59 protein-coding genes (1 of these 59 running past the window's edge) are annotated in these 54,797 nt (G+C 64.5%); 28 read left to right on the plus strand and 31 right to left on the minus strand.

The features are described 5' to 3' along the window. Positions 1–160 precede the first annotated feature (160 nt). The 5 genes from IVB12_RS29045 to IVB12_RS29065 all read right to left on the minus strand — a co-directional run bounded on the left by IVB12_RS29045 (position 161) and on the right by IVB12_RS29065 (position 3,716). On the minus strand, positions 161–1,543 hold the full coding sequence (locus IVB12_RS29045; RefSeq protein WP_247304230.1) for an aspartate aminotransferase family protein: 1,383 nt from the start codon (positions 1,541–1,543) through the stop codon (positions 161–163). 165 nt (positions 1,544–1,708) lie between these two features. Beyond that, on the minus strand, positions 1,709–1,876 hold the full coding sequence (locus IVB12_RS29050) for a hypothetical protein (RefSeq protein WP_247304231.1): 168 nt from the start codon (positions 1,874–1,876) through the stop codon (positions 1,709–1,711). A 32-nt stretch (positions 1,877–1,908) separates the two neighbouring features. Next, on the minus strand, positions 1,909–2,472 hold the full coding sequence (locus IVB12_RS29055) for an isochorismatase family protein (protein WP_247304232.1): 564 nt from the start codon (positions 2,470–2,472) through the stop codon (positions 1,909–1,911). Positions 2,473–2,497: 25 nt separating this feature from the next. Beyond that, a complete protein-coding gene (locus tag IVB12_RS29060) occupies positions 2,498–3,118 on the minus strand; it encodes a GNAT family N-acetyltransferase (protein ID WP_247304233.1) in 621 nt (206 codons plus the stop codon). After that, positions 3,105–3,716 carry a hypothetical protein gene (locus IVB12_RS29065; RefSeq protein WP_247304234.1) on the minus strand — a complete coding sequence of 204 codons (612 nt, stop codon included), beginning with the start codon at positions 3,714–3,716 and terminating at the stop codon, positions 3,105–3,107. Before IVB12_RS29065 ends, IVB12_RS29060 begins: the two co-directional genes overlap by 14 nt. A 77-nt stretch (positions 3,717–3,793) precedes the next feature. Between IVB12_RS29065 and IVB12_RS29070 the strand changes: the two genes are divergently transcribed. Then, the gene (locus IVB12_RS29070) at positions 3,794–4,834 is read left to right on the plus strand and encodes a LysR family transcriptional regulator (RefSeq protein WP_247304235.1); all 1,041 of its coding nucleotides are present in this window, start codon (positions 3,794–3,796) and stop codon (positions 4,832–4,834) included. An 8-nt stretch (positions 4,835–4,842) separates the two neighbouring features. Here IVB12_RS29070 and IVB12_RS29075 read toward each other — a convergent pair whose 3' ends face one another. Continuing rightward, positions 4,843–6,021, minus strand: coding sequence for an autotransporter outer membrane beta-barrel domain-containing protein (locus IVB12_RS29075; RefSeq protein WP_247304236.1), 1,179 nt, complete (start codon positions 6,019–6,021; stop codon positions 4,843–4,845). Positions 6,022–6,397: 376 nt separating this feature from the next. On the opposite strand from IVB12_RS29075, the gene IVB12_RS29080 reads away from it, so the two are divergent. Then, on the plus strand, positions 6,398–6,604 hold the full coding sequence (locus IVB12_RS29080) for a cold-shock protein (protein WP_008551638.1): 207 nt from the start codon (positions 6,398–6,400) through the stop codon (positions 6,602–6,604). Positions 6,605–6,711: 107 nt separating this feature from the next. On the opposite strand, the gene purN is transcribed toward IVB12_RS29080, so the two are convergent. Together purN and purM are read right to left on the minus strand one after the other, a co-directional pair. Next, the gene (purN, locus tag IVB12_RS29085; protein ID WP_247304238.1) at positions 6,712–7,365 is read right to left on the minus strand and encodes a phosphoribosylglycinamide formyltransferase; all 654 of its coding nucleotides are present in this window, start codon (positions 7,363–7,365) and stop codon (positions 6,712–6,714) included. After that, positions 7,365–8,438, minus strand: coding sequence for a phosphoribosylformylglycinamidine cyclo-ligase (gene purM, locus IVB12_RS29090; RefSeq protein WP_247304240.1), 1,074 nt, complete (start codon positions 8,436–8,438; stop codon positions 7,365–7,367). Before purM ends, purN begins: the two co-directional genes overlap by 1 nt. 154 nt (positions 8,439–8,592) lie before the next feature. Between purM and IVB12_RS29095 the strand changes: the two genes are divergently transcribed. From IVB12_RS29095 to ppx, 4 genes are all read left to right on the plus strand, one after another. Beyond that, complete coding sequence (locus tag IVB12_RS29095) at positions 8,593–9,135, plus strand: CDP-alcohol phosphatidyltransferase family protein (protein WP_247304242.1); 543 nt, start codon at positions 8,593–8,595, stop codon at positions 9,133–9,135. Positions 9,136–9,224: 89 nt separating this feature from the next. Then, positions 9,225–9,902, plus strand: coding sequence for a DnaA/Hda family protein (locus IVB12_RS29100; RefSeq protein WP_247304244.1), 678 nt, complete (start codon positions 9,225–9,227; stop codon positions 9,900–9,902). A gap of 228 nt (positions 9,903–10,130) precedes the next feature. Beyond that, positions 10,131–12,323, plus strand: coding sequence for an RNA degradosome polyphosphate kinase (locus IVB12_RS29105; RefSeq protein ID WP_247304604.1), 2,193 nt, complete (start codon positions 10,131–10,133; stop codon positions 12,321–12,323). 15 nt (positions 12,324–12,338) lie between these two features. Next, on the plus strand, positions 12,339–13,841 hold the full coding sequence (gene ppx, locus IVB12_RS29110) for an exopolyphosphatase (RefSeq protein ID WP_247304246.1): 1,503 nt from the start codon (positions 12,339–12,341) through the stop codon (positions 13,839–13,841). A 3-nt stretch (positions 13,842–13,844) separates the two neighbouring features. On the opposite strand, the gene IVB12_RS29115 is transcribed toward ppx, so the two are convergent. Together IVB12_RS29115 and ndk are read right to left on the minus strand one after the other, a co-directional pair. Next, entirely contained in the window at positions 13,845–14,705 is an 861-nt protein-coding gene (locus tag IVB12_RS29115) for a TerC family protein (RefSeq protein ID WP_247304248.1), read from the minus strand. Positions 14,706–14,744: 39 nt separating this feature from the next. Further along, positions 14,745–15,167: a nucleoside-diphosphate kinase gene (ndk, locus tag IVB12_RS29120; RefSeq protein ID WP_035715388.1), complete on the minus strand. Its 423-nt coding sequence runs from the start codon at positions 15,165–15,167 to the stop codon at positions 14,745–14,747. 313 nt (positions 15,168–15,480) lie between these two features. On the opposite strand from ndk, the gene IVB12_RS29125 reads away from it, so the two are divergent. From IVB12_RS29125 to IVB12_RS29135, 3 genes are all read left to right on the plus strand, one after another. After that, the gene (locus IVB12_RS29125) at positions 15,481–15,738 is read left to right on the plus strand and encodes a sulfur globule protein precursor (protein WP_247304250.1); all 258 of its coding nucleotides are present in this window, start codon (positions 15,481–15,483) and stop codon (positions 15,736–15,738) included. A gap of 232 nt (positions 15,739–15,970) precedes the next feature. Then, positions 15,971–16,144: a hypothetical protein gene (locus tag IVB12_RS29130; RefSeq protein ID WP_247304251.1), complete on the plus strand. Its 174-nt coding sequence runs from the start codon at positions 15,971–15,973 to the stop codon at positions 16,142–16,144. Positions 16,145–16,251: 107 nt separating this feature from the next. Then, positions 16,252–18,111 (plus strand): ABC-F family ATP-binding cassette domain-containing protein, encoded by a 1,860-nt coding sequence (locus IVB12_RS29135; protein WP_247304252.1) that lies wholly within the window; start codon positions 16,252–16,254, stop codon positions 18,109–18,111. Between the two features lie 147 nt (positions 18,112–18,258). On the opposite strand, the gene IVB12_RS29140 is transcribed toward IVB12_RS29135, so the two are convergent. Both IVB12_RS29140 and IVB12_RS29145 read right to left on the minus strand, forming a co-directional pair. Then, positions 18,259–19,224: a tripartite tricarboxylate transporter substrate-binding protein gene (locus IVB12_RS29140; protein ID WP_247304253.1), complete on the minus strand. Its 966-nt coding sequence runs from the start codon at positions 19,222–19,224 to the stop codon at positions 18,259–18,261. A gap of 134 nt (positions 19,225–19,358) precedes the next feature. Beyond that, on the minus strand, positions 19,359–19,829 hold the full coding sequence (locus tag IVB12_RS29145; protein ID WP_247281686.1) for a MarR family winged helix-turn-helix transcriptional regulator: 471 nt from the start codon (positions 19,827–19,829) through the stop codon (positions 19,359–19,361). A 97-nt stretch (positions 19,830–19,926) separates the two neighbouring features. On the opposite strand from IVB12_RS29145, the gene IVB12_RS29150 reads away from it, so the two are divergent. Continuing rightward, entirely contained in the window at positions 19,927–20,295 is a 369-nt protein-coding gene (locus tag IVB12_RS29150; protein WP_247304254.1) for an antibiotic biosynthesis monooxygenase family protein, read from the plus strand. A gap of 233 nt (positions 20,296–20,528) precedes the next feature. Here IVB12_RS29150 and IVB12_RS29155 read toward each other — a convergent pair whose 3' ends face one another. The 3 genes from IVB12_RS29155 to IVB12_RS29165 all read right to left on the minus strand — a co-directional run bounded on the left by IVB12_RS29155 (position 20,529) and on the right by IVB12_RS29165 (position 23,134). Continuing rightward, entirely contained in the window at positions 20,529–21,020 is a 492-nt protein-coding gene (locus tag IVB12_RS29155; protein ID WP_247304606.1) for a hypothetical protein, read from the minus strand. 165 nt (positions 21,021–21,185) lie between these two features. Then, positions 21,186–21,638, minus strand: a complete 453-nt coding sequence (locus tag IVB12_RS29160) for a DNA polymerase III subunit chi (RefSeq protein ID WP_247304255.1) — start codon at positions 21,636–21,638, stop codon at positions 21,186–21,188. Continuing rightward, positions 21,635–23,134 (minus strand): leucyl aminopeptidase, encoded by a 1,500-nt coding sequence (locus tag IVB12_RS29165; protein ID WP_247304256.1) that lies wholly within the window; start codon positions 23,132–23,134, stop codon positions 21,635–21,637. The genes IVB12_RS29160 and IVB12_RS29165 overlap by 4 nt, the downstream gene beginning before the upstream one ends. A 336-nt stretch (positions 23,135–23,470) precedes the next feature. Here IVB12_RS29165 and lptF point away from each other — a divergent pair, with 336 nt between their 5' ends. From lptF to IVB12_RS29210, 9 genes are all read left to right on the plus strand, one after another. Then, positions 23,471–24,640, plus strand: a complete 1,170-nt coding sequence (gene lptF, locus IVB12_RS29170; protein WP_247304258.1) for an LPS export ABC transporter permease LptF — start codon at positions 23,471–23,473, stop codon at positions 24,638–24,640. After that, on the plus strand, positions 24,637–25,734 hold the full coding sequence (lptG, locus tag IVB12_RS29175) for an LPS export ABC transporter permease LptG (protein ID WP_247304260.1): 1,098 nt from the start codon (positions 24,637–24,639) through the stop codon (positions 25,732–25,734). Before lptF ends, lptG begins: the two co-directional genes overlap by 4 nt. Next, positions 25,734–28,220 (plus strand): LPS-assembly protein LptD, encoded by a 2,487-nt coding sequence (locus IVB12_RS29180; protein WP_247304262.1) that lies wholly within the window; start codon positions 25,734–25,736, stop codon positions 28,218–28,220. Before lptG ends, IVB12_RS29180 begins: the two co-directional genes overlap by 1 nt. Before the next feature lie 68 nt (positions 28,221–28,288). Beyond that, on the plus strand, positions 28,289–29,215 hold the full coding sequence (locus IVB12_RS29185; RefSeq protein ID WP_247304264.1) for a SurA N-terminal domain-containing protein: 927 nt from the start codon (positions 28,289–28,291) through the stop codon (positions 29,213–29,215). Continuing rightward, positions 29,215–30,240: a 4-hydroxythreonine-4-phosphate dehydrogenase PdxA gene (pdxA, locus tag IVB12_RS29190; protein WP_247304267.1), complete on the plus strand. Its 1,026-nt coding sequence runs from the start codon at positions 29,215–29,217 to the stop codon at positions 30,238–30,240. Before IVB12_RS29185 ends, pdxA begins: the two co-directional genes overlap by 1 nt. Continuing rightward, positions 30,240–31,097, plus strand: coding sequence for a 16S rRNA (adenine(1518)-N(6)/adenine(1519)-N(6))-dimethyltransferase RsmA (gene rsmA, locus IVB12_RS29195; protein ID WP_247304269.1), 858 nt, complete (start codon positions 30,240–30,242; stop codon positions 31,095–31,097). The genes pdxA and rsmA overlap by 1 nt, the downstream gene beginning before the upstream one ends. Positions 31,098–31,120: 23 nt before the next feature. Further along, on the plus strand, positions 31,121–32,179 hold the full coding sequence (locus tag IVB12_RS29200; RefSeq protein WP_247304271.1) for an alcohol dehydrogenase: 1,059 nt from the start codon (positions 31,121–31,123) through the stop codon (positions 32,177–32,179). Positions 32,180–32,254: 75 nt separating this feature from the next. Continuing rightward, the gene (locus tag IVB12_RS29205) at positions 32,255–32,491 is read left to right on the plus strand and encodes a hypothetical protein (protein ID WP_247304273.1); all 237 of its coding nucleotides are present in this window, start codon (positions 32,255–32,257) and stop codon (positions 32,489–32,491) included. A 388-nt stretch (positions 32,492–32,879) separates the two neighbouring features. After that, positions 32,880–33,071: a hypothetical protein gene (locus tag IVB12_RS29210; RefSeq protein ID WP_247304275.1), complete on the plus strand. Its 192-nt coding sequence runs from the start codon at positions 32,880–32,882 to the stop codon at positions 33,069–33,071. 71 nt (positions 33,072–33,142) lie between these two features. Here IVB12_RS29210 and IVB12_RS29215 read toward each other — a convergent pair whose 3' ends face one another. Next, positions 33,143–33,370, minus strand: coding sequence for a hypothetical protein (locus IVB12_RS29215; RefSeq protein ID WP_247304277.1), 228 nt, complete (start codon positions 33,368–33,370; stop codon positions 33,143–33,145). Then, positions 33,367–34,191 (minus strand): Crp/Fnr family transcriptional regulator, encoded by an 825-nt coding sequence (locus tag IVB12_RS29220; protein WP_247304279.1) that lies wholly within the window; start codon positions 34,189–34,191, stop codon positions 33,367–33,369. The genes IVB12_RS29215 and IVB12_RS29220 overlap by 4 nt, the downstream gene beginning before the upstream one ends. A gap of 232 nt (positions 34,192–34,423) precedes the next feature. Between IVB12_RS29220 and IVB12_RS29225 the strand changes: the two genes are divergently transcribed. Together IVB12_RS29225 and IVB12_RS29230 are read left to right on the plus strand one after the other, a co-directional pair. Continuing rightward, positions 34,424–34,594 carry a hypothetical protein gene (locus IVB12_RS29225; RefSeq protein ID WP_247304281.1) on the plus strand — a complete coding sequence of 57 codons (171 nt, stop codon included), beginning with the start codon at positions 34,424–34,426 and terminating at the stop codon, positions 34,592–34,594. A gap of 6 nt (positions 34,595–34,600) precedes the next feature. Further along, positions 34,601–35,302, plus strand: coding sequence for a Crp/Fnr family transcriptional regulator (locus tag IVB12_RS29230; protein WP_247304283.1), 702 nt, complete (start codon positions 34,601–34,603; stop codon positions 35,300–35,302). A 42-nt stretch (positions 35,303–35,344) separates the two neighbouring features. On the opposite strand, the gene IVB12_RS29235 is transcribed toward IVB12_RS29230, so the two are convergent. Together IVB12_RS29235 and IVB12_RS38220 are read right to left on the minus strand one after the other, a co-directional pair. Continuing rightward, positions 35,345–35,962: a cupin domain-containing protein gene (locus tag IVB12_RS29235; protein WP_247304285.1), complete on the minus strand. Its 618-nt coding sequence runs from the start codon at positions 35,960–35,962 to the stop codon at positions 35,345–35,347. A gap of 20 nt (positions 35,963–35,982) precedes the next feature. After that, positions 35,983–36,357 (minus strand): MAPEG family protein, encoded by a 375-nt coding sequence (locus IVB12_RS38220; RefSeq protein ID WP_256466511.1) that lies wholly within the window; start codon positions 36,355–36,357, stop codon positions 35,983–35,985. Positions 36,358–36,830: 473 nt separating this feature from the next. Here IVB12_RS38220 and IVB12_RS29245 point away from each other — a divergent pair, with 473 nt between their 5' ends. Further along, complete coding sequence (locus IVB12_RS29245; protein ID WP_247304286.1) at positions 36,831–38,048, plus strand: hypothetical protein; 1,218 nt, start codon at positions 36,831–36,833, stop codon at positions 38,046–38,048. Here IVB12_RS29245 and gmk read toward each other — a convergent pair. The 9 genes from gmk to IVB12_RS29290 all read right to left on the minus strand — a co-directional run bounded on the left by gmk (position 37,981) and on the right by IVB12_RS29290 (position 46,607). After that, positions 37,981–38,640, minus strand: a complete 660-nt coding sequence (gene gmk, locus IVB12_RS29250) for a guanylate kinase (RefSeq protein ID WP_247304288.1) — start codon at positions 38,638–38,640, stop codon at positions 37,981–37,983. The two genes, IVB12_RS29245 and gmk, sit on opposite strands and share 68 nt — an antisense overlap. A 3-nt stretch (positions 38,641–38,643) precedes the next feature. Then, positions 38,644–39,531 (minus strand): YicC/YloC family endoribonuclease, encoded by an 888-nt coding sequence (locus tag IVB12_RS29255; RefSeq protein ID WP_247304290.1) that lies wholly within the window; start codon positions 39,529–39,531, stop codon positions 38,644–38,646. Between the two features lie 121 nt (positions 39,532–39,652). Then, entirely contained in the window at positions 39,653–40,936 is a 1,284-nt protein-coding gene (mltG, locus tag IVB12_RS29260) for an endolytic transglycosylase MltG (RefSeq protein WP_247304293.1), read from the minus strand. 125 nt (positions 40,937–41,061) lie between these two features. Further along, complete coding sequence (fabF, locus tag IVB12_RS29265) at positions 41,062–42,327, minus strand: beta-ketoacyl-ACP synthase II (RefSeq protein WP_247304294.1); 1,266 nt, start codon at positions 42,325–42,327, stop codon at positions 41,062–41,064. Between the two features lie 108 nt (positions 42,328–42,435). Beyond that, positions 42,436–42,675, minus strand: coding sequence for an acyl carrier protein (locus IVB12_RS29270; RefSeq protein WP_008551805.1), 240 nt, complete (start codon positions 42,673–42,675; stop codon positions 42,436–42,438). A 312-nt stretch (positions 42,676–42,987) separates the two neighbouring features. Beyond that, the gene (gene fabG, locus IVB12_RS29275) at positions 42,988–43,725 is read right to left on the minus strand and encodes a 3-oxoacyl-[acyl-carrier-protein] reductase (protein ID WP_247304295.1); all 738 of its coding nucleotides are present in this window, start codon (positions 43,723–43,725) and stop codon (positions 42,988–42,990) included. Between the two features lie 11 nt (positions 43,726–43,736). Continuing rightward, complete coding sequence (gene fabD / locus IVB12_RS29280) at positions 43,737–44,696, minus strand: ACP S-malonyltransferase (RefSeq protein WP_247304296.1); 960 nt, start codon at positions 44,694–44,696, stop codon at positions 43,737–43,739. A 174-nt stretch (positions 44,697–44,870) separates the two neighbouring features. After that, a complete protein-coding gene (locus tag IVB12_RS29285; protein WP_247304297.1) occupies positions 44,871–45,896 on the minus strand; it encodes a fatty acid desaturase family protein in 1,026 nt (341 codons plus the stop codon). 3 nt (positions 45,897–45,899) lie between these two features. Next, positions 45,900–46,607 (minus strand): TetR/AcrR family transcriptional regulator C-terminal domain-containing protein, encoded by a 708-nt coding sequence (locus tag IVB12_RS29290; RefSeq protein WP_247304298.1) that lies wholly within the window; start codon positions 46,605–46,607, stop codon positions 45,900–45,902. A 336-nt stretch (positions 46,608–46,943) separates the two neighbouring features. Between IVB12_RS29290 and rpsF the strand changes: the two genes are divergently transcribed. The 4 genes from rpsF (at position 46,944) to rplI (ending at position 49,419) form a co-directional block, all read left to right on the plus strand. Beyond that, the gene (gene rpsF, locus IVB12_RS29295) at positions 46,944–47,414 is read left to right on the plus strand and encodes a 30S ribosomal protein S6 (RefSeq protein ID WP_247281622.1); all 471 of its coding nucleotides are present in this window, start codon (positions 46,944–46,946) and stop codon (positions 47,412–47,414) included. A gap of 5 nt (positions 47,415–47,419) precedes the next feature. Further along, a complete protein-coding gene (rpsR, locus tag IVB12_RS29300) occupies positions 47,420–47,659 on the plus strand; it encodes a 30S ribosomal protein S18 (protein ID WP_212371059.1) in 240 nt (79 codons plus the stop codon). 133 nt (positions 47,660–47,792) lie between these two features. Next, positions 47,793–48,773 (plus strand): DUF2232 domain-containing protein, encoded by a 981-nt coding sequence (locus tag IVB12_RS29305; protein ID WP_247304299.1) that lies wholly within the window; start codon positions 47,793–47,795, stop codon positions 48,771–48,773. A gap of 46 nt (positions 48,774–48,819) precedes the next feature. Further along, positions 48,820–49,419, plus strand: a complete 600-nt coding sequence (gene rplI, locus IVB12_RS29310) for a 50S ribosomal protein L9 (RefSeq protein WP_247281624.1) — start codon at positions 48,820–48,822, stop codon at positions 49,417–49,419. 112 nt (positions 49,420–49,531) lie between these two features. On the opposite strand, the gene IVB12_RS29315 is transcribed toward rplI, so the two are convergent. The 3 genes from IVB12_RS29315 to IVB12_RS29325 all read right to left on the minus strand — a co-directional run bounded on the left by IVB12_RS29315 (position 49,532) and on the right by IVB12_RS29325 (position 51,683). Beyond that, positions 49,532–49,999, minus strand: a complete 468-nt coding sequence (locus tag IVB12_RS29315; protein ID WP_247304300.1) for a PaaI family thioesterase — start codon at positions 49,997–49,999, stop codon at positions 49,532–49,534. Continuing rightward, positions 49,983–50,606, minus strand: a complete 624-nt coding sequence (locus IVB12_RS29320) for a TetR/AcrR family transcriptional regulator (RefSeq protein ID WP_247304302.1) — start codon at positions 50,604–50,606, stop codon at positions 49,983–49,985. The genes IVB12_RS29315 and IVB12_RS29320 overlap by 17 nt, the downstream gene beginning before the upstream one ends. A 105-nt stretch (positions 50,607–50,711) precedes the next feature. Next, positions 50,712–51,683, minus strand: coding sequence for a hypothetical protein (locus IVB12_RS29325; RefSeq protein ID WP_247304304.1), 972 nt, complete (start codon positions 51,681–51,683; stop codon positions 50,712–50,714). Between the two features lie 279 nt (positions 51,684–51,962). Between IVB12_RS29325 and IVB12_RS29330 the strand changes: the two genes are divergently transcribed. Together IVB12_RS29330 and IVB12_RS29335 are read left to right on the plus strand one after the other, a co-directional pair. Next, positions 51,963–53,213 carry a cyclopropane-fatty-acyl-phospholipid synthase family protein gene (locus IVB12_RS29330; protein ID WP_247304306.1) on the plus strand — a complete coding sequence of 417 codons (1,251 nt, stop codon included), beginning with the start codon at positions 51,963–51,965 and terminating at the stop codon, positions 53,211–53,213. 756 nt (positions 53,214–53,969) lie between these two features. After that, positions 53,970–54,797 carry the 5' portion of a replicative DNA helicase gene (locus tag IVB12_RS29335; RefSeq protein ID WP_247281630.1) on the plus strand. Its footprint extends 678 nt past the window's final position, so 828 of the gene's 1,506 nt are visible here — the first part of the coding sequence; the start codon lies at positions 53,970–53,972; its stop codon lies off the right edge, out of view.

Genomic DNA, 54,797 nt, shown 5'->3' on the forward strand with positions numbered 1-54,797 from the left:
AAAGATCCCACGGTCGGGACGAAGAGCTGGCCTGCAATCGAACAAAGAGCTGATCATAAATCTTGACACACCAAACCCCCATGTGAGCAATCCAGAATCCTTCCTTGGAGGCAGCCTGATTGCTTCGTCGCTTCGCTCCTCGCGATGATGAGGAGAGATTTTACGCCGGCGTCAGCTTCGCAACTTCCCCCTTCATGTCCTCCAGCACACCCGAGATCGCCGCGGTCAGTTCGTCGATTTGGGCCCTGGTGGCGATCAGCGGCGGGCAGATGGCGATGGCATCGAGCATGTTGCGGGAGATAACGCCGCGCTCCTGCAGCATGCGGCTGGCGATGCCGCCGACGGCGCCGGGCGTAGCGGCTGCGGTCTTGCGCTCCTTGTCGAGCACGAGCTCGAGGGCGGCAATCATGCCGACGCCGCGGACCTCGCCGACCAGCGGACCGCTGGCGAGCTCGCGCAGCTTGCCTTGCATGTAGCCGCCGAGTTCGGCAGCATGCGCGACCAGGCCGCGCTCCTCGATGATCTTCAAATTCTCAAGCGCAATCGCCGAGCCGACGGGATGACCGCCCGCGGTGAAGCCGTGGCCGAGCACGCCGATCTTGTTGCTCTCGTCGGCGATCGGCTCGAACATGCGGTCGTTCAGCAGGATCGCCGACAGCGGGAAATAGCTCGACGTGATCTGCTTGGACACCACGATCGCATCGGGCTTGATGCCGTAGGTCTCGCAGCCGAACATCTTGCCGGTGCGCCCAAATCCGCAGATCACCTCGTCGGCGACCAGCAGGATGTCGTACTTCTTCAAGACCTTCTGGATCTTGTCCCAATAGGTCGCCGGCGGAACGATGACGCCGCCCGCACCCATCACCGGCTCGCCGAAGAAAGCCGCGATCGTATCCGGGCCCTCCTTCTGGATCAGCGCGTCCAGTTCCTCGGCCCGGCGCGTCGCGAACGCCTCCTCGCTCTCGCCGGGTGCGCCGTCCTTGTAGAAATGCGGCGAGCCCGTGTGCAGGATGTTCGGCAGCGGCAGGTCGAACGAGCGGTGATTGTTCGGCAGGCCCGTGAGGCTGGCCGAGGCGATGGTGACGCCGTGATAGGCGCGCAGGCGGCTGATCACCTTCTTGCGCTGCGGCTGGCCCAGCGCGTTGGAGCGGTAGGCGATCAGCTTCAGCACCGTGTCGTTGGCTTCCGAGCCGGAATTGGTGAAGAACACCTTGCTCATCGGCACCGGCGCGAGCGCGACCAGCTTCTCGGCGAGATCGATCGAGGGCCCGTGCGATTTGGCCGAGAAAGTGTGATAGAACGGCAGCGCCTGCATCTGCTTGTGCGCGGCGTCGACCAGACGCTTCTCATTGAAGCCCAGCCCGACGCTCCACAGGCCGGCCATCGCCTCGAAATAGCGATTGCCCGCGGCATCGAACACGTAGGGACCCTCGCCGCGCTCGATCACGAGAGGACCGGCCTGCTGATGGGTGCGCGCGTTGGTGTAGGGATGGAGCTGGTAGGCCACATCCCGGGCCTCTTGCGAATTCGGCAGCATGGACATTTGCAGGGATCCCTAAAGTCGTGACGTCGCCAGCACAGCCAGCATCATCACTTGATGATCAAGTTACTTGGCTATTTCGATGAGACAAAGCTTGCAACGCCAATCCGTCGGCAGCAAGCGCTCAGCAGCGTTGCACAAAGCCGCATATCGGGATTGGGCGGCTTTTTAGGCCGCGTCGTCGTCATCCCCGTCTTCAGCGGTGGCGGCCTCCCTCACCTCGACGAGCGCCATCGAGAGCAGATAGACCGTCGTGGGCAAGCCGACGCGGCGCGCCGTCTCGACGGCACGCGACAAATCGCTTGCCAGCTCCTTGAGGTGTTCTCCCCGGGACAATGTCTCAACCCCACCCCGCCGATCGCGGCCGCCTACACCGCAACGGCGCCGCTGGTTCTGATCAGTTCGGCGCTGGAATGGATTTTAGCAAAATTCCCGATGACATTCACTACGGCACGCTTGTAGGCGGCGGCATCACCCGTGCCGGGCTGCCGGCAGGCCACGGCGTCAGTGATCACCTCGTAGCGATGGCTGCGGTGAAACCCGTCCACGGCGGTGGCCAGGATGGTCTCGTCCAGGGAAAATCCGGCCAGCACGCAGCGCACATTGTGGATATTGGACATAAAGTCCACAAACCGCGACGAGCTGTAGGCGGACGGCAGCGGATGCTCGAACATCATTTCTCCCGGACGCGGCTTTGCCTCCGCGATCCAATCGGTCAGCCTCGATGCCGGATTGAACCAGGCCGCCTGCGCGATGCGCTTCAAATGCATCACCGGCCAGAGATTGCTGCGCCACAGCGTCAGCAGTTCCAGGCAGCGTGCGGTGGCGGCATCGCCGCCGAGGATGACGTGGCGGCGCCCAGGGGTCAGATATTCGACCTGCAGGTCCGCGCAGACCAGGATCGGCGGATCATCGTGGATGGAAACCGGCATTGTCTTGCGCGCAGTTGCACCTAGCTCAGTGATCGGCGGCCGCGAGGTGCCGCAGCGGCGAGGTCACCGCCCGCCCCGCCGAGGCATCGAGCACGCCCGGCCGGTCCCAATCGCCTTCGGGCCGGATGATCACATAGGGATCGCTGTCCAGCGTGATGGCGTTCGGGCCCGGCTCGATCTCCAGCAGCATCTCGGTGTAGGAGAAATCGGAGAAGGTGATCTTGCGATTGTGGCCGAGCGGCTTGGCGCCGAAATGGGCCCAGAAATCCACCAGGCGGTCCTGCGCCTGGCCGTAAATCTTGCGGAAGCCCTTGCGCTTCACATAGTCGACGCTCGCCTGCACCAGCTTGAACGAGACGCGCGAGCGCCGGTACTGGTGACGCACCGCAAGCCGCTCCACCTTGGCGAAATCGCCGAAGAAGCGCACCCGCAGGCAGCCCGCGGGCTCACTACCGACGAAGCCGATGAAATGCGCGGCGACCATGTCGTTGCCGTCGAACTCCTCCTCGAACGGACAATTCTGCTCGGCGAGATAGACTGCGGAACGGATCGCGGTGACCAGCATGAGATCGCTGGGATCGCGCGCAAGGCGAATGGTAACGGCGCGGGAATCGGGCTTGGAGAGAGGAGTTCTAGTACCGTGCATCTGCAAAACTCCTTGCTTGGATGATCGCACCGGGCATGCGCATCGGCCGGCGATGCCAGGGGCGCTCGTAGCACCAGAGGTCGGGTTGGAAGCTCGGAACGGGGGCAAAGCCGGTCGCTCTCATGATGTCGCGTCCGGCCACGGTTGACGGCTGCGCATAGCAATCGGCGCCGCGAAACCTTAGCTGTCGCAGATGAGCCGCGGCCTTGCCGAGACCGGCGATGCCGCGCCCCGTCGCCGCGATCGCCCAGATGTAGATGGCCGCAACGTCGTCCTTCGCTGAAGCGAGATGGCGCGTCTCCGGTGCAGTCAGGCAGATCTCGTCGAGCAGCAGCGCATCGTGCCCGCGATCATTGAGGAACAGGAAGGCCATGCCGCCGAGCAGACGTCCTTTCCGGCTGAAAGTCAGGATGCTCTGAGGATCGAACGTGAGATATTTCGAAAGCTCCGCCGCCTCGATCCGCACGCCCGGCACCAGCCGATGCGCCATCTCCGAAAGCGCCGCGATTTCGGAAGATTGCGCACAACGGACATCGACGTCCGGACTCAGCGGCAGCGCATCGAAATCATGCCGTGCGTCAAACGAGCCCCTTTCCATACCGATATCGCCTCTCTATCGTTTGCCGCTTTCGTACCCCGCTATGAGGACGAGCTTAGCGGTTGGGGACCAAGAGTATGCAGCAGTTATTGCACCGGGGTGCTGCGATGATGCAGCACCGTGAAGAAGCCCTGGGCGCGTCCTGGGACGATTTGAAGCTGTTTTTAGCGTGCGCAAAATATAAAAGTTTTCGCAATGCAGCCGAAGAGCTCGGGCTCACCTCCACCACCTTGATGCGCAGGATCGACCGGCTCGAAGAGAGCATCGGCTGCAAGCTGTTCCTGCGCGACCAGAGCGGGCTCACGCTCAGCGATGAAGGCACCGCGATGATCGCCGACGTCGCGCATATGGAGCGTCACGCCTTCAACGTCTTCCGTCGCGCCTCGCGTTCGTCGAACGACACTGCCGGTACCGTGCGCGTCGCGGTGACGGAGGGGCCCGGCAATTTCTGGATTCTGCCGCGGCTGATCGATTTCCAGAAGACTTATCGCAAGATCACCGTCGATCTGCGCTGCGCGATGGAGCAGGCCGACGTCGCCCGCCTGGAATCCGACATCGCGATCCAGCTCGAGCCACCGACCAATCCGGATCTGATCGTCGCCAAGCTGGGCCGGCTGCACATCTATCCGTTCGTCTCCAAGGAGTACGAGAGCCTCTACGGCGTCCCGGCAACGCTCGCCGAACTCAAGAACCACCGCATCATCAAGCAGAGCGCGCCGCAAGTCGACGACGGCGCCTATGCCCGCGTGCTCGGGCTGACGTCGCTGGAGGGCATCGTCGGCATCAAGATCAACTCCTCGGTCGGCGCGCTCTATGCCGTCGAACGCGGCGCCGGCATCGGCTTCCTGCCGACGGTTTCGATCGCGCTTGGTGCGCCGCTCGTCGCCGTCGATCTCGGCGTCAGCCACCACGCCGATCTCTGGCTCACCTATCACAAGGAGTTCCGCACCTCCGAGCGGCACAAGATTGTGGTCGACTGGCTGAAGAAGATCTTCGATCCCAGGACCTATCCCTGCTTCCGCGACGAGTTCATCCATCCGAACGCGCTGGTGCCGATGATGACGGCCGCGCGCGACGGATTTGGGCTGACCGGCTATGTTGCGACAACACCCGCATAAACTTCAGCTCACCATTTGTATTCGAAGCCGACCGTGCCCTGGTGCGACGTGAGCTCGTTGCGGAGCTTGCCGTCGTAATTGACGTAGAGCCGCGCGACGCTGGTCAGGCTGAGCGAGGCCGAGGCGCCGGCATCCATGCCGTAGCGACTCTCGCCGATGCCGGGGACGACGATGCTCTGGGTGCCCAGGCTGACCTGGATCGATCCGAGGTCCTGGTGGAAATTGTCGACGAACTTGCCGTGGGCGGACAGGTCCAGGATCTTCTGGTCGATGACGAAATAGCGGCCGATCTCGGCCCCGATCATGATACGCGCACGCGACAGCGCTGTTGCGCCGACGTTGATCGGATCGAGGCCGCCGGCCTCCTGGAACGCCGCGCTGGTGGCACGCACATATTCGACCGCGCCCTTCGGCACGATGCGCATCTGGTCCTTGGTCCAGTAATAGCTGATCTCGGTCAGCGCGCCGTCGACCGCGGCGCTGTAGCCCGCCCGCGCAAGCCCAAGGCCGGTATCACGGCTGGAACGGACCTTGCCAAAGCCGTGCACCACCGCAAAGGCCCAGGTCCAGGGCCCCTTGTCGACGGAGCCATTGAAGCCGATTTGGGTGAGGTCGAGTGTCGCGGACTGGAGCGCCAGGGGCACGTCGATGTCGGTGTGGCTCTGGTCGACCGAAAAGCCGATACTGACACCCGGCGCGAGACGTGCGCCGATGCCGGCGACGCCGCCAAAGGTCTTGCGCTTGTCGCCGACGAAGTCTCCTTGCGCATCGGTGCGGACCGAGATGCCGTAGCCCTCGAACCAGGTGCGGTAGCGCGGATCTTCGGTGCTCGCCGATGCGCCGCCGCCGCCGGGATTGGTTCGCAACGCCCGGTTGAAGCCGCTCGATGCCTGGTTGCCGAGGCGCTCCAGGAAACCTGAGCCGAGATTGAGCGTGCTGTTGCCGGCCGACTGGTCATAATTGGCCGAGGTCGGCATCGGGACCGGGGTCGGCGACGGCGTGGGTGTCGGGGTCGGCGTCGGCGTTGGCGTGGGACTTTGCGCGAGGACGGGCGTAGCCGCCGACATCGTCACGATGAGCGCAAACGCCATAAGTGTGAAGGTCGTGGCGACCGCTGCCGCGAGCCGGCGGACACGGTTCAGCCCGATCGTCTGCCGTGTCCCTGGTGGCTGCGCAGTGCAGCGCATGACGACAAAACCCGAAGCAAATGGCGGCGCGCAAAAATGCAACATGAGCGGCACACCCATGAGCTGATTTGCGCCGAACTGTTACGGAGGGTCAACCAGCTGACGCCTCCAGATAAGGGGGATTGCTCCTGATTGTGGTTCCCCGGCCACAGGTCGAAATTGGGCCCGGGCACGTCCGGGGCGATCTTGAAATTCGTGCTCTGCTTGCTAACGCACGGTTTTCATGTTGCAATATTGGCCACAACGGAATTGGCCGCTGGCTGTGCGTTTCGCGACATTGAGACTCAAGACTCGACAGACTTTCGGAAGGCCGTTTGTGGCGTGGCACGCGAAAAAGCGGCCGCGTCTTTTTTCTATCTAGTGGAGGAGACTAGCGATGCCACAAAAGGGCACCGTCAAATGGTTCAACCCGACCAAGGGCTATGGGTTCATCAAGCCGAACGGCGGCGACAAGGACGTGTTCGTCCACATCTCCGCCGTCGAGCGCGCCGGACTCTCGACCCTCAACGAGAACCAGGTGGTTGAATACGACCTCGTGGAGAACCGCGGCAAATCATCCGCGGAGAACCTCAAGGTCTCCTGATGCCTCTCACGACACGCGAGAGATCATGACGTTGCCCCCGGCTCTGCCGGGGGATTTTGTTTGGGACACGTAATCGAACGGGTAGCGGGTGAGCCCGGGACCGTCTTTTACCCCACCACAGGCGCAATCAGAAAATTCTCCGACGCCGCGCTGCCCACCGTCCTGCACACATCACCCTCGATCCGGACCTTGCCGGTCGCGAGCAGCCGCAGCGCCTCGGGATAAATGCGGTGCTCGATTTCGAGGATGCGCTCGGACAGCGTATCCACCGTGTCGTGATCGCTGACCGGGACGGCGCCCTGCATCACGATCGGGCCTGCGTCGGTCTCTGGAATGACAAAGTGCACCGTCGCACCGGATAGCTTGACGCCGGCACGCAGGGCCTGGCCGTGCGGATCGAGACCGGGGAAGGACGGCAGCAGCGACGGATGGATGTTGAGCATCCGCCCGTACCAGGCCTTGGTGAAATCCGCCGTGAACAGGCGCATGAAGCCGCCCAGGCAAATCAGCTCGATGCCGTGCCGGTCGAGCGCGGCTTGCAATACTTTCTCGAAGCCGGCGCGATCCTTGCCGAACGGCTTGCTCTCGATCACCTCGGTCGTCACGCCGCTCGCCCTGGCCCGTTCCAGCCCCGGCGCACCGGTCTTGTTCGAGATCACCAGCGAAATCTCCGCCGGAAAATCCGCCGAGCTTGCTGCCTTGATCAGCGCGGCCATGTTGGAGCCGCGGCCGGAGATCAGGATGGCGACGCGGCGCTTCATCACAGCGCCAGGTCGAGATGGCCGTTATAGACGACGCGGTGCTCGCCCTCGGCGGGAATCACGGTGCCGAGCTGCGCCACGGTTTCGCCGGCATCGGTGAAGACCTCGACCACCTGGTCGACCTTGTCGGGCTCGACGATCGCGATCATGCCGATGCCGCAATTGAAGGTGCGCAGCATTTCGAGCTCGGTGATGCCAGCCTGCGCGGCCAGCCATTTGAACACCGGCAGCACCGGCAGGCGTGCGAGGTCAATGCCGACGCCGAGGTTCTTCGGCAGCACGCGCGGAATGTTGTCGGTGAAACCGCCGCCGGTGATGTGGGCTAGCCCCTTCACCGCGCCGGTCTCGCGGATCGCACGCAGGCAGGATTTGACGTAGAGCCGCGTTGGCGTCAGCAGCGCGCCGCCGAGCGTCATGACCGGCGCAAACGGCGCCTGCGCCTGAAAGCCGAGACCGGATTGTTCCACGATCTTGCGCACCAGCGAGAAGCCGTTGGAATGCACGCCCGACGACGCGAGCCCGATCACGGCGTCGCCTGCCGCGATGTCCGGGCGCGGCAGGAGCGTACCGCGTTCGGCGGCGCCGACTGCAAAGCCGCCGAGGTCGTAATCGCCGTCTTTGTAGAGGCCGGGCATCTCGGCCGTTTCGCCGCCGATCAAGGCGCAGCCGGATTCGCGGCAGCCCTCCGCAACACCCGCGACGATCGCGGCGGTGGCCTCCGGATCGAGCTTGCCGCAGGCGAAATAGTCCAGGAAGAACAGCGGCTCGGCGCCCTGGACCACGAGGTCGTTGACGCTCATTGCGACAAGATCGATCCCGATGCCGCCATGCAGCCCGGTCTCGATCGCGATTTTGACCTTGGTGCCGACGCCATCGGTGGCGGCGACCAGGACGGGGTCCTTGAAACCGGCCGCCTTGAGATCGAACAGGCCGCCGAAACCGCCGATCTCGGCGTCGGCGCCGGGCCGCGCGGTGGCGCGCACCATCGGCTTGATCAGGTCGACGAGACGGTTGCCCGCGTCGATATCGACGCCTGAATCGGCGTAAGTGAGGCCGTTTTTGCGGTCGGTCATGCCCGATTTCCAGTGGGTTTGCGGCTGGTTACGTCGAATTCCGGGGACACGCAATGGCAAGCGTAGCGCCCCGCGCTATAGTATGTAGATATCAACCGGTTCAGCCTCCCTAGGGGCCGGATCCGAGGTCAGGCCGGGTGCCGGGAAGCGCCGCGTGAGTATTCCGAATATCATTACCCTGGGCCGCATCATGCTGGTCCCGATCATCGTCTGGGCCATCGTGTCGAGCCAAATGGAGGTGGCGTTCGCGGTCTTCCTGATCGCCGGTATCAGCGATGCCGTGGACGGTTTCCTGGCCAAGCGGTTCAACATGGCGAGTGAGCTCGGCGCCCTGCTCGATCCGCTCGCGGACAAGGCGCTGCTGGTCTCGATCTACATGGCGCTCGGCATCTGGGGGGCGATTCCGCGCTGGATCGTCATCCTGGTGGTCTCGCGCGACATCATGATCGTCACCGCCGTGATCGTATCCTGGCTGTTCGACCGGCCGGTCGAGATGAAGCCATCAAAGGTGTCCAAGCTCAATACTGTGGCACAAGTGGCATTCGCGGCGCTGGTGCTGGCGGCGCTTGCCTTCGGCTTCAAGCCGGCACCCTATGACATGATCCTGATGGGCCTCGTCGCGGTATTCACGCTCTCCTCGGTGTCGCTCTATCTCGTCGAGTGGCTGCGGCACATGAGCACGATTGAGGCCAAATGAGTGGATGTGGCCCCGCAAAAGGCCAACTCCCGCTCGAAAGTCGAATCTTTTCAGACGAGGCCGGGACGCCGGCACGGAGCAAGGCAAGCGTGGCAGGCCGCGTTCATCCCCGACAATTGGCGTTTTCGCTGCCGCATGCGGAAAGCCTCAGCCGGGACAATTTCCTTGAGGGTCCCGCCAACGCGGTCGGTCTAGGCCTGATCGACGCCTGGCCGGAATGGCCGAACCGGATCATGTGGTTGACCGGCCCCGAAGGCAGCGGCAAGAGCCATCTCGCCGCGATCTGGGCCGAGGTATCAGGCGCCCGCTCGACCACGGCCGATGCGCTGACCGCCGCCGCGGTCCCGGGCGCGCTCGCGACCGGAGCGCTGGTGGTCGAAGATCTCAAGGCAAAAGAGTTTGACGAGCGCGCCCTCTTCCACCTGATGAATCTCGCCCGCGAGGATGGCGCCTACGTCCTCTTCACCGGGCGCGAGGTACCCGCATCGCTCGAGATCGAGCTTCGCGACCTGCGCTCGCGTCTGCGCGCCGTGCCGGTGGTCGCGTTGCTGTCGCCGGACGACCAGCTTTTCCGCGGCCTGATCGTCAAATTCTGCGCTGACCGCCAGCTCACGGTGGATGAGAGCGTCGTCAGCTACCTCGCGACCCGGCTGGAGCGATCCTCGGCCGCCGCCCGGCGGGCGGTAGAATTGCTCGACAGCGAGGCCCTGCGGCTTGGCCGCCCCGTCACCCGGGCGCTGGCGGCTGAGCTGCTTCGGGACGTCTGACCCGTCCGCCGGCACCAGCCGCTTGACGCGGTGGAACGGCGGAACATCAATGTCATCGAGATGAATACGCCGGTAGCGTTACAACCCGACGATGGCCAAATCATCCTTTTGGACCGCTGGCGAGTTAGGTTATCGGCAACGTCATCGAAACGTCATCGCTCTAACACATGCTCCCGCCGATTTTGCGCGTAAGTCGCAATTGGGGTGAACTGGATGGATCGACTTCTCATGGACTCTGCGCAAGCTGTTGAAATCAAAGAAAAAGCCCCGGAAACGGAGAGCCTGCCGGCGATCGCTTCGAGCCCCGAACGGTTCATCAACCGCGAGCTGTCCTGGCTGCATTTCAACCGCCGCGTCTTGGAGGAATCGGTCAATCCCAGCCATCCCATGCTGGAGCGGGTGCGATTCCTGTCGATCTCGGCAAACAATCTCGACGAGTTCTTCATGGTCCGCGTCGCCGGCATCAAGGCCCAGGTACGCGAGGGCATTGCCGAGCGCAGCCCAGACGGTCTGACCCCGTCGGAGCAGCTTGCGTTGATCAATCGCACCGTCTCCCAACTTGCCTCCGACCAGCAGGCGATCTGGCGCGACCTGCGCGGCACGCTCGCCGAGGTCGGCATCGTCCTGGTCGACGGCAAGGACGTCACCAAGCCGGAACGGAGCTGGATCGAGGACTACTTCCTCAACAACGTGTTCCCGCTGCTGACGCCGCTCGCAATCGATCCGGCCCACCCCTTCCCGTTCATTCCGAGCCTCGGCTTCACCATCGCGCTCCAGCTCACGCGCGCTGCCGACGGCAAGCAGATGAACGCCCTGATCCGCATGCCCGGCAAGATCGACCGCTTCATCCGCCTGCCGGCCGAAGGCAAGGCCGTCCGGCTGATTTCGCTGGAACAGGCAACCGCCCTGTTCATCAATCGTCTCTTCCCCGGCTACAATCTGCACGGCCAGGGCGCTTTCCGCATCATCCGCGACTCCGAGCTCGAAATCGAGGAAGAGGCCGAAGACCTGGTCCGCCTGTTCGAGACTGCGCTGAAGCGGCGGCGGCGCGGGTCGGTGATCCGTCTCGAGATCGACGCCAAGATGCCGGAGCAGCTGCGCAGCTTCGTGCAGCATGCGCTGTCGACGGCTGACGACGAGGTGTTTCTGGTCGACGGCGTGCTCGCCATGAACGAGCTTTCGCAGCTCACTCGTCTCGACCGTCCCGACCTCGAATTCACCCCTTACGTGCCTCGCCATCCCGAGCGGGTGCGCGAGCATGCCGGCGACGTCTTCGCTGCGATCCGGCAGAAGGATCTCATCGTCCATCACCCCTACGAGTCCTTCGACGTGGTGGTGCAGTTTCTGCAGCAGGCCGCGCGCGACCCAGATGTAGTCGCGATCAAGCAGACGCTCTACCGCACCTCCAACAACTCGCCGATCGTGCGCGCGCTCGCCGAAGCCGCCGAGGCCGGCAAGTCGGTCACGGCGCTGATCGAGCTGAAGGCGCGCTTCGACGAAGAGGCCAACATCCGCTGGGCGCGCGACCTCGAGCGCGCCGGCGTGCAGGTCGTCTACGGCTTTCTCGAACTGAAGACGCACGCAAAGCTCTCGATGGTGGTGCGCCGCGAGGGCGGCAGCCTCACGACTTACGTGCATACCGGCACCGGCAATTATCACTCGGTGACCGCGCGCATCTACACCGACCTCTCCTACTTCACATCGGACCCGACCATCGGCCGCGACGCGGCTCGCGTGTTCAATTTCATCACGGGCTATGCCGCGCCGAGCGATCTGGAGAAGATGGCGGTGTCGCCATTGACCTTGCGCAAGCGCATCATCGAGCACATCCAGGGCGAGACCGCGCATGCACGGCACGGCCGGCACGGCGCGGTCTGGATGAAGATGAACGCGCTGGTCGACCCCGACATCATCGACGCGCTCTACGAGGCCTCGCAGGCCGGCGTCCAGGTCGAGCTCGTCGTGCGCGGCATCTGCTGTCTCAGGCCCGGAATTCCCGGTCTGTCGGAGAACATCCGCGTCAAGTCGATCATCGGACGTTTCCTGGAACACGGCCGAATCTACTGCTTCGGCATGGGCCAAGGCCTGCCGAGCGCAAAAGCGGCTGTGTATATCTCCTCGGCCGACATGATGCCGCGCAACCTCGACCGCCGCGTCGAGGTGCTGTGTCCGCTGCAAAATCCCACGGTGCATCAGCAGGTTCTCGAACAGATCATGGTCGCGAACCTGAAGGACAATGAGCAGAGCTGGCAATTGTTGCCGGACGGGTCCTCAACGCGTATGAAAGCCGCGAAGGGCGACGAGCCTTTCAACGTCCACAACTACTTCATGACGAATCCGAGTCTGTCTGGCCGTGGAAAGTCGCTCAAGGAATCCTCGCCGCGCCGTCTCACGCGGCGCAATGAACGTCATCAATCCTGATCCCGGATTCTCAACGTGAAGCAGCCGCGCAAGCGCGGCTCGAGCGTCGCGGTCATCGACATCGGTTCGAACTCGGTCCGCCTCGTCGTCTATGAGGCGCTGGCGCGCAGCCTCATTCCGATCTTCAACGAGAAGACGCTGTGCGGCCTCGGGCGCGAGGTGCAGAGCACGGGCCTGCTCGCGCCCGACGCCGTCGACAAGGCGCTGACCTCGCTGAAGCGGTTCCGCGCCCTGTGCCGCGTGATGCAGGTCGGACACGTGTTCGCGATTGCGACGGCCGCCTGCCGCGACGCCTCCAACGGTCCCGACTTCATCGCGAAGGCCGAGCGCATCTGCGCCGTGAAGATCGAGATCCTGTCGGGCCCGCGCGAAGCGCGGCTGTCGGCGCTCGGCGTGATCTCCGGCGTCCATCATCCCGACGGCATCGTCGGCGATCTCGGCGGCGGCTCGCTCGAGCTGATCGACGTGCGCAGGAACAGCGTGCGCAGCGGCGTGACGCTGCCGCTCGGTGGCCTCGCGCTCCAGGACCTCGCACACAAATCGCTCAAGCGCGCCGACCGCATCGTGCGCGAGGCGCTCGACGAGGTGCCGCAGCTCGCCGCGGGCCGCGGCCGCACTTTCTACGCGGTCGGCGGCACCTGGCGTGCGCTCGCGCGTATCCACATCATCCAGAGCGGCTATTCGCTCCAGGTGATGCACGGCTATTCGATTTCGGCGGCCGAGGCGCTCGACTTCTCGCGGCGTCTGCGCCGGCTTGCGGCCGCCGACATGCTGGCCGATATCGAGGTCGTTGCTGATGCACGCCGCCCCCTCCTCACCTATGCCGCCCTTGTGCTCGAGCACATCATCCGCGTGGCGAAGCCGAAAACCATCGTGTTCTCGACCTTCGGCGTGCGCGAGGGTTTGTTGCACGAGAAGCTCTCGGATTCCGAACGCAACAAGGACGGGCTGATCTGCGCCGCAGAGGAGCTCAACCAGCTGCTGTCGCGCTCGGCGAAGCATGCCCGCGAGCTGATCGCCTGGACCGACCGCCTTGCGCGCGTCGTGAAGCTGCGAGAGACCGAAGAGGACCGCCGCCTGCGCCACACCGCGTGCCTGCTCTCCGACATCGGCTGGCGCGTGCACCCCGATCATCGCGGCGAGCAGACGCTGAGCCTCGTCGTTAATGGCAATTTCGGCGCGATCACCCATACCGAACGCGCCTTCGTCGGCTTGTCGGTGTTCTATCGCTATGCGGGCCTGAGCGAGGAGAACCAGCCGCCGGCTACCATGCAGGGCCTGCTGACGCCGGCGCAGCTCGAGCGCGCCCGCCTCCTGGGAGCAGCGTTCCGCGTCGCGCACCTGATTTCGGCGGCGCGGCCGGGCGTGCTACCCGCCACGCATTTCCGCAGCCAGAGCCGCAAGCTGATGCTGGTGTTCGAACACCGCCTCGGCGACCTCGTCGCCGACCGCGTCGGCAGCCGCTTCCGCCAGCTCGCCCGCCTGATTGGCCGCGCCGGCTCGATCGTCCGGCGCTAAAAACTATTCGACCGAGGCCTTGGCGTGGCGCTCCGAGGATTCGAGCGCGGCCGCGCCCAGGCTGCGCCGGCGCCAGATGGTGCCGACGACCAGCACGACGACGACGCCGAGAAGCGCGCAGAGATATTCGCCGCCTCCGCCGCCATGGGTGAATTGCGGCGGGATGCGAAGTGCGCCGAGCATGCTGTCCAGCGAGGCGCCGAGCGGGCCATCGAACAGCGTGTGCAGCTTCGGCGCGACGCCAGGATCGGTCGCGATCACTTCTCCTGAGATCCAGCCGAGCAGCGCAGCACCAGCCCAGACCAGGACCGGCAGCTTTGCGAGCAGCGCCATGATCAGCGCTGCACCGGCGACAATCAGCGGCACGCTGATGGCGAGGCCGAGGATCAGCAGCGGCACGCTGCCATTGGCCGCGGCAGCGACCGCAATAACGTTGTCGAGGCTCATGATGATGTCGGCGACCACGACGATCTGAATGGCCTGCAACAGATGCGAGGCCGACTCGACGTCATCCTCGTCCTCGTTTTCCGGCACCAGGAGCTTTGCCGCGATCACGATCAGCGCAAGGCCGCCGACGAGCTTGAGATACGGCAGCACCATCAGCGTCGCGACGATGCCAGTGAAGATGATCCGCAGCAACACCGCTGCGCCGGCACCGAAGATCATGCCCCACAGCCGATGCCGCGGGTTGAGGCCGCGGCAAGCGAGCGCGATCACCAGCGCGTTGTCGCCGGAGAGCAGGATATTGATCCAGATGATCTTGCCAACCGCGATCCAGAAAGTCGGCGCAGCCATCTCGTTGCGGAACTGGGTGAAGAATGCCCCGATCGTAGCGGGATCGAAGATCTGCCAGAGCCAGTCCACAATGAGTCCTTTCGCCCGTCTAACCTATCGGCTGATGGATCAGCCGACGATCTCGTTGCCCGAGAAGAACTGCGCGATCTCGATCGCTGCCGTCTCCGGCGCATCCGAGCCGTGCACCGAATTCTCGCCGATCGACTTGGCGTAGAGCTTGCGGACGGTGCCCTCGGCAGCCTTGGCCGGATCGGTCGCGCCCATCACCTCGCGGTATTTGGCGATCGCGCCCTCGCCTTCCAGCACCTGCACCACGACCGGGCCCGAGGTCATGAAGTCGACGAGCTCGCCGAAGAACGGGCGCGCCTTGTGCACGGCATAGAAGGTCTCGGCCTGCTCCTTGGTCATGCGGATGCGCTTCTGTGCGACGATGCGCAGGCCCGCCTTCTCGATCACGGCGTTGACCGCGCCGGTCAGGTTACGCTCGGTCGCGTCGGGCTTGATGATCGAGAAAGTGCGTTCGATGGCCATAAATCTTGTCCTCGGGGAGAATGCGGGGGTTCGCAGTTGCGGGGCTTATATCGGCGCCGTTGCCGGACGGCAAGCGACCGGCGAAACAGCCGCACAGGCGCTTCGCCGCAGGACTCGCAACCCGCGATTCAACATGGATTACAACGATTTCACCCAGATGAACCGAATCTGAAACCCGCATCAGGTTTCGGTTCAGCTTCGCGGGCGTAAGGTCGGGTCTATCGAAACCGAAGCCTGACATTGAGGCAGAGCGTTTCGGCGGCGTTTCCATCGGCGCGATAGCCCCGCGCCGGCAATTGTTGAGGAGATCACCATGTTGAGGAAACTTTCGCTTGCCGCCGTCGCCGCGGTCGCGCTCGGTGCCGCGCTGGCGCCGACCTCCGCTTCCGCCCACTGGCATGGCGGCTGGCACGGCGGAGGCTGGCACGGCGGCGGCTGGCACCGCGGCTGGGGCGGACCGCGCTTCTATGTCGGCGGTCCCGTCTTCTACGGTTATGGCGGCTGCTACGTGCGCCGGCTAGTCCCGACCCCCTGGGGACCCCGCTGGCGGCTGATCAACCGCTGCTACTGAGCCCGACAGCACCTTCCGCAAGCACCTTCCTGAACAAAGGGGTTACCTACGCCCCCAAGGTAACCCTTCAGGAGAGGCCCCGGCGTCCGCGCCGGGGCCTTTTATTTGGGCGGACATGACTGCCATAATACAATTTTGACGAGAATCCCGGGGATTCCCCGCGGGCAGCGAAACCATTTTGGGGGCAATGACTTGGTACCGTGTCCTTACTCTGAGAATACGGAACCGCGCGATGGCTGGCCTTCTTGCCAATGACAGCGAACAGATCGATCGGCGCACCAGCCGCTCGATTCGCGATGCCGTGGGCGAACGGCTTCAGCAGAGTCTGCGCCCCGATCCCCGCCTCCCGACGCACCTCGAGAAGTTGCTCAACGAATTGAGGCAGCGCGAGCGCGAATCGCACTGACGGGAGCATGATCGGAAAAGTGTGAAGCGGTTTTCCGAAAATCACGCTCGAACGACAAGATTGGAAAAACGGGTTGCGTTCGACGCGCCCTGCGGTGACAAGGCCGCATGCTGTCCATCACCGATCTCTCCGTCCGCCTCGCCGGACGCCTTCTGATTGACCAGAGTTCCGTGCAGATCACGCCCGGGTCCCGCGTCGGCCTGGTCGGGCGCAACGGCACCGGCAAGTCGACCCTGTTTAAGGTGATCCGCGGCGAACTCGCGGCCGAGCACGGCTCGGTGACGCTGCCGCCGCGCTGGCGCGTCGGCAGCCTGGCGCAGGAGGCGCCGAACGGCCCCGAGAGCCTGATCTCGGTCGTGCTCAGGGCCGATCTCGAACGCGACGCGCTGCTCGCCGAGGCTGAGCGCGCGACCGATCCGCACCGGATCGCCGAGATCCAGACCCGCCTCGTCGACATCGACGCGCATTCGGCGCCGAGCCGTGCAGCCGCGATCCTCTCCGGCCTCGGCTTCTCCGCCGCCGATCAGCTGCGCCCCTGCGCCGAGTTCTCCGGCGGCTGGCGCATGCGCGTCGCGCTCGCCGCGACGCTGTTCGCGGCGCCCGACCTGTTGCTGCTCGACGAGCCCACCAACTATCTCGATCTCGAAGGCACGCTGTGGTTGGAGGATCACCTCGCGCATTATCCGCGAACGGTGATCGTGATCAGCCACGACCGCGACCTCCTGGACAGCTCGGTCGACCAGATCCTGCATCTGGAGCGCGGCAAGCTCACGCTCTACAAGGGCACCTATTCCTCGTTCGAGGAGCAGCGCGCCGCGCGCGAATTGCTCGATGCCAAGCAGGTCAAGCGCCAGGAGGCCGAACGGGCACGGCTGCAAGCCTTCGTCGACCGCTTTAAGGCCAAGGCCTCCAAGGCGCGGCAGGCGCAGTCCCGCGTCAAGATGCTGGAGCGGCTGAAGCCGATCACGGCGCTGGTCACCGAGGACGTGCGCGAGATCAGCTTTCCGGCGCCGGAGAAGATCCTATCCCCGCCGATCATCGCCGTCGACAACGTCTCGGTCGGCTACGATCCGGAAACGCCTGTGCTGAGCCGCGTCACCTTACGCATCGACAATGACGACCGCATCGCGCTGCTCGGCGCCAACGGCAATGGCAAGTCGACGCTGGTCAAGCTGCTCGCCGGACGGCTCGCTCCGTTCTCTGGCAGAGTGACCCGCGCGGACAAGCTGTCGATCGCCTATTTCGCCCAGCACCAGCTCGACGAGCTGAACGAGGACGCCTCCGCCTACGACCATGTGCGCAAGCTGATGGGCGATGCGCCGGAAGCCAAGGTGCGCGCCCGCGCCGGCGCGATCGGCTTTTCCGGCAAGGCCGCCGACACCATAGTCGGAAAACTGTCGGGCGGCGAGAAGGCACGGCTGCTGCTGGGGCTAGCGACCTTCTTCGGCCCCAACATGATCATTTTGGACGAGCCGACCAATCATCTCGACATCGACAGCCGCGCCGCGCTCGCGGAGGCGATCAACGAGTTTCCCGGCGCTGTGATCATGGTTTCGCACGACCGCTACCTGATCGAGGCCTGCGCCGAGCGGCTCTGGATCGTCGCCAACCGCACCGTGACCAATTACGACGGCGACCTCGACGAGTACCGCCGCCTGGTGCTGTCCGCGCGCAACGCGGAAGCGCCGCGCGAGCGCAGCGTCGCGAGCGAGAAGCCGCAGCGCGTGAGGTCGGACAATCGCGGCTCGCTGAAGAAGCGCATCGCGGAAGCCGAAGCCGAGATCGCCCGCGTGAGCGAGATCATCAGCAAGATCGACACTGCGCTGGCGCTGCCCGACATCTTCACCCGCGACCCCAAGCAGGCTGCGCAACTGTCGAAGGCTCGCGCGAACGCGGCCGACGCATTGGCGCGCGCGGAGGAGCAATGGCTCGAGGCGAGCACGCAATATAATGAGGCGGCGGGGTAACGCCGAAAGGCCCCCTCATCAAAATAGTGAAAACAACCCCATGCACAGTACCGGTATGTAAATACCCGGAAATGAGCCATTGCACTGGATGGTCTTTTGCCGCGCGGTTGGCGCCGCCCGGCGGCGGCACCATTGTGCTGGGATGACTCAGTCGGCGTATTGGCCGGCTGCCTTGATGATCGGCGCCCAGCGGTCGATCTCGCTCGTCAGCATCGCACCCAAGGCCTCGGGCGTCGCCTTGTCCTGCGGGACAGGCTCGGTGTTGATGTCGTTGAACCGGGCGATCAGCGTCGGATCCTTGAGCGCCGTCTGGAGCGCCGCCGCCAGCTTTTGAACGATCGCCGGCGGCGTGCCCTTGGGGGCATAGATGCCGTGCCAGACGCCGAGCTCGAAACCTTTGAGGCCGGCCTCGTCGGCCGTCGGCAGATCGGGCAGACTCTTCAGCCGCTCCTTGGTGGTGATCGCATAGGCCTTGACCTGCTTGGCCGTGATCGGTCCGGTGGTGTTCGTCGCCTGGTCGCAGGTGAGATCGATCTGCCTGCCGAGCAGGTCGTTCATGATGGGCCCGTTGCCCTTGTAGGGCACCGTGGTGAGCTGCTTCTGGATCGCCGTCATGAACAGCATGCCGCAGAGATGCGACGCCGCGCCGAGCCCGGCATTGGCGTAGGTCAACTTGTCGCCCTGCTGCTGAGCATAGGCGACCAGGTCCTTGAGCGTGTCGGCCGGGAAATCCGGACGCGCGATGATGGTCATCGGCGCGTTGGTCACAAGTCCGATCGGCGCAAAAGCTGTCTTCGTGTCATAGCTCAAATTGCGGTAGAGCGTCGCGGCGGTCGAGATGCCGACGTGATGGATCAAGAGCGTATACCCGTCCGGCTGGGCGCGCGCGGCGCGGGTCGTGCCGATGGTGCCGCCGGCGCCGGTCGCGTTCTCGACGATGACCTGCTGTCCCAGGGATTTCGTCATGCCTGCCGCGGTCAGGCGCGCGATGGTGTCGGTCGGTCCGCCGGCGGCGAAGGGCACCAGGATGGTGATGGGCCTCGCCGGATAGTCCTGGGCGACCGCCGCGCCGAGCGGCAGAAGCAGAGCCGATATGAAGGCAATGAACCGCATAGTCTCCTCCAAATTCTTGTAGCTCCATATGAGCGTATTCGTGGCGGCAAGACCATCAGGAAAGCAGGTTCAACAGCCATGTCCCGATCACGATGATGACGCACCGCCGACGCGCGTGCCCCGCTCGCCGAGCGTTACGTCTGCTCCTCGGTCTCGCTCTCGAGCTTCTTGCGTAGTGCCGCGACGATGCGATGGACGGTTTGCAGGTCCTTCACCGCAAGCCCTTCCGAAAGGCTGTTGACCCACGGTGCCTGCAAAGCCATCGCGGCATCGAAAGCGCGCCGTCCCTTGTCGGTGAGAACGACAAGCTGCGCTCGGCGGTGATGCGGGTTGGCTTCGAAGGCGACAAGGCCGTCCGCGTGCAGGTCGTTGACGATCCGCTGTACATTTTGGCGGTTGGCGCCCAGATCGCGGGCGAGCCAAGCCACCGGTTGGGGACGCTCCGCCTGCACAATGGCGCCCAGTATCTGCCAACGGGCGCTCGTAAGTCCGAGCCGGGCCACCAGACGGTCACCCGCGGTCAAGAGCAGGCTGTTCAGCCGGAACAAGTCAAGCATGAGCTTGGTCAAGGCATCGCCGGCCGACGTTCGCTGCGATTTCAACATATCGTCACCATAGACCGTATTGACATCATAATGTCAATTTGACATCCTATCCATAGTACCACACTGACATCATACAACCCAGTTGCCGGAGGCCTTCATGTCGCTGCTACGCCCGCTGGACCCTTCTTTTCCGATCGACCGTCAACTCGGCATCGATGCCGGCCCCGTCGTCCTGGTGAATGTCTTCACCCTCGACAAGGCCGATGAGCAAACCTTCCTCGAGGTCTGGCAGGACGATGCGGTCTTCATGAAGCGGCAGCCCGGCTTCATTGCCACTCAGCTTCATCGCGCGATCGGCGAGAGTCCGACCTATCTGAACTACGCTGTCTGGGAATCGACTGCCCACTTCAGGGCTGCGTTCACGCACCCCGAATTCAAATCAAAGATCGGGGCCTATCCCGCGTCGGCAGTCGCTTCTCCGCATCTGTTCCAGAAGGTCGCGGTGGCAGGCGTCTGCACGGCGTAATCCGCCTCGCGAGCATTCGCGGATGGAGCCGGCAATCAGACCGAAAAGGCGATCAACTTCTTCGGCGCATATGTTCAGCCGAGACGGATGGCAAGAGCCAGCAATGGGACTTCAAATTCAACGGCTTCCTGCCGCATTCATCGGAGCGTTCAGATCGAACGCTTAGACACAGAGAGCAACAGCGACCGCAAGCGTCGGCTCTCCGGAAAACAAGTCATGTCACGCGGCTGCGCTTATGCCGACTTCTTCTTCGGCTTCGGCTTGGTGGCCTTCGGCACCGGCTGCGGCTCGGGATTACCCTCGATCGAGGACAAGCGTCCGGCGGTGAACGTATAGATCCCCGCTCGCGGACCGGTCGTCCAGGTCACCACGGCAACGCGGCGGCCGATGGCGTCGTTGGAGAGATTGACCGACGAAGGCGCGCCGATGCCGCGCACCACGTCGCATTCGGTATGGCCAAGCGCGACCGTGCCGCCCGTCGGCGCGGACGCCGTGCTCGATGCATTGGCATCTGCCGGCCCGGGAGGCGGCGCCATGCCGGGACAGGCACCGTCGGCACTGACGAGATCCTCGGCTCCCACCGGTTTATCAGGCGTGAGTGGCGGCGATTCGATCGAGATGTTCTTGATGAAGAGACGGCCGGGCTTCTGGAACCATTCTGCGTCCTTCGACAACAGATCAGTCCCGCCAGAGCAGCCCGCGACCAGCGGTGCTACGGCAGCCAACGCAATCATGAGCGAGCCGGGAAGCTTTTGATGTCGCACGATAAACTAATTCCCCGCGTGAAGGACCAGCCCTAAACGATTGTCCCAACATCCCTTTGCGGCACGAAGGTGACCGAAGCCAGCATCGTTCGAAAAGTGCAAATTATCATTAATTGCGAGCAGTCTTTAACTCCGCTTCTGCCACCGGCCCCGCTCGTCGGCCTGCCAATAGGTGACATCAAATCCCCGCGCCTTGCAATCGGCCCAGGCACTGCGGGCGAGCGCAAGCGCGTCCGGATCGTCCCCGTTGAACAACAACACCATGCGCTCGTAGCCCTCCGCGTCCTGCGGCAGCGCGGCGTTGTCGACCAGAAAGCGGACATTGGCGCCGTTCGGATTGTCCGCCTCGATCGCCAGCACGATCGGCTGGTCGACGGCATCGTTCACGCGCCATGTCGCGTGCGGCAGGAAGGAATCGTCGCGATAGGTCCACAAATGCGCGTCCAGCGCATCGGCGCGCTCCTCCGACGTCGACTGCACCACGACGCGCCAGCCGCGCTCGAGGGATTTCTCCAGAAGCGGCGGCAACACGTTCTCCACCGTCATGTTTTGCAGATGATAAAACAGCACTTCGGTCATTTGCGCTCGTAATGATCTGCGACCAGACGATCCAGCAGACGGACGCCATAGCCGCTTCCCCAGCTCTGGTTGATGTCGGTCTTCGGCGCGCCCATGGCGGTGCCGGCGATGTCGAGATGCGCCCAGGGCACATCGTCGACGAAGCGCTGCAGGAACTGCGCCGCGGTGATCGAGCCGCCGTGACGGCCGCCGGTGTTCTTCATGTCGGCGAACTGGGAATCGATCAGCTTGTCGTATTCGGGACCGAGCGGCATGCGCCAGACCTTTTCCCCGCTCTCGAGGCCGGCCGCGATCAGCCGGTCGGCGAGCTCGTCATTGTTGGAGAACATGCCGGCGTGCTCTGTGCCGAGCGCGACCATGATGGCACCGGTCAGCGTCGCCAGATCCACCATGAATTTGGGCTTCACCTTCTTCGCCACGTACCAGAGCACGTCGGCGAGCACGAGGCGGCCTTCGGCATCGGTGTTGATGATCTCGATGGTCTGGCCCGACATTGAGGTGACGATGTCGCCCGGCCGCTGCGCATTGCCGTCGGGCATGTTCTCGACGAGACCGATGGCGCCCACCACGTTGACCTTGGCCTTACGAGCCGCGAGCGCATGCATCAGGCCGACGACACAGGCAGCTCCCCCCATGTCGCCCTTCATGTCCTCCATGCTGCCGGCGGGCTTGATCGAGATGCCGCCGGTGTCGAAGCAGACACCCTTGCCGACGAAGGCGACGGGCGCCTCGCCCTTCTTGGCCCCGTCCCAGCGCATGATCACGGTGCGGCTGGGCCGCGTCGAGCCTTGGCCGACGCCGAGCAGCGCGCCCATCCCGAGCTTCTGCATCGCTTTGACGTCGAGCACCTCGACCTTGACGCCGAGCTTGCGGAGCTGGCCGGCGCGGCGCGCGAATTCCTCGGGGAAAAGCACGTTCGGCGGCTCGTTGACGAGGTCGCGCGCCATGATCACGCCATCGACGACGTGACCGGCCGCGGCGAACGCCTTCTTCGCAGCAGTGGCATCGCCGACCGCAAGCGAGATGTCGGCGCGCGAGCCGCCCTCCTCGCCGTCCTTCTTCTTGGTCTTGTAGCGGTCGAACTTGTAGGCGCGTAAGCGAAGGCCCGAGGCGACCGCGACCGCCTGCTCGCTGGTCATGGCGCCATCGGGCAGCTCCGCCAGGATCGTCATGGCTGCGGTCCCGGCCGGAAGCTTGCTTGCCGCCACGCCGCCGAATTTGAGGAAATCGTTCGCCTTCAGGCTGGCCGCCTTGCCTGCGCCGATCACGATCAGGCGGGTGGCCTTCACACCCTCAGGTGCCAGGATGTCCAGCGCGGCCCCGCTCTTCCCCTTGAAGGCGGCCGCGGAGGCCGCCCGCTTCACGAGGTCAGCGGCGCCGCCGAGCGCCTTCGCCGTCGCGGGGCCGAGCTTCAGGCCATCGTCGCAGAACACAACCAGGATGCCACGGGGGGCGGCAGACAGCGGGACAAAGCCGACCTTGATGGCATCGGACATGGGTAACTCCTCCAAAACATGGGGCTTTTCGCCGTTCCGCGGTCCTGGCCAAGGGCCGGAGCTGAACGGCGATTCACTGAGGCTTCCGTACTATGGGCCAGCGGCCCGCCAAATGCCAACGCCGCCGTGGCCGTCAGGCCACAACGAGCGAAATATTAACCATATATTGAGGGTGCCACGGGGCAGCCATTTTGTTGATGGATCAAAGGGATGCTAGTGAGAGAGTAAGCTGGCGGAACCGATGGCTGGCCGTCCCTCGGGGATCCCGTTTCGGGATTGGGTCGGGCAGCGGGATTCCGGCGGCATGGGGCGTGGTGGGAATTCGTGCGGTAGCGCATGGGGTCGATCGATAAGTATATCTTCCGCACGACGCTCGCGTCGTTTGCGCTGGTCCTGGTCAGCCTCACCGGCGTGATCTGGATTACGCAGGCGTTGCGCGGCATTGACCTGATGACGAGCCAGGGTCAGACCATCCTCACCTTCCTCGGCATCACCAGCCTCGTCATCCCGGCCCTGGTCCTGATCATCTCGCCGATCGCGTTGATGATCGCGATCTCGCACACGCTGAACAAGCTGGCGACCGATTCCGAGATCATCGTGATGAATGCGGCGGGCTTCTCGCCGTTCCGCCTGTTCTATCCGTTCTTCTACGCCACCTGCGTGGTGGCGCTGCTGGTCGCCTTCATCGCGGCCTATCTCGCTCCCGACGGCATGCGGCGGATCAAGCAATGGGACGCCGAGATCACTGCCGACGTGCTCACCAACATCCTCCAGCCCGGCCGCTTCGCCCAGCTCGACAAGAATCTGACGATCCGGATCCGCGAGCGTCAGCCCGGCGGCATCCTCGCCGGCATCTTCATCGACGATCGCCGCGATCCGAACGAGCGCGTCTCGATCGTGGCCGAGCACGGCGAGGTCGTGAAGAACGAGACCGGATCGTTCCTGGTGCTGGAGACGGGCAATCTCCAGCGCTTCGAAGCCGGCAAGCGCGACCCGGCGCTGGTGGCGTTCGGCCGCTATGGCTTCGACATGTCAAAATTCTCGGGCCAGGGCCGCGACGTCACCCTCGGCATCCGCGAACGCTATCTCTGGGAGCTGTTCTCGCCGTCCGAGGACGACCCGGTCTACAAGCAGATTCCCGGCCAGTTCCGTTCGGCCCTGCACGACAGCATCTTGGCGCCGATCTATCCGTTCGCCTTTGCCGTGCTGACCTTCGCCTTCCTGGGTGCGCCTCGCACCACCCGCCAAAGCCGCAATTTCTCGATCGGCTCCTCGATCCTCGCGGTGTTCGGCCTGCGCATGGCCGGTTTCGCCTGCTCGGTGATGGCGGTGAAATCGCCGGGGGCGGTGCTGGTGCAATACGCGATGGTCGTGGGCGCCATCGGCGTCGGGCTCTGGATGATCATCGGCGGCGTCGTGGTCGAGCCGCCTCCCCGCCTCATGGAGGCCATCAACAGATCGAACGCACGGATCGCGCGGCTGTTCAGACGGCCGGCCATCGCATGAGCATGCTCACCAACACACTCGGGCGCTATTTCGCCGGCCGCTTCGTGGTCGCCGCGCTCGGCGTGTTCGCCAGCATCTTCCTGCTGCTGGTGCTGGTCGACTATATCGAGATGGTGCGCAAGACCTCGGGCCTTGCATCCGCCTCGGCGATCATGGTGGCCGAGACCTCGCTGTTCCGGGTGCCGCAGCTCCTGGAGAAGCTGACGCCGTTCTGCATGCTGATCGGCGCCATGACCTGCTATCTCGCGCTCTCCCGCCGGCTCGAGCTCGTGGTCGCGCGCGCTGCCGGCATCTCCGCCTGGCAGTTCATCTCGCCGGCGCTCGGCAGCGCGCTCCTGATCGGGGTGATCGCCACCGTCGCCTACAATCCGATGTCGGCCAACTTGCGCGAACTCTCCAAGCGCATGGAGGCGGAGCTGTTCGGCTCGGCGCCCGGCGGCGGCATCCAGGATGCGTCCGGCTTCTGGCTCAATCAGGTGACCAGCGACGGCCAGACCATCATCAATGCGGCGCGCAGCGAGCAGCAGGGCATCCGGCTCACCGGCCTCACCCTGTTCCGGTTTGATACGGAGCAGCACTTTAAGGAACGGATTGAGGCGCGCGAGGCGACGCTGGAGGCTGGCCGTTGGCTGTTCAAGGGCGTCCGCCGCTTCTCGCTGGACTCCCCGCCAGTCGACCAAGCCCGCCTCGAGATCCCGACGACACTGACCGAGGCGCAGGTCCGCAACAGCTTTTCCACACCAGAGACTGTGTCCTTTTGGCAACTACCGAGCTACATCCGCTCCTCCGAAAGCTCGGGCTTCGCGACAGCAGGATACCGACTCCAGTATCAGAAGCTTCTGGCACAGCCGTTTTTGCTGGCGGCCATGGTGATGCTGGCGGCCTCCGTGTCGTTGCGCTTCTTCCGGATGGGCGGCGTGCAGAAGATGGTTTTGAGTGGCGTGGGCGCAGGCTTTCTGCTCTACGTCCTGTCGAAAGTAACTGAGGATTTGAGCAAGGCTGAGTTGATGCATCCGATCGCTGCGGCGTGGTTGCCCGTTGTGGTGGGCGGCCTCACCGGCTTTTTGGCCTTGCTCTATCAGGAGGACGGATAGTGACTGCCGTCCACCGAGGGCTCGTGCCTCGTTCGACGCGGCGCACATTGGTGCGCGCGAACGGGCGCGGTTGGTCCGTTCGCAGGCTCCTGCTCACAGTGGCCGCTGCCGCTTCGCTCGGCGCGCTGATCAACCTTGCCGCAGTGGTGCCCGCCTCCGCCCAGTACACCTATAATCCGCTGCCGCCGCGTCCGAAGCCGCAGAGGGGCCCCAACGACAACCAGATGCTGGTGCAGGCGACCGAGGTCGACTACGACTACAACAATTCGCGCGTCTCCGCGGTCGGTAACGTCCAGCTGTTCTACAACGGCACCAGCGTCGAGGCCGACAGGGTCATCTACGACCAGAAGACCAAGCGGCTCCATGCCGAAGGCAACATCCGCATGACGGATGCCGACGGCAAGATCACCTATGCCGAGATCATGGATCTGTCCGACGATTACCGCGACGGTTTCGTCGATTCGCTGCGCGTGGACACCGCCGACCAGACCCGCATGGCCGCGAGCCGCGCCGACCGCTCCAGCGGCAATTACACCGTGTTCGAGAACGGCGTCTACACCGCCTGCGCACCGTGTAAGGACGATCCGAAGAAGCCGCCGCTGTGGCAGGTGAAGGGTGCGCGCATCATCCACGACCAGCAGGAGAAGATGCTGTATTTCGAGACGGCACAGCTCGAATTTTTCGGCGTGCCGCTCGCCTACATGCCCTATTTCTCGACGCCCGACCCGACCGTGAAGCGCAAATCCGGCTTCCTGATGCCGGGCTATTTCCCGGGCACGACGAACACCGGCTTCGGCGCCGAAATTCCCTATTATTGGGCGATCGCGCCCGACATGGACGCAACCATCACCCCCCGCTTCATGACGCGGCAGGGCGTGATGCTGCAGGGCGAATTCCGGCAGCGCCTGATCGACGGCGCCTACCAGATCCGCGCTTATGGCATCGACCAGCTCGATCCCGGAGCGTTCGCCGGGCAGCCCGGCGACCGTCAGTTCCGCGGCGCCGTCGACACCAAGGGCCAGTTCGCGCTGAACGACAAATGGGTCTGGGGTTGGGACGGCGTCCTGATGTCCGACTATTATTTCTTCTCGGACTACCGGCTTTATCAATACCGCGACCCGCTCGGCTCGTTCCTGCTGCTGCCGACGGAAGCGCTGTCGCAGCTTTATCTGACCGGCGTCGGCAATCGCAGCTTCTTCGATGCGCGCACGATGTACTGGCTGAGCTATTCGGGTAACCAGAGCCAGGTGCCGATCGTCTATCCGGTGATCGACTATTCGAACGTGCTCAACTATCCCGTCTTCGGCGGCGAGTTCAGCTACAAGACCAATTTCGTGAACCTGTCGCGCGACGGAGCGGTGTTCGATCCGATCACGACGGTCGCCAATACCAGCAGCCTGTGCACGACGGCATCGGCCGATCCGCTGGCCCGTACGCCCTCGCAGTGCCTGCTGCGCGGCTTCCCCGGCACCTACACCCGCCTGACCGCAGAAGCGCAGTGGCGCAAGTCCTTCACCGATCCGTTCGGCCAGATCTGGACGCCGTTCGCCAGCCTGCGCGCCGATGCGATCAATTCCTCGGTCTCCAACCAGCCGGGCGTGTCGAACTACCTGCCCGTCGGCGACACCCAGGCGTTCCGCCTGATGCCGACCGTGGGCCTCGAATACCGCTACCCCTTCATCAACATTCAGCCCTGGGGCTCGACCACCGTCGAGCCGATCGCACAGATCATCATCCGGCCGAACGAGACCTATGCCGGCAAGCTCCCGAACGAGGACGCCCAGAGCATGGTGTTCGACACCTCGAACCTGTTCAGCGTCGACAAGTTCTCCGGCTACGACCGCGTCGAGGGTGGTGGCCGCGCCAATGTCGGCGTGCAATCCACGACGCAGTTCGACAAGGGCGGTGCCGTCAAGGTGCTGTTCGGCCAGTCCTACCACCTGTTCGGCCTGAACTCCTTTACGGTCCAGGACACCCTCAATACCGGCCTCAATTCCGGCCTCGACAAGCCGCGTTCCGATTACGTCACGAGCGCCAGCTACTCACCCAACAGCACGTATACGTTCAGCGTCCGCTCCCGCATGGACGAGCAGACCTGGAACGTCCAGCGTTTCGAAGCGGAAGGCCGCGCCAATTTCAATCGCTGGTCCGTCAGCATGCTGTACGGCAATTACGCAGCGCAGCCGGAACTCGGCTACCTGACCCGCCGCGAGGGCATCCTGACGACAGGCTCGCTGAAGGTCGCCGCCAACTGGGTGGTGTCGGGCTCGGCCCGCTGGGATCTCGAGGCCAACAAGATCAATCAGTATGTGCTCGGTGCCGGCTATGTCGACGATTGCTTCGTGCTGGCGGCGAACTATGTAACTTCCTATAGCTATTCCGCGGGATCCGCACCGCCCGTTCTGAGTCACGCGTTCATGTTCCAGATCGGCCTGCGCACGCTGGCGACCTCGTCGACGACCAGCGGTTCCTCGGGCCTCCAGTGAGCGTTTTGAAGTGCCGGCCGCGCTTGCCCCACCACAGGCTCGGCGCGGCTGACATGCGAGCGATAACCATGACGATTCCGTTGCCGATCTTCCGCCTCCTTCTCGTCCTCGCCGCCCTGTTCCTGGCCGGTGCGCCGGCGCGGGGGCAGAACATCGTCGTCATGGTCAATGGCGATCCCATCACCGATTTCGACATCGAGCAGCGCTCCAAGCTCGACCAGCTCACGACGCAGAAGACCCCGAGCCGCGAGCAGGTCATCAACGAGCTGATCGACGACAAGGTGAAGATGAAGGAAGGCAAGAAGTACGGGGTCGATCCCGGCGTCTCCGACATCAACCAGTCCTATGAGGGGATGGCGCAGCGCATGCGCATCACGCCGGACCAGCTCACCAAGTCGCTCGAATCCAAGGGCGTCCGCCCCGAGACGCTGAAGGGCCGCATGAAAGCCGAGATGGTCTGGACCAGCCTCGTCCGCGGCCGCTACAAGGAGCGCCTGCAGGTCGGCGAGCGCGACGTCGCGCAAGCCGTGCAGGCGCAGAGCGGCGAGAAGCTTCAGGTCGAGGGCACCGAATACAAGATGCAGCCGATCGTGCTGATCGTGCCGCGCGGCTCGTCGCCGGCGTTCGTGGAAACACGGAAGAAGGAAGCCGACACCTACCGCGCGCGCGTCGGAAGCTGCGAGGAAGCCAACTCGCTGTTCCGCTCGACACCGAACGCCACCATCCGCGACACCGTCACCAAGACCACCGCAGAACTGCCCGAGGCGCTGCGCAAGGTGCTCGACGACACGCCGATCGGCCACCTCACCGCGCCCGAAGTGACCAAGGCTGGTATCGAGATGGTGGTGCTGTGCGCGCGCAAGCCGACCATGATCGACACGCCGAAGAAGCGCGAGGTCCGCGAGAAGATGTATCAGGAGAAGTACGAGAAGACCCAGAAGGCCTATCTCGAAGAGCTCCGCAAGGCGGCGATGATCGAATATCGCAACCGCTAATGGCCGAGCCCTCCTCAGCGCGCCCGGTAAAACCCCTCGCCCTGACCCTGGGAGAGCCCGCCGGCATTGGTCCCGACATCACCATTGCGGCCTGGCTCAGGCGCCGTGAGCTGAACCTGCCCGCCTTCTACCTGCTCGGCGACGAGGCGCTGATCGCCCGGCGCGCCAAGGCGCTCGGCGCCGACATCAGGATTGCCGCGGTGAACCCCAGTGAGGCCCACGCCACCTTCGCGAACGCCCTGCCGGTGGTTGCCACCGGCGAGCGCGCCACGGCCGAGCCCGGCAAGCCCGACGCATCGAGCGCGCCGGCCGCGCTCGCCTCGATCCGCCAGGCGGTCACCGACGTCCGCGAGGGCCGCGCCGGCGCCGTCGTCACCAATCCGATCGCCAAGAGCGTGCTCTACCGCGCAGGATTCCGCCATCCCGGCCACACCGAATACCTCGCCGAGCTCGCCGCGACGGACGGCCACGTCCCGCAGCCGGTGATGATGCTGTGGTCGCCGCAGCTCGCCGTGGTGCCCGTGACCATCCACGTCTCGCTGCGCGAGGCGCTGGCCCAACTCACGAGCGAATTGATCGCCTCGACCGTTCGCATCGTTGCGACCGAGCTCAAATCCCGCTTCGGCATCACGAGGCCGCGCATCGCGGTCTCCGGCCTCAATCCGCACGCCGGCGAGGACGGCTCGCTCGGCCACGAGGAGCAGACCATCATCGCGCCGGCGCTGAAGGCGCTGCGCAACGACGGCATCGAAACCAGGGGTCCATTGCCTGCCGACACCATGTTCCACGAGGCCGCGCGCCAGACCTATGATTGCGCCGTCTGCATGTATCACGACCAGGCGCTGATCCCGATCAAGACGGTGGCTTTCGACGACGCCGTCAACGTCACGCTCGGCCTGCCCTTTATCCGCACCTCGCCCGATCACGGCACCGCCTTCGACATCGCCGGCACCGGCAAGGCCAATCCGGCAAGCCTGATCGCCGCGCTTCGGCTCGCCAGCCGCATGGCGGCTGCGAACCTCTGATGAGCGCGATCGACGACCTCCCGCCGCTGCGCGAGGTCATCCGCCAGCATGCGCTGTCGGCCCGCAAATCGCTCGGCCAGAACTTTCTGCTCGACCTCAACCTCACCGCGCGCATCGCGCGCGCCGCCGCGCCGCTCGAGGACTCCACCATCGTCGAGATCGGCCCCGGCCCGGGCGGGCTGACGCGCGCTTTGCTCGCGCTCGGCGCGAGACGCGTCATCGCCATCGAGCATGACGAGCGCGCGATCCCGGCGCTTGGGGATATCGCCGCGCGCTATCCCGGCCGGCTCGAGATCGTGCATGGCGATGCCATGAGTTTCGACCCGCGTCCGCTGCTCGACGGCGAACGAGCAAAAATCGTCGCCAACCTGCCCTACAACATTGCGACCCAGCTCCTGATCAACTGGCTCACCACCGAGCCCTGGCCGCCCTGGTACGAGACGATGGTGCTGATGTTCCAGCGCGAGGTCGGCGAGCGCATCGTTGCGCGCGAGGACGAGGAGGCCTATGGCCGGCTCGGCGTGCTCGCCAACTGGCGCTGCGAGACCAAAATCCTGTTCGACATTTCGCCGTCCGCCTTCGTGCCGCCGCCGAAGGTCACCTCCTCCGTGGTGCGCCTTAAGCCGCGCCCACACCCACTTGCCTGTGATCGCAGGCTGCTCGAGCAGGTCGCCGCCGCCGCGTTCGGCCAGCGCCGCAAGATGCTGCGGCAAAGCCTGAAATCGCTTGGCGTCGATCCGGCGCGGCTGGCGCAAGCCGCCGGCGTCGATGCGACGCGGCGTGCGGAGACCATTCCGATTGCCGGCTTTGTTGCCATGGCCCGTGAATTGGCTGATATACGCAGCGAAGCTGAGTAACCAAGAACTCCGGAGGAAAGAAAATGGCGCTGATGCGCAGGCAGTCCCTGGTCAAGTTCGACGCGCCCTTGTGCGAGACCATCGTCGAGACGCCCAAGCCGCAAGGTCGCGAAGTCCTGGTCCGCATCGAGCGCTGCGGCCTCTGCCACTCCGACCTGCACATCCAGGACGGCTATGCCGATCTCGGCGGCGGCAAGAAGCTCGATACCACGCGCGGCATGACGCTGCCCTTTACGCTCGGCCATGAGATCGCCGGCGTCGTCGACGAAGTCGGCCCCGACGTTCCCGCCGGACTCGTCGGCGCGAAGAAGGCGGTATTCCCGTGGATCGGCTGCGGCCAGTGCCGCGACTGCCAGAACGGCGACGAGAACCTCTGCGTCAAGCAGCGCTTCCTCGGCGTCTCCATCGACGGCGGCTTTGCCACCCACGTGCTGGTGCCCGACGCCAAATATTTGCTCGATTACGATCCCCTTCCCGTCAACCAGGCCGCGACGTTAATGTGCTCCGGCGTCACCGCCTATGGCGCGCTCAAGCGCCTGGTCGACCGTCCGCGCCAGCGTAACCTCCTGCTGATCGGGCTCGGCGGCGTCGGCATGATGGGCCTGTCGTTCGCGCAGGCGATGTTCAAGCAGCCGATTACGGTCGCCGACCTCTCGCCAGCCGCGCGCGAGACCGCACTGAAGAACGGTGCTGCCGTCGCCTACGATCCGGCCGAGCCCGACGTGATCAAGCGCATCCTGAAAGAGAGCGAGGGCGGCTTCGACGAGATCGTCGATTTCGCCGGCAACGAGAAGTCGATGGCGTTTGCCGTCGCGGTCGCCGCGCGCGGCGGCAAGATCGTCGTCTCCGGCCTCATGGGCGGCCAGTTCACGCTGCCGATGGTGCAATGGGTCTACAAGCGCATGACCATCGAGGGCTTCATGGTCGGCACGCTCGCCGAAGCCCACGAGCTGATGGCGCTCGCACGCGCCGGCAAGATCAAGCCGACGCCGATGCGGGAGGAGCCGATGGGCGACGTCCAGAAATGGATCGACGAGCTCCGCGCCGGCAAGGTGGTCGGCCGCATCGTGCTCAAGAACTGACCGAAGCGCGACGGGCCTGACGCAAGTCTCGCCCGCCCGTACGGAACACCTGCGGCCGCGCCGCGTTGGCAGCGCATGTCGATCCGTTGCACCGTCGAAAGCGCATTCTTCATCGCCTGGAGCTGCCTGGAGAAGAGCGGCGAGCTCGGTCCTGCGGACGAGAGCGCCAATGTCATTCTCGATGCCATCGAAGCGCAGCTTCGAACAGGGGAGCGCCGGCAGTTGATGCTCGCCAACAGGGCGATCGACGCTTACCGCCTGCATGCGGCGAGGAGCAACGCCGCCGCGCAACGTGAAGCGCGCCTTGGATGATGGTGTTCGGCGGCTACCCGGCGTATCCGAGACGCCGGTTGGCACGCGTTCACTCCTGTATGTTCACTCCTGAACACGCGGGCACGCTCAGCCGGTGCCCGTAGTTCTCCGGCGGAGAACAGAGTTCAATGGCATCTGGAACGTAACGGCACCATTTGGAACGCCGCGAACGTTCATTGCATTGATGCCGCATCAGCAACGATGGAGTTAATGCGGATGACAAAGCCCTGGGCGAAACGGTGCGATCGGTTCCCAAGCAGAACCGGAGTCCCACGGCGGCCGGTCGCGCGCCGTCAGTTCCCGCGATGACGAGAAGCAGGACATTCGCGAGCAGGATGCGCATGGCAAACTCACCCAGAACACCAGCAACAGGCACATGGGATAGACGATGAGGGGAATGTTGGATGTGACGAGTCTCGGCCGATGGTACGATCCCATCTCGGAGCGCTGGGTTGAGCCGCGCGACACGCCGACCGCGACATCGCCTCGGACGGAGGATGACGCCGTCTTCGAACGTCAACGGAAATTGCAGGCCGAACGTATCTGGCGCGCGCTGGTCGATTGCTGCGCGCGCGAGTGAGACAATTGCAAGTCATACACAATATGTCTGCAAGATGTCTGCAAGGCCGGCGCCGTGGATGGCGCCGGCCCTTATTTTTTCTTGCCGTCGGTCCCGTTCTCTTGTTTGGACGCATCGGTCATGCCGGGCCGATTTGCCCGATTTGCATTCATGCCGGTGGTATCCATCGTCCCCTTCTCCGTGGCGCCGTTGGTGTTCTCCGGCCTTTCCATGCCGCTCTGTGGAGCGGGCCCGGTATTCTGGGCGATGACGGGCCCGGCCATGGCTGCAAATGTAATTGCTGCGATGAGTGCTTTCATGGGCATCTCCCTCGTCCCATGGATGACGTGCCCGCGACAGAGTTGTTCCCCACTCTCGAGCCGGACCTCGCGCTGACGTGCGCTGCCGCTTGCGGCGGCGACTGACGCTTCTGGTGCAGATAGGCCGGGTTGAAATCCCCGAGCCGCTGCAACTCGCGCCATTTCAGCACGATTAGCTCGCCATCGCGAAGATCCATGGCCCCGCTCCGCCTGAGATCGGCGAGCGTCCGGTTCACGGTCGCGATCGCCATGCCCAGCGTCTCGCCGAGCTGCGCCAGGCTGATCGGCATGCGGCAGCGATTGCCGCGGACCAGTTGCGCGGCGCGGGCGCGATAGAACAGCTCGCAGAACAGGTGCGCCATGCGCGCCTGCATGGGACGGGCGCTGTTGTTGGTGATGGCTTCGCGAAAGATCGCGGCGTCGAGCAGCGTCTCGCGCCAGACGGCCATTCCGAAAAGCGGTCGCCGCCTGAACGCGGCGAACAATTCGCGATGCGGGATGAAGGCGACCGAAGCAGGCCCCAACGCACTCAGCCCATGGTCCATTTGGTCGATGAACAGGCCTTGCGCGTCCGGCAGGTCGCCGGTCAGATGGAACGCGAGATATTGCCGCCGCCCGCTGCCAAGCAGATGGTAGCGCGCGACCATGCCCGACACGACCAAGACCGAATGTTCAGGTTCGTCGCCCTGACGGATGAAATCCTCGTTCGGCGCATAGTCGCGCACCGTGAAGGTGAGTGTGCGGATCTCGGCAATATCCTCCTCTGCGAGCACGGTGTGCTCGCAGAGGTTCCGGATCAGCACCTCGTGGGCTTTTTCCATACCGCCGCCAAAAATCGCACTGGTTCTATCAAATGATACATCTGACTTGTATCCAGCGGATTAGAACGCGAGGCGGAAGCACAGGTTGCTAACCGGTTTGCGATGGCACCGGTTTGCTTCAACTCGATCACCGCCGAACCGAGCCGGCCTTCTCATGAGCCCTATCACGATCCTTGAGCGCATCCGCCACCTGTTCGCATCGGAGCGAAGCGAGCACCCAAGAAGCGAGTACTTGGACAGCATCAACCACGCCTTCCTGAAGGGAACGCTGAACGAGCCGGTCCGGCCGATGTCGGATCAGGAACTCGCCCACGCTATCCGCGAGTTCCGCGCTGTGCCCGTCTCCGACTGGACCGTCGCAAAGCTCTCGCGGCGCTTTGTCGAAGTGCCCCGTGACGACTGAAGTCTCATGCCGCATTCGAAGTTCATCGCGCGCCTCGATGCCATAGAAGGCCTTTCCGAGGACGAACGCCGGCAAATCGCCGGCTTGCCATCTACGCTGCGCCAGGTCGCGGACGGCGAGATCGTGCTGCGCCAGGGCGAGGCCGCCACGCGCTGCGTCTTTGTTGTGAGCGGCTTCTTCTATCAGGCCCGCATGGTCGGTGATCGCAGCCAGATCCTCGCATTCCACGTGCCCGGCGACATGCCGTGCCTGCACACGCTGCTGGTCTCAACCATGGATGCGGACCTCGTCGGCCTCGGGCCAAGCATCGTCGGCACCGTCGCGCACAGTCAGCTCAGGCAGCTTCTCGATGGCTCCGTCCACCTGACCCGCGCGTTCTGGCGCGAGACGCTGATTGACGCGGCGATCTCGCGGCAATGGATCGCCCGCCTCGGCGCTCAGGCAGCGCTGCCGAAGGTAGCGCATCTCATTTGCGAGCTCGCCGCGAGGCTGGAGATCGTCGGGCTCGTCACCGACGGCTGCTTTCAGATGCCGATGACACAGCGGCACGTGGCGGACGCCTGCGGACTGTCCATCGTCCATGTCAATCGCACCATCCAGGAGCTGAGACATCGCGGATTGATCGCGTGGGAAGGCAGCGAGATCGAGCTGTTGCAGCCCGAAGAGCTGCGAAGGCTTGCGGATTTTGCGCCTGACTATCTGAGCTGAACGCAGCCAGTGAACGCATGCTCGAGCTGGGGGCCGAACGCATTACCCTCTCGCTCGCGGCTTGGTCCGCCATGATTTGAGCAGCGGGCCGTTGCGTCCCAGCACCGGATCGGCTTTCGGCCTGCGCACCTTGGTAATGCGTTTGATGGCGTCTGGACGCTCCCTTGTGTCGGTGCACTCGTCATACGTTCCGTCCCGCGGATACGCTCCGACGACCAGAAAGTCCCGGCTGGCCTCAATGAGCCGGTGTCCGGTGCCTGCGGGAAGCACCAGAACGTCGCCGGCCTTCACGCGCAGAACCCGCCCCTTGATCCCGCCGCACTCGATCCTGGCCGTGCCGCGCGCCACGCCCATCACTTCATGGACTTGCGAATGATAGTGCACAAAGTCGTACACGGTATCGCGCCATGACCGGCCCCAGCCGTTCGCATCGAACAGCGTGTCGATGATGACCTCTGGCGCAAAACGCCGAGGCTTGAGGTTCACCGCCCCGCGATAGAGCAAGAGCGGAAAATGCGGGTTGTTCGGCACGACGCCGTCATCCCTGAAATGGATGGCCACCGGCTTCCGAGCCCGCACCAGCGCCCGCAGTGTCGCCGCGTCGGGATGCTCCTCCACCAGCTTCTTGGCGAGATTCTTGATCTGGTCCTTAACCGGCATAGCGTCGCCTCAGCCGCGATTCAACGGCTGCGGAGATGATAAGTTTCCAACGGAGAACCTGCGCAGCCCGCCATTTGATTTCTATTCCGGTGCGTTGCGCAGCCGCCGCAACAGCCGCCGAAAACCGGTAGACCTTCGATGCAATTGGCCTGAGCCCGTGCGAGGCGCTGCATCAAGGGCGATAGTCCGGAATTGTCTGGGGCGAAGACGTTGGCCGCAACCTTTCCAGTCACGACGGGATACGTTCGGATTGTTCCCATCACGACCAACAGAAGGAGCGCCCACGAAACGAACGCTGCCAGTACGTAGCCGCTTCGGCTCCGCCTGCTTGCAAATGACGTAGAATCCGAGACGACGGGCGGCGGGGTTGATGTGGCCCCGGGGGCGTCGGGCAAAACACCTCGTCAAGCACTCACCCCAAAAAGATTTTTCTTTTCCGAATTTCGGATTTGTGGCATACACACTCTTCGTAGCGCACGAACATGCGGGTGCCGCCGGCGCCCGGCCTTCCCTGCGCCCTTTGGCCATCATTGGGCGATGAGAGCAGAGCAAGACGCGGGCGAACGCGCCGCGGGAGCGCGCCGCTATGCTCCTTCTGTCTCGATACGCAAGCCAGACCGTCGACCAAGACGACGGCGTGACCTTCACCGGCTCGGGCCGCCTCGGCGCCCGCAGTGGTTCCAGCTGCGGCGGAACCTGGAGTTCGGCGGAGCATAGCTACGCGAATAGGCCCAATTTCGCGGCGGAACAAACGCGCTGCGAGCCCGATTCAAGCCACATCCTCTCCGGATTTGCGGCTCATTGCCACCCAAGTCTTTGACGACAAAGGGCGAGTAAGAGTTGCGTCATGCGTAACCGGGAGACCAGGATGGGCAACCGCACCGCAAAATTCATATCCGCGCTAGTCGGCAGCATCATTGCCGGCGCGCCACTGGCCGCCGTGTCGCAGAACGCACAGAACGCGCCGAGCACGGCCAACGCGGCCGCCGACTGCCTCGTCTCGCCCAAGGGCGCCGCGCCGCAGGGGCAGCACTGGTACTATCGCATCGAGCGTGGGACCAAGCGGCAGTGCTGGTATCTGCGCGCCGCCGGCGACAAGGACGGCGCGAAGTCCGTGCAGAGCGCGCAGGCTACGAGCGATACGCCGACCGGAGTCGCGCCGGCGCAGCAGCAACACCCGACGCAGGATGCGCGCGCCGAGTATCTGACATCACGGAGCGGTGACGCCGCCAAAGCACCAAACGCAACTGCGCAACCCGCAGGCGCGACACGGGCGCAACCATCTGCAGATCAGGCCGCTGACGGCAACGCGCAACAATCCGCCACGCCGTGGCCCGATGTCTCCGCCTCCGCCCCGCCCGCGCCGCAGCCGGCGCCTGCCGTTGTCGCGGCAGCCGCCCAGCCGAGCGCAAAGCCGTCAAAATCCCCTTCCTCCCCGGCACCCGCCGCGGCAGACAGCACGACCGACAAGCCGACCGGCTCGGTCCAGATGCTGCTGCTCGTGATTGGCGGTGCGCTGGCCCTCGCGGGAATCCTCGCCAGCCTCATCTACCGCTTCGCCGGCGCGCGCGTCCGGGTCCAGTCCGCCGACCGCCGCACACATTGGGACGATTGGGAGCCGCAGAAACAGGACGCAAGCCGCGCGCCCTGGCTCGATGCGACGTCGGCCAACGCCCAGCCGTCGCGCCCCATCGACTTCGATGCGCCGCGTCCTCAAGCGACGAAACAAGCGACAAAACTTGCCGCGATCGGCCGCGAGATCGATCTGATCGACGCGCGCAAGTCGCGTGCCGCGATCCCTGCCGCAGAACCTGACGAGGTCAGGCCCGCCGAGGCCAAGATCAAGATATTCGACCGGGATTTCGAAATCGAGGCCGCTGCGCCCCGGCTCGCCGCCAACGAGATCGGCAAGGATCGCGATGAGGCGCCTGCAGGCCGCCACGAGGATGCGGTCGACGTCGACGTCATCACGACGATGCTGGAACAGCTGGTGAAGGAAGGGCCGCGCCTGTCGCGGTCTAACCTTGAAGCTGACCTTGCAAACTTCGCACGAAGCCTGCGAGGCCAATCCGCCGCTCGCGCTTGAGACGCTCGGCCTTCAGGATCGACTGCACTTCGCCGAAGGCCTCGTCGACGTCGTGGTTGATCACGATGTAGTCGTACTCGGCCCAGTGGCTCATCTCGTGACTGGCGCGGCTCATCCGCTTGCGGATCACGTCGTCGGAATCCTGCGCGCGCGAGTGCAGGCGCTTCTCGAGATCGGCCGCCGAGGGCGGCAGGATGAAGACGCTGACGACATCGGCGCGCGCCTTCTCGCGCAACTGCTGCGTGCCCTGCCAGTCGATGTCAAACAGCACGTCCTGCCCGGCCGACAGCGCCGCCTCGACCGGGCCGCGTGGCGTACCGTAGCTGTTGTCGAACACCGTCGCCCATTCCAAGAGCTCGCCAGCCTTCACCATCGCTTCGAACGTGGCCTTGTCGACGAACGAATAATCCTTGCCGTTGACCTCGCCCGGCCGCATCTCGCGCGTGGTCGCGGAGACCGACATCTTCAGGCCCGGCATTCGCTCGATCAGGAGACGCGACAGCGTCGTCTTGCCCGCGCCCGAGGGCGAGGACAGCACGAACATCAATCCGCGGCGCTCGACACCGTCAGTTCCGTGACCGCCCGTCGTCATCGATCACTCCAGATTCTGGACCTGCTCGCGGAACTGCTCGACCACATTCTTCATGGCGAGTCCCGTATTGGTGAGCTCGATGTCATTCGACTTCGAGCAGCAGGTATTGACCTCGCGGTGAAACTCCTGCGCCAGGAAATCGAGCTTGCGGCCGATCGGACCGCCCTTGCCGATCAGCTCGCGCGCCTGCGCGATGTGGGAGGCGATGCGATCGAGCTCCTCGCGGATGTCGGCCCTGGTCGCGATCAGGATCGCTTCCTGCATCAGGCGATCGGCATCGAAACGATCGGAGGTGTCGAGCAGGGCCGCGATCTGCTCTGCCAGCTTCGCCTTGATCGCCTCCGGCTTGCGGCCGGGCGCAGCCTCCGCTTTCTTCGCCAATTGCTCGATCTCGTCGACGCGCTGGGTCAGGATCTGCCCCAGCGAGGTGCCCTCGCGTTTGCGCATCTCGACGAGATCGGCAAGCGCTTTGTCGAAGGCCTCCGCCACGGCGGCGCGTGCGGCCTTGTCCTCCTCCTCGTCGCCGTCGGGCTCGGCGACCTCGACGACGCCCTTGATGGCGAGCAGGCCGTCGACGCTCGGCGCCACCGCATCGACCTTGCCGGCGATCAGCGCCGCCGCCTTCAGCACGGCGTTGAGCACGTCCTCGTTGATGCGGACCGCGGCCGCGGCGTTGGTGCGCTTGACGTTGAGATTGGCGTAGACCGTGCCGCGCGACAACAGCTCGCCGGCGCGCTTCTTGGCGTGCGCCTCGAGCTCATCGAATCCCTGCGGCAGCCGCACCCTGAGGTCAAAACCCTTGGCGTTGACCGACTTCAATTCCCATTCGAACGTGTACGGCCCGCTTGCGCCGTTGCTTCGGGCAAACCCGGTCATGGACGACAGCGCCATCGGTTGAGATTCTCCAGAAACGCGGGATTCGCGAGGCCATCAAGCCACGCGAATCTTAAGACTATTTTGCCGGAAAGTGGAATCCGCAAAGAGCATGGACGGCGCTGCGCGCAGCCCCGGCCTAGCGCTGGACCACCGGCGGCGAGGGCTGCACCGCGCCCTGCCGGGCCGGCGCGGGATTGGCTGGATTGGCCGGCCGGACCGCGGGCGGCTTTTTCTGCTGGTTGGGCCGTGCCGGCGTGGTCGCGGTCGGTGTATCGGCGGCGCCGGGCGCAGCAGCGGCCGGTGGCTGCGCGTCCTCGGCCGGCTCGACCGTGTCGTTCTGGATCTGCTTCTCGATCGCACGAAGCTTCGCGACGTTCTTCTGATGCGCGTCGTAGGTCTCGGTGAAGGCGTGCCCGCCGCTGCCGTCCGCGACGAAATAGAGATCGCGGGTGCGGGCCGGGTTGGCGGCGGCCTCGAGCGAGGCGCGGCCCGGATTGGAGATCGGCCCCGGCGGCAGGCCCTCGATCACATAGGTGTTGTAGGGAGAGGGCTGCGTGATCTCGCTGCGCTTGATCGGACGGCCCAGCGTGCCCTTGCCGCCGACGAGGCCGTAGATGATCGTGGGATCGGACTGCAGCTTGATCCTCTGCTTCAGGCGGTTGACGAACACCGCCGCGACGCGGCTACGCTCGTCCGGCTTGCCGGTCTCCTTCTCGACGATGGACGCCAGCGTCACCAGTTGCTCCGGCGTCTTGACCGGAATGTCCTGGTTGCGGCGTTCCCAGATCTCGGCCAGCACCCGCTTGTGTGCCTGCTGCATGCGCTGGATCACCTGCTCGCGCGTGGTGCCGCGCGGGAACTTGTAGGTCTCCGGCAGCAACGTGCCCTCGCGCGGCAGCTCGCGCACGCTGCCGGTGAAGATGTCGTTGTCGGACAGCCGCGCCACGATCTGCTCGGAGGTCAGGCCTTCCGGGATCGTCACGGCATGCTGCACCACCTTGCCCTCGACGATGGTGGCGATGACGTCGCGCAAGGATGCGTTCTTCTGGAACGAATACTCACCGGGCTTGAGGTCCGAGCTCGCCTTCAACGCGGCGACGCTGGCGATGAACACCCACGGATTGACGTCGGTTACGCCTTCCCGGTTCAGCGTCTCGGCGATGTCGCGCTTGCCCGCGCGCTGCGGGATATTGACGATCTTGTCTTCCTTCAGCGGTCCCGGCGCCTCGAGCACCTGCCGGCCGTAATAATAGACGCCGCCGGCACCGAGCATGGCGAGCAACAGCAGCGTGATGATCGCGTTGCCAACCACCACGAAGGGATTGCGCGCACGGTCCGATCGCTTGGGCGGCGGCGGGACCTGCTCGGGCTCGAGTGCAGCCCGCGGACTCCGGGGCGAAATGGGCGGCCTTTCACTCATCGAAGCAACCTGAATCCTGCCGGTTCAATCGCGGCCTGACAATGACTTGCCGAGCCAAATGCACGCGCCCACTTCTATGACTATCGCCGAATACGGCAAAACGGTGGATTCGTCTCAAAGGCAAACTAATTGGCCAAGCGCCGCACGATCACCGACGCATTGGTGCCACCAAAACCAAAAGAGTTCGACAATGCGACATTGACCTCACGCTTCTTCGCCATGTGCGGCACGAGGTCAATCGCAGTCTCGACCGACGGATTGTCGAGGTTGATGGTCGGCGGCACGACATTATCGCGAATCGCGAGAATGGCGAAGATCGCCTCGATCGCACCGGCCGCGCCGAGGAGATGACCCGTCGACGATTTGGTCGAGGACATCGCAACCTTGGAGGCAGCGTTACCGAGCAGGCGCTCCACCGCACCGAGTTCGATCTCGTCGCCGAGCGGTGTCGAGGTGCCGTGCGCATTGATGTAGTCGAGATCGGATGCCGTGAGACCGGCGCGCTTGAGCGCGGCCGCCATGCTGCGGAAGCCTCCATCGCCATCGGGCGACGGCGAGGTAATGTGATAGGCATCGCCGGAAAGGCCGTAGCCGATCACCTCGGCATAGATCCTCGCGCCGCGGCGCCTGGCGTGCTCGAGCTCCTCGAGCACCAGGACGCCGGCGCCCTCACCCATCACGAAGCCGTCGCGGTCCTTGTCATAGGGACGCGAGGCCTTTTCGGGCGTCTCGTTGAAACCGGTGGACAGCGCGCGCGCGGCATTGAAGCCGGCAATGCCGATGCGGCTGATCGGCGATTCGGCACCGCCGGCAACCATGACGTCGGCATCGCCGAGCGCAATCAGGCGAGCGGCATCGCCCACCGCGTGCGCGCCGGTCGAGCAGGCTGTGACCACCGAATGGTTCGGTCCCTTCAGCCCGTGCGCGATCGACACGTAGCCAGAGGCGAGGTTGATCAGACGCCCCGGAATGAAGAACGGCGACACTCGGCGCGGCCCGCGCTCCTTGAGCAGAATCGCGGTGTCGGCAATGCCGTTGAGACCCCCGATGCCGGACCCGATCATGGTGCCGGTCGCGCACTTGTCCTCTTCGGTCTCGGGATGCCAGTTGGCATCGTCGAGCGCCTGGCCGGCTGCGGCCATGCCGAAGATGATGAAGTCGTCGACCTTGCGCTGGTCCTTCGGCTCCATCCACTTGTCAGGATTGAACGTGTCGTTCGACCCGTCGCCGCGCACGACCGTGCAGGCGATCTTGGTCTGAAGATCGGAGACGTCGAAGCTCTCGATTCTGCGCGCACCGCTCTCGCCGTTGAGGATGCGCTTCCAGGTCGGCTCGACGCCACAGCCGAGTGGCGACACCATGCCGAGACCCGTGACGACGACCCGCCTCATATCCGAAAACTCCGTATCGACAGATTCACGGCCAATAACAAGAAACCGGCTGACCGCTGCGAAGCGGCCCGTCCGGTTTCAATGTTGTCCCCGCGAAATTGAAGAGCCTTAGCTCTTCGCGTTCTTCTCGAGAAACTTCGTAGCGTCGCCGACGGTGAGAATCGTTTCCGCAGCGTCGTCCGGAATCTCGCAACCGAATTCCTCTTCGAACGCCATCACCAGCTCGACGGTGTCCAGACTGTCGGCGCCGAGGTCGTCGATGAAGCTCGCGTTGTCGACAACCTTCTCGGGTTCAACACCAAGGTGTTCGACCACGATCTTCTTAACCCGCTCGCCAATGTCACTCATTGCTTAACCTCGTGTTGTTCCCTGTAGACCCGACCCCCCGGGACGATACGAGCCGTCGTGGTCGTTTGACTGCCTTCGCTTACGAACTTTGATTTGGCCCATCCTAACCGATGCAGGCCCCGGCGAACGACGGCCAAAGGCTCCGCATCGCCAATATACAGGGTTTCAAAAACCTGCAATGGCGTTCTTTGCCCATCCGTTGTAGGTCCGGTTATCATACTTCAATTGCCTTGACTACAAGCCTCATTTCGCTCCGGAAACGGCCGTTTGCCGCATCCGGCACCGGCCTGACCGGCGGTGCGGCACGAGGCGTCAGATCATGGCCATGCCGCCGTTGACGTGGATGGTTTGCCCGGTGACGTAAGCCGCTTCGTTCGAGCTCAGGTAGACGGCGGCTGCCGCGATGTCTTCGGGCGTCCCCAGGCGCGCAGCCGGAACCTTGGTCAGAATCGTTTCGCGCTGCTTGTCGTTGAGCGCATCCGTCATCGGCGTCTTGATGAAGCCGGGCGCGATGCAATTGGCGGTCACGCCGCGCTTAGCGTATTCGGCGCCGAGGGTCTTGATCATGCCGATCAGGCCCGCTTTCGATGCTGTATAATTGCCCTGCCCCGGATTGCCCGTGACGCCGACCACCGAGGTGATGGCGACGATGCGGCCGAAGCGCTTGCGCATCATCAATTTGGTCGCCGCGCGCGCCAGGCGGAAGGTCGCGGTCAGATTGACGTTGATGACCTCCTCCCAATCCTCGTCGCGAAGCTGCACGAAGAGATTGTCGCGGGTGATGCCCGCGTTGGCGATGAGGATGTCGACTTGTCCCATCGCGGCTTCCGCGGCGGGCACCAGCGCTTCGACCTCATCGGCCTTGGAGAGGTTGCAGGGTAGCACAAAGGCGCGCTCGCCGAGCCTGCCGGCAAGCTCGTCCAGCACGTCCTTGCGCGTTCCGGAAATCGCAACGGCAGCGCCCTGCGCATGCAGCGCCTGCGCGATCGCGCCGCCGATGCCGCCGGTCGCGCCGGTGACGAGCGCCTTTCTGCCAGTCAGATCGAACATGAAGTACTCCTCTAAGCCTGCTTGGCAGCGGCCAGTGCATCCTTGGCGGCAGCGATATCGCTCGGACCGCCAACCGCAACGCCGACGGCACCGTCCGCAATGCGCTTGACGAGTCCCGTAAGCACCTTGCCCGCGCCGATCTCGAAGAAACGGGTGACGCCCTGCGCTGCCATATAGGCAACCGATTCACGCCAGCGCACCGTGCCCGTGACCTGCTCGATCAGGCGGCGACGGATCTCGTCGGGATCGGTGATGGCGCTCGCCAGCACATTCGACACCAACGGCACGGCCGGCGCCTTGATCGTGACCATCGAGAGCGCCTCCGCCATGGCGTCGGCGGCCGGCTGCATCAGCTTGCAATGAAACGGCGCCGACACCGGCAGCAGCATCGCGCGCTTGGCGCCCTTGGATTTGGCGATCTCGACGGCGCGATCGACCGCCGCCTTGTCGCCGGAGACCACAACCTGCCCCCCGCCATTGTCGTTGGCGGCCTGGCAGACCTGCCCCTGCGCCGCCTCTTGGGCGACCTCGATGGCGGCCTCGTAGTCGAGGCCAAGCAGCGCGGCCATTGCACCGGCACCGACTGGCACGGCTTTTTGCATTGCGAGACCGCGGGTGCGAAGCAGCCGAGCGGTATCGGAGATGCTCAGGCTGCCGGCCGCAGCCAGCGCCGAATATTCACCAAGCGAGTGGCCAGCGACGAAGGCTGCGTCCCGCCCGACGGAAAAACCGGCTTCACTCTCCAGCACGCGCAGGGTTGCGAGGGAGACCGCCATCAGAGCTGGCTGGGCGTTTTCGGTCAGCTGAAGGGTCTCGGCCGGACCATCCCAAATGGTCGCCGTCAATTCCTCCCCAAGCGCGGCATCGACCTCATCGAACACGGCGCGCGCCGCCGGAAAGGCGTCGGCGAGGGCCTTGCCCATGCCAACCGCCTGGGACCCCTGCCCAGGAAATGTAAATGCTGCCGTCATCGGCGCTCCCTGCATGTCGGGCGTGATCCTCACGAGAACCGGCAGCCGACTACGCGCGGCCTCAGCCCAAGGTTCCGGATTACGCTCCAAAGGGGGCCGTAGACACTGTCCGGGGTCGGACTGTCAAGCCAAGATGGGAACCCCGGCCAGCATTCAACCAGGGATGTGGCTTTCCTAGAATCCGCCGGCTGTCTGGTTGACGTCGACCTCTGCCCCCGCCCGCGCGCGGCGCGCGCTGTTGACCAGCTGCCCCGGCCGATCGTCCTGATTCGGCTTCGCGGTGGCAAGCCGCAGCACCGCGGCATAGCCCGGCTGCACCTCCATGCGGTCGGCATGCAGGCTGGCGCTCAGCAGGCGATGCACCTTCGGCAAATTGTAGCAGGGCACATAGAACAAGAGGTGATGCTCGAGATGATAATTCACGTAGTACGGGGCGATGAACAGGCGCTCGAGAAAATTGGCATGCGTGGTCCGAGTGTTGCGCAATGGGTCATTGCCGTCAGGGACGACGGCGTGCTCGGCGATGTTGCGGATGCGGGTGATGACCATCATCCAGGTCAGCAGCGGCACCAGCCATAGCAATAGATAGGCCCACCACACGCCGGCCGCCGCGAGCGCAGCAAACATTGCGGCATTGACGACGCATTGTGGGCCGAGCTTTTCCCAGAAATGCGCCGCACGCTGCCGCCATGCCCAGTCCTTTGGCCCGAGCGCGTTGAGCAATTGCGCCTTGCGCTGTTGGTAGCCGGTCTGTCCGCTGATATCGCGAATGAACTTGCGGCGATAACTAAGCTTGGTGATCGGAAACGGCGCCGACAGCACCAGATCGGGATCGTCGTCCTGCTGGGTGCGCGCGTGATGCTGCAAGTGATAGCGCCGGTAGCTCCGCGTCTCCGCAAACAGCGGATAGGCACAGAACCATTGGCTCAGCGCCAGATTGGTTTTCTCATCGGCGGACAAGCAGCCATGCGCGCCGTCATGCATGAGGATGGCAAGTCCAAGCTGGCGCGAGCCGATGATGGCGACGGCGAGAATGTACGTCAGCGGATTGGGCCACCACGCGACCAGAGCGATCGCACCGATGATGAGCGCCCAGGCGTGCGCGATCAGCGCAACGCCTTTCCACGTCACGCGCTGGCGCACGTCGGCCAATTGATCGTCGGTCAGGAAATCGCGGGCACGCATGCGAAGCGCGGTCATGGCCTAACTCTCCTCATCCGAATTGCTCGGCGCATCGCGCTGCTCGACCAGACGCAGGCGCGCAGCCTCGCCTGTGGATTTCGCCTGCTCACCGAGCACGCGCAGCATCTCGCTGCAGAGCTCCTCCGGCGATCGGCCCATGGCGTAGCCTTCGAGAATGACGCCGATAGCGACGGCCCAGAACCGCCGCGAGCTTTCATCGGGCGCGCGCAACGAGCGCCAGCCGTGTCGTGCGACCTGGCTTGCATAGGCCCGCGCGCCTTCGCTGTGCAGCCGTTCGATGGTGCGCTCAACCAGCGGCGCCAGATCCTGCCGCCGCCGCGTCAGTGTCAGGGCTTCGGCGAAGAAGGCGACCGAATCACTCGCCGTGACCGTCTCCGCCAGCGCGTGCGTGTATTCCTGCGGCGTGCGCGTCCTCAGCGCCGCCTGTTCCGTCGCGTGCGCCAGATACAGCAGCTCGCGGCAGGCACATTCGACGAACAGCGCCTCCTTGGTGCGGAAGTAGTAGGTGATCTGGCTCGGGAACGCGTCCGCCGCGGCCGCGATGTCGGTGATCGACGTGCCCGACAGCCCCCGCTCCCGGAACAGCGGGCTTGCCGCATCCAACAGCAGCGACCGCATCTTGCGGCCGGCCGTGCGTGTGGCGCGCGCGGCGTGCTTGGGGTCGCTGGCGCCCGGTTCGAACGGAGCATGGGCAGAATTGTCTGCCATTGGATCCTCCCGCTGACTTCTTTGTATGCTATACAAACAAGCAGGTCAAGCTAGTTCGATTTGCGAGCCGACCGCCACCCGGCTTCGGTTGTGCGAGCCGAGACTTGGCCCCCAACCTTGCAAAGCCGGCCAAAATCCGTATAAGGCGCCCATCCGCAGACCCCGGCCGGGAGCTGAACGGACGGTCTCAGCAAATCATCCGTGATTTTGGTGTGGCAGGGCCAGTCGGCCCGTCGTCCCGTGTTTCCGCCTTCTGAGCTTAATCCCAGAGTCCTTTCCGAAGGTCTCTTAAGGGCTTGACGCCGGGCGATGCGCCAACATGAGGAAAGGACTTCCATGCCTCTTTACGAGCATGTTTTTCTCGCGCGTCAGGACGCGAGCCCGCAGCAGGTCGAAGAGCTGACTGCGCAAATGACCGGTATCGTCGAGGGTCTCGGCGGCAAGGTTACCAAGACCGAGAATTGGGGCGTTCGCTCCCTCACCTATCGCATGAACAAGAACCGCAAGGCGCATTTCGTGCTGCTCAACATCGATGCGCCGTCCGCGGCGATCGCCGAGATCGAGCGCCAGGAGCGCATCAGCGAAGACGTGATCCGCTATCTCAGCGTCCGCGTCGAAGAACTCGAGGAAGGCCCGTCCGCGATGATGCGCAAGGCCGATCGTGATCGCGAGCGTGACGACCGCGGCGGTGGCTTCCGCGGCGAGCGTGAAGGCGGCTTCCGTGGCGACCGCGAGGGCGGCTTCCGCGGTGACCGCGGCCCGCGCCGTCCGCGCGAAGAAGCTGAAACCACTGCGGATGCGGAGTAAGATCAATGGCTGAAGCTGGTGCACGCCGTCCGTTTTTCCGTCGTCGCAAGAGCTGCCCGTTCACGGGCACCAATGCTCCCAAGATCGACTACAAGGACTCCAAGCTGCTGATGCGTTACGTCTCCGAGCGCGGCAAGATCGTGCCGAGCCGCATCACCGCGGTGTCCGCGAAGAAGCAGCGTGAGCTCGCCCGCGCCATCAAGCGCGCGCGGTTCCTGGGCCTCTTGCCCTACGTCATTCGCTGACGCGACCAATTCGACCGGCGGCCGCTGAGCCGCCGGTCCTCGCGTTCTGAACTCATAAGGCCTCCGGGTCGTCCGGTCGCCGATGGTTGGGGCAAACGACGCCTCTAACCGCTCGAAGGGAGCGGGACAGCTGATGATGGCCTTTGGACTGATAGCCCTGATCGCCGGCGCCGCGTCGGCGCTGATGTTCGCCTCGATCATCTCGGGCGCGCTGATCTCGCTCGTCCTGTTCTATCTCGCACCGCTGCCTCTGATGGTCGCCGCGATCGGCTGGGGGCCGCTTTGCGCGAGCCTCGGCGGCATTGCCGCCGCAATCGGCCTCGGCGCGCTGTTCGGCGTGCCCTACTGCATCGCCTTCGCCGTCACCGTCGCATTGCCGGCCTGGTGGCTCGGCCATCTCGTCCTGCTTGGCCGGCCGGTGGGAAGCGTCGCACCAGACGCCTCCGCGTTCGAGCCGCAAGCCGAGCCCGAGGTCGAGTGGTATCCGGTCGGCCGCATCCTGCTCTGGATCGCAGGCTTCGCCGCGCTGACCACCATTGCCGCCCTGCTCACGCTCGGCACCGACGCCGACACCATCAGCCTCACGCTGCGGCGAGGCCTGATGCGCCTCCTCCGCGCCGCCGATCCGCAAACTTCGGGTGAAGCCAGCCAGTTCGTCGACGCACTCGTGCGCATTGCACCGGCCGCCGCCACCATCGTCGCGATGATGACGCTGACTCTCAGCCTCTGGCTCAGCGCCAAGGTGACCGCGACGTCGGGCCGGCTGCGTCGCCCTTGGCCGGACCTGAAAACGGCCGAGCTGCCGCCGATGACGCTCGTGGCACTCTGCATCGCGCTCGCCTTCTGCTTCACGGGCGGGCTGCTCGCGATCGTCGCGCAGATCACCACGGCCGCGCTGATGATGGGCTATGCGCTGACCGGTTTTGCCGTGCTGCATACGCTGACGCTGGCGCTGAAGAGCCGCACCTTCTGGCTCGGCTCGACCTACGCCGTCGTCGTCGTGTTCGGATGGCCCGTCATCGCGATGGTGATCCTCGGTCTTGCGGATGCCGTGTTCGGCTTCCGCGAGCGCTTCCTGCGCAGCCGCCAGCCGCCGCCGCTGCCAACCTCTTAAGTCCAACCCCGGAAACTGAAACAGATCCCTTCAAAGGAGAACGAATATGGAAGTCATTTTGCTGGAACGCGTCACCAAGCTCGGCCAGATGGGCGAAGTCGTGAAGGTTCGCGACGGCTATGCCCGCAATTTTCTGCTCAAGCGCGGCAAGGCGCTGCGCGCCACCGCCGACAACCGTGCCAAGTACGACGGCATGAAGGCTGAGCTCGAGGCGCGCAACCTCCAGGCCAAGGGCGAAGCATCAAAGGTCGCCGAAAAGATCCAGGGCAAGAACATCATCGTGATCCGCCAGGCCTCCGAAGCCGGCCAGCTGTTCGGCTCGGTCACCGTGCGCGACATCGTCATGGCGTTCGAAACCGACGGCGTCCATCTTGACCGTCCGCAGGTGCAGCTCGACGCACCGATCAAGACCATCGGCAAGCACACGGTCACCGTCGCCGTTCACCCGGAGGTCGAGGTCGACATCACCGTGACGGTCGCGCGCAGTCAGGACGAGGCCGAGCGCATCAACCGCGGCGAGGACATCTCGACCCGCAACGAGGACCGCGACGCGGCCGCCGAGGCAATCGCCGCGGCCGGCGAGTTCTTCGATCCGGAAGCCCAGCACGACGAGGTCGAGCCGGCGCCGGCTACGGAAGAGAAGTAATTCCAATGTCGTCATTCCGGGATGGTCCGAAGGACCAGACCCGGAATCTCGAGATTCCGGGTTCTCGCTTCGCGAGCCCCGGAATGACGAGCTCAAAATCAGCCCGGTCGCCTCAGGCGGCCGGGCTTTTCGTTTTCGCGGCGACGTCCTCGCTCAACATCGAAATCGAGGCCAGCGCCGTTGCCGTGTGCTTCTCGACGCCGTCGCTGACGCAGAATACGTCGGCCGCAACCACCGAGACCTGACGGCCCGGCTTGATTACGCGGGCACGGCAGATCAGCTTCTCGCCGACTGCAGGCGACAATAAATTGAGCTTGTACTCCGCCGTCAGCGCCGGCTGGCCACGCGAGGTCGCGGCTGCGATCGTTGTGGCGTTGTCGATCAGGAAGGCGGTGACGCCGCCGTGGAAGAAGCCGTGCTGCTGTAGCAGTTCCGGCCGGCGATCCACGGCGATGGTGCAGGTGCCGCGCGACAAGTCCGAAAGCTCGGCGCCGACCAGGTTCATGAAGCCCTGCCGGCCGACATTGGCGTGGATGCGTTCGGCAATCGGTGCGAACTCCGGATCAGCTGCGGCTGACATGCACTCTCTCCTGTTGCTCGTTGATGCGGTCGAACGGCCTTAGCGCCCGAATGGCGCAGGCGATCAGCATCTCGGCCTCCCCGCGAGGATCGGTGTGGTCACGTCCCGACAGGAAGGCGCGGCAGAAGATCTGCGCCGGCCCGATCAGTTGGCTGATGAACATTGCCGCCGTCATCGGCAAGAGCTCACCGCGTGCAACCAGCGGCGCGCGCCAGCGGTCGATGCCGTCGGCGAGGCGCGCGTTCTGCGCGCGCTGGGCTTCGCGAACCTCCTCGCCCCACTCGCTGCGGGAAATCTCGAAGAGGTAGCGCGCCTCGCGCCGGCTGGTCACGACCCACTCAAGATGCGCCCGGATCAGCCGATCGATGCCCTGCTCCGCACCGGGGACGGGATTGAGCGCGGTCAGCATTGCGGCGTGATAGTGCCGCAGGACCTGCAGGAACAGCGCACCGGCGAGCTCCTTCTTCGAGCCGAAGGCGTGAAAGAAGCTGCCATTGGAGGCGCGCGCGCGGGTGCGGATCGCAGTCACCGTCGCGGCTTCGAAACCAACGCGGTCGAACACGATCAGCCCGGCCGCCAACAGCTCGTCTCGCACGCTCGCCGTCATTGCCGCCTCCTAGAGCATTACTCTAGAGTGGCACTCTAGGCCTCGTCAATTCAATGCGGAGGCCGCGATCAAAGCGGTCGCGCATGTCCATCAAAACCAGGCTGGTTAGCGCGAGATCGGCGGCGTCGGCGGACCGGACGACTCGGCTGGCGCGGCAGGCGGAGCTGCAGCGGTTGCGGGAGGTGCCGGCGCCTTGGCCGGTTCGGAGCTGGCAGCAGGCGCAGTCGGCGTCGGAGCCGCCTCTCCCGTCGCTCTGGGCGCGGCCGGCTCGATCGGCGTCACGGTGGCTGGTGCAGACGGCATCACCTGCGGCACCGGATCGGGGCGCAGCGGCGGAGCTTCACTGCCGCGCGGCTCGACCTTCGCGGTATCAGGCATGGCGTCGGCGGGCTTCTCCGATGCCTTACCACTGTCGGGCTTGGTCTCGTCACGACCCGGCTCGACCTTGGCGCTGTCGGGCTTGGCCGTCTCAGGCTTCGGCTCGCTCTTCTTGTCTTCAGTGGCCGGCGCGGCGGCGTCGACCTTCGGTGCTTCCTCAGTGCCGGGCCTGCCGCGGCGCTTGGCTTTGCGCCCCTCGGGTGCTGCCTGGCCTTCGGATTTCATGCCTTCGTCAGCCGGCCGCGCAGCCCGCTTCTGGCGCGGGCCCTCGGCCGCAGGAGCGGACCCCTCGCCCTCCGGCTTGGCGGCCTCCTGCGAGCGCTGGCGGCGGCCCTGATGTTCGGACTGGCCCGGAGCTGTATTGGCTTCTCGCTCCCTGGCGCCGTCCTTTTTGTCCCTGCCGTCCTTGGCCTGATACCGGGCGTCGGTGGCACCATTGGAGACGAGGTAGGAGGCGAGGATACCCGCCATATCCGAGCTCGTGGTGTAGTGCTGGCGCAGGAAGCCCGGCAGCGAACTCGGCGCCACGGACTTCAGAAGTCCCCGCGGGCTCCTGTGGCAGGCATTGCAGGTCTGCGCGAAGAGCTGGGACGGAGTCTTGCCGGCCTCGAGGTTCGTTGCCTGCGCAAGCACGGTATCGGTTGCGCCGAAGCCGATCAGAAGCAGTACCGTCGCGAGACTGAACGCTCGGCTCGACATTTCCCATCATCTCCACTGAAATCCGAGAGGTGCAGCCGGCATCCCGCGCGGCGGCGGTCACCTTTTATCCGATTGAGCCGCGAATGGAAGCAGGCCCGCGCGCAAGGATGTGATTAAGCGCTTTTCGAATATCGGCTTTGAGCACAGCGCAATGGCGGAGCCGGAACTGGCTCGCTAGATTTTAGATGCAAACGCATAGGAACCGCTGCGGCGCCTGGGCGTCAGATATGAAGGCCGGGTTAGTCGCAAACTTTCGGGTCCGCTCGAGAGGAAATGCCGATGGACCGCTTGTTGCATAAGTTTCTGTCTCAATTCATCCGGCGCGGGTCGATGACGGTGACCAGCGCAAGCGGGAGGACGTTCACCGTCGGCGACGGCTCCGGCGCCCCGGTCGCAGTCCGTTTCGTCACGAAAGACGCAGAACGAAAAATCCTCATCAACCCCGAGCTCGGGCTTGGCGAAGCCTATATGGATGGCGAGTTCGTCGTCGAACACGGCACCATAGCTGATGCCCTCGCGATCCTGCTGGATCAACCCGACCTATTGCCGCAGTGGGCCAAACCGTGGTGGCACCTGCGCTATCTGACCCGCCACCTCAAGCAGTTCAATCCGCGCTCGCGCTCCCGCAGGAACGTGGCGCACCACTACGATCTCGACGCCCGGCTCTATTCGCTCTTTCTTGATGCTGACAAGCAATATAGCTGCGCCTATTTCGAGACGCCGGAGACCACGCTCGATGACGCGCAGCTCGCCAAGAAGCGGCACATCGCCGCGAAGCTGCTCGTCGGGGCGGGCCAGCGTGTGCTCGACATCGGCTCGGGCTGGGGCGGGCTCGGGCTCTATCTTGCCGAGATCGCGGGCGCCGACGTCACCGGCATCACTCTGTCCACCGAGCAATTGCGAATCGCCAATGCGCGCGCCGCCGAAAAGGGGCTGACGGGGTCGGCCAAATTCCTGCTGCAGGACTACCGCGACATCGAAGGCCCATTCGACCGCATCGTCTCGGTCGGCATGTTCGAGCATGTCGGCGCCCGCTTCTACGACACCTACTTCCAACGCTGCGCCGAGCTGCTGAGCGAGGACGGCGTCATGCTGCTGCACTCGATCGGCCGTTCGCAGGGACCGGACTCGACCAATCCCTGGATCGCCAAATACATCTTCCCCGGCGGCTACATCCCCGCTCTCTCCGAGGTGCTGCCGTCGATTGAGCGGGCGGGCCTATTGGTCTGCGACATCGAGATCCTGCGCCTGCACTACGCCGAGACGCTCAAAGCCTGGCGAGAGCGCTTCATGGCGCGGCGCGAGGAAGCCGTGCAGCTCTACGACGAGCGCTTCGCGCTGATGTGGGAGTTCTACCTGGCGGCCTGCGAAATGACCTTCCGCAAGCAGGCAATGATGAACTTCCAGATCCAGCTCACCCGGCGCCAAGGCGTCGTGCCGATGACGCGCGACTACATCGCGCGCGAAGAGGCCCGGCTGCGGGCCAACGAGGGCGGCGCCAAGCCCAGGCTGAAGCTTGCAGGTGAATAAGCCCTAATGATGCAGGCCGGAAATCTGGGAAAGCCGCAAGGAGGCGGTTAGCGCCAGTTGCGTCCGTAATTCCAAAAGCACTCCAGGTGCAACCGGCTGACGCCGCACTTCAGGCCGCTCGGCGTGCTCCATGGCCGCGATCAGTCCGGCTAGCCAAAGCCGGCTGCCTGCCTCGCTTCGCCACATCTGCTGCTGCCGTTCTGGCCGCATCGCTTGCGTCTCCCTGCTGGCGAGTCGGGGACAACCCCCTGCCCGCCGGCCTGTTCCGGCTCTACCCGAAAGAATCCGGGAAGATGTGATCTGCTTCACACAAAACTGGTCGGACTTGGCTTAGATCGTCGCCATGCGCAAAGAGACCCAAACCGCATTCGACGTGCAAAACGACCTCCGCACCGATTACGCCCTGATCGTCACCGGCATCGGGGCGGCCTTGGCTGCGCTGGTCTACCTCCTGCTGGTCTGAATCCGAGCCGAAAGCTCCCAGCGTGCGTCAATTCGCGCGTTCTTCGATAGGTCTGCGCACCAATCCATAAGGTTCACGCCTTCAGGCTTTTTGCACGGCGCGGGTGCGTCCGCTCCCAAGCCGCACCCGGTTCCGCGAAAATCCGTCAAGCGCGGGGCGTGCTGCGGCGGCCAATCATCCACCATTTTCACTGAACGGTTGATAGCGGTCAGCTTTTGCTTCCGCTTTCGCCTGCAGCGGCGCTTTATCCCCGCCCCGCATCCGCCCTAGAAAATTGCTAAGCACGTCCGACCATGGCCCTGACTGATTCGAACGTTCTCAAACTCGCGCCCGACGCCGGAACGCCCGCCTATCGGAGCGCGCCACACAATATCGAGGCGGAACAGAGCCTCCTGGGCGCGATCCTCGTCAACAACGACGCCTTCTATCGCGTATCCGATTTCCTGGAGGCGAAGCATTTCTTCGAGCCGCTACACCAGACCATTTTCGAGACCGCCGGCAGCCTGATCCGAATGGGCAAGATCGCGACGCCCGTCACGCTCAAGACGTTCCTTCCCGCCGATACCGATGTCGGCGGCATGACCATCGGGCAATATCTGGCGCGGCTCGCCGCCGAAGCGACCACCATCATCAACGCCCAGGATTACGGCCGCACCGTCTACGACCTGTCGCTCAGGCGCGACCTGATCGGCATCGGCGAGGACATGGTCAATGTCGCATACGACGCGCCCGTCGATTTTCAGCCGCGGGCGCAGATTGAGGACGCCGAACGCAAGCTCTACGAACTTGCCGAGTCTGGCCGTTATGACGGCGGTTTCCAGAAATTCTCGCAGGCGCTGACGGTCGCCGTCGATCTTGCGGCGAAGGCGTTCCAGCGCGACGGAAAGCTGTCGGGCATCTCGACGGGCCTGCGCGATCTCGACACCAAGATGGGCGGCTTGCAGCATTCCGACCTCATCATCGTGGCGGGACGTCCCGGCATGGGCAAGACCTCGCTGGCGACCAACATCGCCTACAACGTCGCGCAAGCCTATGTTCCGGAACTCCAGGCCGATGGCACCATGAAGGCCGCCAATGGCGGCGTGATCGGCTTCTTCTCCTGCGAAATGTCGGCCGACCAG

This window comes from Bradyrhizobium sp. 179, assembly GCF_023073535.1.
Taxonomy (GTDB): Bacteria; Pseudomonadota; Alphaproteobacteria; order Rhizobiales; family Xanthobacteraceae; genus Bradyrhizobium.

Excerpts from the sequence above, each read along its gene's own strand:
- IVB12_RS29325 (WP_247304304.1), bottom strand. The coding sequence starts at position 51,683 with ATGTCGAGCCGAGCGTTCAGTCTCGCGACGGTACTGCTTCTGATCGGC.
- IVB12_RS29185 (WP_247304264.1), top strand. The coding sequence starts at position 28,289 with ATGACGATTCCGTTGCCGATCTTCCGCCTCCTTCTCGTCCTCGCCGCC.
- IVB12_RS29165 (WP_247304256.1), bottom strand. The coding sequence starts at position 23,134 with ATGTCCGATGCCATCAAGGTCGGCTTTGTCCCGCTGTCTGCCGCCCCC.
- fabG (WP_247304295.1), bottom strand. The coding sequence starts at position 43,725 with ATGTTCGATCTGACTGGCAGAAAGGCGCTCGTCACCGGCGCGACCGGC.
- gmk (WP_247304288.1), bottom strand. The coding sequence starts at position 38,640 with ATGACGACGGGCGGTCACGGAACTGACGGTGTCGAGCGCCGCGGATTG.
- IVB12_RS29330 (WP_247304306.1), top strand. The coding sequence starts at position 51,963 with ATGGACCGCTTGTTGCATAAGTTTCTGTCTCAATTCATCCGGCGCGGG.
- IVB12_RS29135 (WP_247304252.1), top strand. The coding sequence starts at position 16,252 with ATGCTGTCCATCACCGATCTCTCCGTCCGCCTCGCCGGACGCCTTCTG.
- IVB12_RS29150 (WP_247304254.1), top strand. The coding sequence starts at position 19,927 with ATGTCGCTGCTACGCCCGCTGGACCCTTCTTTTCCGATCGACCGTCAA.
- IVB12_RS29320 (WP_247304302.1), bottom strand. The coding sequence starts at position 50,606 with ATGACGGCGAGCGTGCGAGACGAGCTGTTGGCGGCCGGGCTGATCGTG.
- IVB12_RS29200 (WP_247304271.1), top strand. The coding sequence starts at position 31,121 with ATGGCGCTGATGCGCAGGCAGTCCCTGGTCAAGTTCGACGCGCCCTTG.
- IVB12_RS29070 (WP_247304235.1), top strand. The coding sequence starts at position 3,794 with ATGCAGCAGTTATTGCACCGGGGTGCTGCGATGATGCAGCACCGTGAA.
- IVB12_RS29130 (WP_247304251.1), top strand. The coding sequence starts at position 15,971 with ATGGCTGGCCTTCTTGCCAATGACAGCGAACAGATCGATCGGCGCACC.
- mltG (WP_247304293.1), bottom strand. The coding sequence starts at position 40,936 with ATGAGTGAAAGGCCGCCCATTTCGCCCCGGAGTCCGCGGGCTGCACTC.
- purM (WP_247304240.1), bottom strand. The coding sequence starts at position 8,438 with ATGACCGACCGCAAAAACGGCCTCACTTACGCCGATTCAGGCGTCGAT.
- ndk (WP_035715388.1), bottom strand. The coding sequence starts at position 15,167 with ATGGCCATCGAACGCACTTTCTCGATCATCAAGCCCGACGCGACCGAG.
- IVB12_RS29255 (WP_247304290.1), bottom strand. The coding sequence starts at position 39,531 with ATGGCGCTGTCGTCCATGACCGGGTTTGCCCGAAGCAACGGCGCAAGC.
- IVB12_RS29305 (WP_247304299.1), top strand. The coding sequence starts at position 47,793 with ATGATGGCCTTTGGACTGATAGCCCTGATCGCCGGCGCCGCGTCGGCG.
- IVB12_RS29230 (WP_247304283.1), top strand. The coding sequence starts at position 34,601 with ATGCCGCATTCGAAGTTCATCGCGCGCCTCGATGCCATAGAAGGCCTT.
- IVB12_RS29245 (WP_247304286.1), top strand. The coding sequence starts at position 36,831 with ATGGGCAACCGCACCGCAAAATTCATATCCGCGCTAGTCGGCAGCATC.
- IVB12_RS29065 (WP_247304234.1), bottom strand. The coding sequence starts at position 3,716 with ATGGAAAGGGGCTCGTTTGACGCACGGCATGATTTCGATGCGCTGCCG.
- pdxA (WP_247304267.1), top strand. The coding sequence starts at position 29,215 with ATGGCCGAGCCCTCCTCAGCGCGCCCGGTAAAACCCCTCGCCCTGACC.
- IVB12_RS29160 (WP_247304255.1), bottom strand. The coding sequence starts at position 21,638 with ATGACCGAAGTGCTGTTTTATCATCTGCAAAACATGACGGTGGAGAAC.
- IVB12_RS29145 (WP_247281686.1), bottom strand. The coding sequence starts at position 19,829 with ATGTTGAAATCGCAGCGAACGTCGGCCGGCGATGCCTTGACCAAGCTC.
- IVB12_RS29055 (WP_247304232.1), bottom strand. The coding sequence starts at position 2,472 with ATGCCGGTTTCCATCCACGATGATCCGCCGATCCTGGTCTGCGCGGAC.
- purN (WP_247304238.1), bottom strand. The coding sequence starts at position 7,365 with ATGAAGCGCCGCGTCGCCATCCTGATCTCCGGCCGCGGCTCCAACATG.
- IVB12_RS29210 (WP_247304275.1), top strand. The coding sequence starts at position 32,880 with ATGAGGGGAATGTTGGATGTGACGAGTCTCGGCCGATGGTACGATCCC.
- fabF (WP_247304294.1), bottom strand. The coding sequence starts at position 42,327 with ATGAGGCGGGTCGTCGTCACGGGTCTCGGCATGGTGTCGCCACTCGGC.
- lptG (WP_247304260.1), top strand. The coding sequence starts at position 24,637 with ATGAGCATGCTCACCAACACACTCGGGCGCTATTTCGCCGGCCGCTTC.
- IVB12_RS29215 (WP_247304277.1), bottom strand. The coding sequence starts at position 33,370 with ATGAAAGCACTCATCGCAGCAATTACATTTGCAGCCATGGCCGGGCCC.
- IVB12_RS29080 (WP_008551638.1), top strand. The coding sequence starts at position 6,398 with ATGCCACAAAAGGGCACCGTCAAATGGTTCAACCCGACCAAGGGCTAT.
- IVB12_RS29125 (WP_247304250.1), top strand. The coding sequence starts at position 15,481 with ATGTTGAGGAAACTTTCGCTTGCCGCCGTCGCCGCGGTCGCGCTCGGT.
- IVB12_RS29315 (WP_247304300.1), bottom strand. The coding sequence starts at position 49,999 with ATGTCAGCCGCAGCTGATCCGGAGTTCGCACCGATTGCCGAACGCATC.
- fabD (WP_247304296.1), bottom strand. The coding sequence starts at position 44,696 with ATGACGGCAGCATTTACATTTCCTGGGCAGGGGTCCCAGGCGGTTGGC.
- IVB12_RS29285 (WP_247304297.1), bottom strand. The coding sequence starts at position 45,896 with ATGACCGCGCTTCGCATGCGTGCCCGCGATTTCCTGACCGACGATCAA.
- lptF (WP_247304258.1), top strand. The coding sequence starts at position 23,471 with ATGGGGTCGATCGATAAGTATATCTTCCGCACGACGCTCGCGTCGTTT.
- IVB12_RS29140 (WP_247304253.1), bottom strand. The coding sequence starts at position 19,224 with ATGCGGTTCATTGCCTTCATATCGGCTCTGCTTCTGCCGCTCGGCGCG.
- rpsF (WP_247281622.1), top strand. The coding sequence starts at position 46,944 with ATGCCTCTTTACGAGCATGTTTTTCTCGCGCGTCAGGACGCGAGCCCG.
- IVB12_RS29075 (WP_247304236.1), bottom strand. The coding sequence starts at position 6,021 with ATGCGCTGCACTGCGCAGCCACCAGGGACACGGCAGACGATCGGGCTG.
- IVB12_RS29290 (WP_247304298.1), bottom strand. The coding sequence starts at position 46,607 with ATGGCAGACAATTCTGCCCATGCTCCGTTCGAACCGGGCGCCAGCGAC.
- rsmA (WP_247304269.1), top strand. The coding sequence starts at position 30,240 with ATGAGCGCGATCGACGACCTCCCGCCGCTGCGCGAGGTCATCCGCCAG.
- rplI (WP_247281624.1), top strand. The coding sequence starts at position 48,820 with ATGGAAGTCATTTTGCTGGAACGCGTCACCAAGCTCGGCCAGATGGGC.
- IVB12_RS29105 (WP_247304604.1), top strand. The coding sequence starts at position 10,131 with ATGGACTCTGCGCAAGCTGTTGAAATCAAAGAAAAAGCCCCGGAAACG.
- IVB12_RS29060 (WP_247304233.1), bottom strand. The coding sequence starts at position 3,118 with ATGCACGGTACTAGAACTCCTCTCTCCAAGCCCGATTCCCGCGCCGTT.
- IVB12_RS29235 (WP_247304285.1), bottom strand. The coding sequence starts at position 35,962 with ATGCCGGTTAAGGACCAGATCAAGAATCTCGCCAAGAAGCTGGTGGAG.
- IVB12_RS29270 (WP_008551805.1), bottom strand. The coding sequence starts at position 42,675 with ATGAGTGACATTGGCGAGCGGGTTAAGAAGATCGTGGTCGAACACCTT.
- IVB12_RS29045 (WP_247304230.1), bottom strand. The coding sequence starts at position 1,543 with ATGTCCATGCTGCCGAATTCGCAAGAGGCCCGGGATGTGGCCTACCAG.
- IVB12_RS29220 (WP_247304279.1), bottom strand. The coding sequence starts at position 34,191 with ATGGAAAAAGCCCACGAGGTGCTGATCCGGAACCTCTGCGAGCACACC.
- rpsR (WP_212371059.1), top strand. The coding sequence starts at position 47,420 with ATGGCTGAAGCTGGTGCACGCCGTCCGTTTTTCCGTCGTCGCAAGAGC.
- IVB12_RS29205 (WP_247304273.1), top strand. The coding sequence starts at position 32,255 with ATGTCGATCCGTTGCACCGTCGAAAGCGCATTCTTCATCGCCTGGAGC.